The sequence below is a fragment of the Limnohabitans sp. TEGF004 genome (assembly GCF_027924965.1).
Lineage (GTDB): Bacteria > Pseudomonadota > Gammaproteobacteria > Burkholderiales > Burkholderiaceae_C > Limnohabitans.
In genome coordinates this window covers 57672-113453 of sequence record NZ_AP027056.1, presented here as the reverse complement: position 1 = coordinate 113453, position 55782 = coordinate 57672, and the positions used below count along the sequence as shown (strand labels likewise).

The following is a 55782-nucleotide window of genomic DNA, read 5'->3' as shown; positions in this document are numbered from 1 at the left end:
GTAATTGCGTTTCGTAACTTTGCTCAACGCCGAGCTTGCCGATGTAGTCGGTGCCACGGTAATTGCCCGCGTCGTCTGACTCTTCAATCTTGCCTTTTTCCGCTGGATTGATACGACCGATGTAGCCAATCACATGGCTGGCCAGTTGGTTGTACGGGTAGTTGCGGAACAGACGCGCGCGAATTTCAACACCCGGAAAGCGGTAGCGCTGCGCGGCAAAACGCGCCACTTCTTCGTCGCTCAAGCGGTTGCGAATCGGGACCGACTCAAAGCTCTTCGATTCACCCAATTGCTTTTTGAAACGACGTTTGTCGCGGGCCTGAATGTCAATCACACCAGAGAGCTGCTCAATCACATCTTCCAACGGGGCAATCACTTTGGAGGCCGTGATTTCTAAGGTGTAGGCCGAGTAGTTGGTGGCCAACACAATGCCGTTGCGATCCATGATGACGCCACGGTTGGGCACGATGGGGACGATGGCTGTGCGGTTGTTTTCCGCTTGTGCGTTGAGCTCGTCGTAGCGCACCACTTGCAAATAAAACAAGCGAATCGACAGGAAGCCAAACAAAATCAAAATCGCGCCCGTCACCACCACCATGCGCGACCTGAAGCGTCGCAGGTCGGACTCGATGTCGCGAATCACCCTCATAGCGGTCGGTTCAGGTCAGGGTTGGGTGCGCGGCGCTGAGGTGCTAACAAGAACACGCTGACCACAGGCCACAACAGGGCCTCTAGCAGCGGCGCCAAAAAGATGGTCCAGCCAGGAAACAAGGCACCCGACATCATGCGCACCATCAGCTCTAGGGCATGCGCCACGACAAAGATGGGCAACACTTGCATGGCCTGTGACGGCACTGTGAACCACAGCAAACGGCGATGAATCAAGATGGCCATGAAGCCCAATGCGGTGTAAGTCAAAGCATGCTGACCCAACAAGGCCGATTGATGCACATCTGTGGCCACACCAAAAAAGAAAGCCACGCCAATCCCTACCAAGCGCGATTGGTGCACACACCAAAACACCAACACCAAAGCCAAGAAATCAGGCATCCACGCGGCGTTGCCAACGAGGCTGATGTTCACCACCATGTTGGCAAACAAAGCCATCAACAGCGTGAACAAAATAAACATGGGGTTGGCTGGCAACAACAACTGTTGGCCACGAGGCATGATCATCGGCGACCTCCTCTTTGCGCAGCAACTGGCAATTGTTTTTCAATTTGCGGGCGAGGTGGCAGTTGGTCGCTCAAAGGCTCCAAGACCATCACATGACGCGCCCCCTGCACGCGGCCCACAGGCTCGCACAAGATGCGCGCAAACGCGGTTTCAGCACGGCGCTCAACCTTGGTCACTTTGCCCACCAACACACCGGCTGGGTAGATGCCATCCACACCGCTGGTGGACAACATATCGCCCACTTCAATGTCAGCGTTGGTCGCCATGAAGCGCAGCTCTAACAAAGGTGCGCCGCCCGATTCACCATAAGCCACACCGCGCGCACCCGTGCGGGTGTTGAGCACAGGAATGGAATGCTCGCGGTCGGTGACCAGGGTCACTTCACTGACCAGTGGCAACACATGCGTGACCTGCCCCAAAATGCCGTGCTCATCCATCACGGGTGAGCTGGCCTTGATGCCATTGAGCAAGCCTTTGTCGATGATGAGTTTGCGCGTGTAGGGGTCAGCGGCGTCGTACAGCACCTCGGCTGCAATGCCTTTGGTTTCCAAGCGTTTGCTCAGACTCAAGAGTTCGCGCAGTTGTTTGTTTTCCAGCGCCAGCTGTTCCACTTGGCCCGAGCGTCGGGCTTGCACCAACAGTTGTTGACGCGCGTCGCGCTCTGAGGCCTGCGCCACATCGCGGGCTTCGAAATAGTCAGACGAGTATTCGGCCAAAACCTGCGGGCGCATGGCCAACCACTGCACGGGGTACAGCATCACAGACAACGTGGCACGCAAAGGCTGGGTCACACCAAACCGCACGTCAGCCACCATCAACAGCACCGACAAGGCGCTGAAGAAAAGTAATTTGGAGACGGCGGACGGGCCTTGCTTGAAGAAGGCCGGGGGGGAGCGGTCCAGGGTGCCCAGTGGCACTTAATTATTCGCTCGTGAAGATGGAGCCCAAACGCTCCATGCGCTCAAGGGCCAAACCGCAACCACGCACCACGCAGGTGAGGGGGTCTTCAGCCACCAAGACTGGCAAGCCAGTCTCTTCGGCCAACAAGCGGTCCAAGTCACGCAACAACGCGCCACCGCCGGTGAGCATCATGCCGCGCTCGGCAATGTCTGCGCCCAACTCGGGTGGTGTTTGCTCCAACGCGTTTTTCACGGCGGAGACGATGTTGTTCAGTGGATCGGTCAATGCTTCCAAGATTTCGTTGGACGAAATGGTGAAAGAACGTGGCACGCCTTCTGACAGGTTACGGCCTTTGACTTCCATTTCCTTGACTTCAGAGCCAGGGAAGGCAGAACCGATTTGTTTCTTGATGGCTTCAGCCGTTGGCTCGCCAATCAACATGCCGTAGTTACGACGGATGTAGTTGATGATGGCTTCGTCAAACTTGTCGCCACCCACGCGCACGCTGCCCTTGTAGACCATGCCGCCCAAAGAGATCACACCCACTTCGGTGGTACCGCCACCGATGTCGACCACCATGGAGCCAGAAGCCTCAGACACAGGCAAGCCTGCGCCGATAGCGGCTGCCATGGGTTCTTCAATCAGGTACACCTCTGAGGCGCCAGCGCCCAAAGCAGATTCGCGAATCGCGCGACGCTCGACTTGGGTAGAACCGCAAGGCACGCAAATGATGATGCGTGGGCTGGGCTTCAACACCGAGCGTGGGTGCACCATCTTGATGAACTGCTTGAGCATTTGCTCAGTCACGGTGAAGTCAGCAATCACGCCGTCTTTCATCGGACGAATGGCTTCGATGTTGCCGGGCACTTTGCCCAACATGGCCTTGGCTTCGTGGCCAACGGCTTGAATTGTCTTCTTGCCTTGGGGGCCGCCTTCGTGGCGAATCGACACAACGGAAGGCTCGTCCAACACGATGCCTTTGTCGCGCACATAAATCAGGGTGTTGGCGGTACCGAGGTCAATCGCCAAATCGGTGGAGAAATACCGACGAAAAGATCCAAACATGTCTGTCCTCAAAGCTTGCCCGCGGGCGCGGACACAAAGGCGAGATAATACCGCATCGCCCGTAAACCGCGGGTTTTTCCCTCATATATGTATGTCCCTGAATGACCAAGACATCAGCCGCATCGCCAACCTGGCCCGGCTAGAGCTGCAGCCTGACGAACAGGCCCGTATGCGCCACAAAATCAATGACTTTTTCGACATCGTCGAACAAATCCGCGCGGTGGACACCACCGGCGTGGTGCCCATGGCCCATCCTGTGGACGCCATGCAAGGCGCCCACATCGAACTGCGCCTGCGCCCCGACGTGGCCAGCGAACCCAACCAACGCGACCTGAACCAACGCAGCGCCCCCGCCGTGGAGCGTGGTTTGTTCTTGGTTCCCAAAGTGATTGAGTGAGGCCAACACCATGACCCAATCTGCTACCCAATTGCATGACATGACCGTGGCCCAACTGGCCCAAACACTCCAAACCAAGCAAGCCAGCGCCGTCGAAGTGGCCACGGCCTTTTTGGCCCGCGCGGGAGGCAACCCGCACAACGCGTTTTTGGACATCAACAGCGAAGTCACGCTGGCCCAAGCCCAAGCCAGCGACGCCCGCATTGCCGCTGGCACCGCAGGTGCATTGGAAGGCGTGCCGATTGCGCACAAAGACGTATTTGTGACCCGCGATTTCGCCACCACCGCTGGCTCCAAAATTTTGAGCGGCTACCGCTCGCCGTTTGACGCCACCGTGGTGCAAAAGCTAGGCACCTTTGCCGATGGCGCTGTGGGCGCGGGCATGGTGACTTTAGGCAAAGTCAACTGCGACGAGTTCGCGATGGGGTCTGCCAACGAAAACTCCGCCTACGGCGCAGTGACCAATCCGTGGGACACCTCGCGCGTTCCCGGCGGCTCATCCGGCGGCAGCGCTGCGGCTGTGGCCGCACGTTTGGCGCCCGCTGCCACAGGCACAGACACGGGCGGCTCGATTCGCCAACCCGCTAGCTTTTGCGGCATCACCGGCATCAAGCCCACCTATGGCCGCGCCAGCCGCTACGGCATGATTGCCTACGCATCCAGCCTCGACCAAGCTGGCCCCATGGCCCGCACAGCCGAAGACTGTGCGTTGTTGCTGTCAGCCATGTGCGGTTCTGATTTAGACCGTGACTCCACGTCGCTCGATGTGTCAGCTGAAAACTTCTCCGCCAAGTTGAACGACAGCCTGCAAGGCCTGCGCATCGGCATTCCCAAAGAGTTTTTTGGTGACGGCCTTGCCGCTGATGTGCGCGCTGCGATTGATGCCGCACTCAAAACCTTGGAAGCCCAAGGCGCCAAGCTCGTGCCCATCACGCTGCCTCGCACCGAACTGGCCATTCCTGTGTACTACATCATCGCGCCCGCCGAGGCCAGCTCGAACCTGAGTCGCTTTGACGGCGTGAAGTTTGGCCACCGCGCCAAAGACTACACAGACCTGGTGAGCATGTACAAAAAGACCCGCGCCGAAGGCTTTGGCGAAGAGGTCAAACGCCGCATCATGACCGGCGCGTATGTGTTGAGCCACGGCTACTACGACGCGTACTACCTGCAAGCGCAAAAAATTCGTCGCATGATTGCGGACGATTTCCAACGCGCATTTGCTGAGTGCGATGTGATCGCCGGCCCCGTCGCCCCCACCGTCGCATGGAAGCTTGGCAACAACGCCAGCGACCCGCTGGCCGACTACCTGGCCGACATCTTCACGCTGCCAGCCTCGCTCGCTGGTTTGCCCGGCATGAGCATTCCTGTGGGCTTTGGCGAAGGCCATATGCCAGTGGGCATGCAACTCATAGGCAACTATTTGCAAGAAGCACGTTTGCTCAACGTAGCGCACCAGTACCAACTGGCCACTGACCATCACCTCCAAAAACCGGAGGGCATCTGACATGACTGCACCCAAATTAGTTCAAGGCTACGAAGTCGTCATCGGCTTTGAAACACACGCACAGCTCTCCACCAAGAGCAAAATTTTCAGCCGTGCCTCAGTGGCGTTCGGCGCAGAGCCCAACACGCAAGCTTGCGCGGTGGACATGGCCCTGCCCGGCACTTTGCCCGTGATGAACATCGGCGCAGTCGAACGCGCCATTGAGTTTGGTTTGGGTGTCAATGCACACATTGCCGAGCGCAGCATCTTTGCGCGCAAAAACTACTTCTACCCCGACCTGCCCAAGGGCTACCAAATCAGCCAGTTTGAAATTCCGGTGGTACAAGGCGGCGAAGTCTCGTTCTTCTTGGAAGTTGGCAAAGAAACCGTGCACAAAACTGTGCGTTTGGAACGTGCCCACCTCGAAGAAGATGCAGGCAAATCGCTGCATGAAGATTTCATTGGTCAGAGTGGCATCGACTTGAACCGAGCTGGCACACCGCTGCTAGAAATCGTGACACAGCCCGACATGCGCAGCAGCGAAGAAGCCGTGGCCTATGCCAAAGAGCTGCACAAAATCGTCACGTGGATTGGCATTTGCGACGGCAACATGCAAGAAGGCTCGTTCCGCTGCGACGCCAACGTGTCGGTGCGCAAACCCGGCGCACCTTTGGGCACCCGCCGTGAAATCAAAAACTTGAACAGCTTCAAGTTCATGCAACAAGCCATCGACTACGAAGTGCGCTGGCAAATCGACCAAATCGAAGACGGCCATGACATCGAACAAGCCACCGTGTTGTTCGACCCAGACACTGGCGAAACCCGCGCCATGCGCACCAAAGAAGACGCCGCCGACTACCGCTACTTCCCCGACCCAGACCTGCCACCCTTGGTGATTGGTCGCGATTGGGTGGAGCGTGTGAGAAGCGAAATGGCCGAGCTGCCACGTGTCATGGCCGAGCGTTTTGTGCGCGACTACGCGCTGCCCGAATACGATGCGACGCAGCTGACCCAAAGCAAGGCCACAGCCGCCTACTTTGAAGCCACGGCGAAAGCCTGCGGTCAAGCCAAACTGGCCAGCAACTGGATCATGGGCGAAGTGTCACGCCGCTTGAACAGCGGCGAGGTGACGTTTGACAACATCCCCGTCAGCGCGGCGCAACTGGGCGCGTTGATCAGCCGCATCAGCGACAACACCATCAGCAACAGCGCTGCGCGTCAGGTGTTTGACGGTCTGTGGAATAAAGAAGGCCCCTCCGGTAGCGAAGGCGATGTCGACGCCATCATCGAAGCCAAAGGCCTCAAACAAATCAACGACACGGGCGCGTTGGAAGCCATCATTGACGAAGTACTGGCCGCCAACCCCAAGAACGTGGAAGAGTTCAAAGCGGGCAATGCCAAAGCCTTGAACGGTTTGGTCGGCCCCATCATGAAGGCCAGCAAAGGCAAAGCCAACCCCGCACAAGTCAACGAGCTGTTGATGAAGAAACTGGGGTAAGCGATGCCCCACAGCGCGTTGGAAGACACACAAGGCCTGTTGACTGGCGCCTTGTTTGTCGCGCTCGGCGTGTGCATGTTTCGCGAAGCGGCTTTGTTTACAGGCGGCACCACGGGCGTTGCATTCTTGGTGCACTACTTTGCAGGGTGGCCGTTAGGCGCCGTGTTGTTTGTGATCAACCTGCCGTTCTACGTGTTTGGCTGGCAAAAGCTCGGCCACACCTTCACCTTCAAAACATTTGCGGCGGTGGGTTTGCTGTCAGCCTACGTCGAGTTGCTGCCTCAGTGGATCGCGTTTTCACACCTCGACCCCGTCTTCGCCGCACTGATGGCGGGCTTGTTGGTGGGCACGGGTATTTTGATTTTGATTCGTCACGGCGCCAGCTTGGGCGGCGTGACGATCATGGCGGTTTATTTGCAAAAGACCCGTGGCTGGCGCGCTGGCCACGTGCAAATGGCCATCGATGCTTGCATCTTGATGACCGCCTTTGCGCTCACCGATGCGCACAAGGCCTTGCTGTCATTGCTCGGTGCATTTGCGTTGAATTTGGTGATTGCCGTCAACCACCGCGCCGACCGTTACTACGGCGCCTAAAGCTCACGGCTTAAACGCCGTAATGCTCGCGATAAGCCTGAGTACGAGCCAAATGCTCACCCATGGTGTTGTCAGGTTGCTTGCCCAAATAGGCCAACAAGTCTTCCAGCTTGGCGATGGTGCACACGCTCATGCCCAGTTGCTCACGCACGTATTGCACGGCGCTGTAGGGCACATCTTTGGTCGAGCCATCGGCTTGTTTTTCGGTGGCCATTTCTTGGCGGTCCAACGCAATCGCCACGGCGTGCGGTGTGGCACCTGCTGCTTTGATGAGGGCGATCGATTCACGTGCAGCCGTGCCCGCGCTCATCACATCGTCCACGATCAACACGCGACCTTTGAGCGGGGCGCCCACCAAGCTGCCGCCTTCGCCGTGGTCTTTGGCTTCTTTGCGGTTGTAGGCAAACGGCACGTTGCGTCCTAAGCGTGCCAACTCAATCGACACGGCTGCGCCCAAGGGAATGCCTTTGTAGGCGGGGCCAAAAATCATGTCGAACTCGATGCCGCTGTTGACAATGCACTGCGCATAAAAACTGGCCAACTTGCCCAACTTGGCGCCATCGTCGAACAAACCGGCGTTGAAAAAGTAAGGGCTCATGCGGCCCGCTTTGGTTTTGAACTCCCCAAATTTCAACACGCCACAATCCAGCGAAAATTGCACAAATTCTTGCGCCAACGCATCGTTGGCAGACACACTCTGACTCATGGGGAAATTCCTTGTTCAAACTAACCAGCCTCAACCTCAACGGCATTCGTTCGGCCGCCCGCAAGGGCGTGGAAGCTTGGCTCGAAAAAGCCAGCCCTGATTGTATTTGCGTCCAAGAAATCAAAGCCCAGGCCCCCGATGTCGAAGGCAGCTTCGACACCTTGGCAGGTTTGAAAGGCCACTTTCACTATGCAGAGAAAAAAGGCTACTCGGGCGTGGGCGTGTACACCAAGCACGAGCCCAGCGACGTGATCATTGGGTTTGATGGCGGCGAATTCGATGCCGAAGGCCGCTACGTCGAGCTGCGTTTTGACACACCCACACAAAAGCTGTCGATCATCAGCAGCTACTTTCCCAGTGGCTCGTCTGGCCCTGAGCGCCAAGACGCCAAGTTTCGTTTCTTGGCCGCGATGTATCCGCACCTCAACGCCTTGAAACAAGAGCGCGAGTTTGTGCTGTGCGGCGACATCAACATCGCGCACAACGAAGCCGACTTGAAAAACTGGAAGGGCAACAAAAAGAACAGCGGCTTCTTGCCCGAAGAGCGTGCGTGGATGACACAGCTCACCACCGAAGGCGGCATTGTTGATGTATATCGCCAGCTACAACCCGACACCACCGATGCTTGCTACACGTGGTGGAGCAACCGCGGTCAAGCCTATGCCAACAACGTGGGTTGGCGTTTGGACTACCACCTGGCCACACCAGCGATCGCAGCCAAGGCCCGCACCGAAGCGATCTACAAGGGCGAAAAATTTTCAGACCATGCGCCCATCACCATCGCGTATGAAGGTTTGATTTAAACCAACATCCCCTTGGTCTCGATGAACTTGACCACGTCTTGCAAACCATCCAAGGTACGCAAGTTGGTCATGACAAAAGGCTTCAAGCCACTTGCGTTGGTACGCATGCGAATGGTGTCAGCTTCCATCACATCCAAGTTGGCGCCGACATAAGGTGCCAGGTCCGTTTTATTGATCACAAACAAATCGCTCTTGGTGATGCCGGGGCCACCTTTGCGTGGAATTTTTTCACCAGCCGCCACGTCGATCACATAGATCGTCAAGTCACTCAGCTCGGGGCTGAATGTGGCAGCCAAGTTGTCGCCACCACTCTCAATGAACACCATATCGGCATCTGGAAAATCGACCAACATGCGGTCGATCGCTTCAAGGTTGATGGATGCGTCTTCGCGGATGGCCGTGTGTGGGCAACCGCCCGTTTCCACACCCATGATGCGCTCTGCGGGCAATGCACCACTGATGGTGAGCAAGCGTTGGTCTTCTTTGGTGTAAATGTCGTTGGTGATGGCGACGAGGTCGTACTTGTCGCGCATGGCTTTGCAGAGCATTTCCAGCAGGGTCGTTTTGCCAGAGCCCACAGGCCCGCCGATGCCCACGCGCAGAGGTGGTAATTTTTTGGTGCGATTGGCGATGGCGTGTAAGTGCTTCATGATCTGAACAGTCGTGAGTATTGGGTTTCGTGTTGGGCCGAAAGAATGGCCAGCATGGGAGAAAAAGCTTGGCGCGTGTCGTCGTTCACTTGCATGGCATGGCTGACGGCGGGGGCGATGTGTTGAGCGAGCTTCGTCAAGATGCGTTGTCCTGAGTTTTGCCCGAGAGGCACTGACTTGATGGCGGCTTGCACCATGTTTTCAGCCCACCCAAAGGCATAGGCTTGCAAGCATTGCTCCAGCGACGCGCCGGTGCGCGACAAAGCCAAGGCAAACATCAACGGGTAGGTGGGTATCCAGCGGTTACACATCGCAATGGTGTCTGCATCGATGGCGTCTTGGTTGCGCAGCCACTCCAACATGGAGCGGCCCATTTGTTCACTCTGCAAACGCAACTCAGCGCTCTCGCGGGTGGCATGCACCCACTGACTCAAGGCCTCTAGGCGCGCGTCATCGCGAGCTTGCCATGCCGTGATCATTTGACCGAGCACCGCCATATCGCCACGCGACTGCGTGAGGTGGAGTTGGTCCACCAACCACTCAGCGGCGCTGTGTTCGTCATGCACCAAGCCATGATCAATGGCTGCTTCTAAACCTTCGGAGTACGAGAAGCCACCAATGGGCAACGCGGGTGACGCGAGCCAAATGAGTTGAAGCAGTGCGGGTGTCGCTGCAGACGAATTCATAGGCTCAGCCAACGCTAGCGATGCGACATCAGTGGTCATGTTTGCAATTAGGACCATGCACATGGTCGTGTGCATGGTGATCGTGGGAATGGGCGTGCGTGCCATGCGCCTCTGAACCGTGGCTATGCGCGATGTGGCCATGACCTTGTGCGTGCCCATGGCTGCTGTACGCACCGCCTTCGGGTTCAAAGGCTTCATGCACAGTCACCACCGTCATGTGCATGGCGCGCAGCATGTCAGCGAGTACGTGGTCGGGCTCAATTTTCAAATGGTCGGCTTGCAGCTCAATCGGTACATGGCGGTTACCCAAGTGATAGGCAGCACGTGTCAAGTCAAACGCTGAGCCGTGTTGCGTACACGCGGTGATGCGCAACACTTCTTGTGGCGCCGCTTGCACGCACACGAGAGAACCGTCTTCGAGCACCAGCACATCACCGCCGCGCACCAAGGTGCCGCGAGATAAGAAAACGCCAAAAGCGCGACCTGTGGAATCGGTCGCATCAAAGCGGCTTTTTTGGCGTACGTCCCAGTCCAGCTCCACCGTGGCGGCGCGTTTGACCAGGGCGGCGGCCAAACCTTGGCCGCCAGCGATTAATTTAGAACAAGTGAGCATCAGAAAAAATCAGAACAAGAAATAGCGTTGGGTCATGGGCAAGCTCACCGCGGGTTCGCAGGTGAGCAAATGGCCATCGGCGCGCACCGCGTAGGTTTGGGCATCCACTTCCATGCGCGGCGCGTAGTCGTTGTGAATCATGTCACGTTTGCCAACGCTGCGAATGTGCTTCACAGCACTGAGGGTTTTGTGCAAACCAAACTTTTGTCCAATGCCTGCGGCCATGCCAGCTTGCGACACAAAGGTGAGCGAGCCACGGTGCAGCGCCCCACCATACGCACCAAACATGGGGCGGTAGTGCACGGGCTGCGGGGTGGGGATGGACGCATTGGGATCGCCCATCGCGGCCATGGCGATGAAGCCGCCTTTCAAAATGATGCTGGGTTTGATGCCAAAGAACGCAGGCTTCCACACCACAAGGTCGGCCCACTTGCCCACTTCCACGCTGCCCACTTCGTGGCTGATGCCGTGTGCGATGGAAGGGTTGATGGTGTACTTGGCGATGTAGCGTTTGACGCGGAAGTTATCGTGTCGGTCGGTGTCACCAGGCAACAAGCCGCGCTGCGCTTTCATCTTGTGTGCGGTTTGCCAGGTGCGAATAATCACTTCACCCACACGACCCATGGCTTGGCTGTCGCTGCTCATCATGCTGATGGCGCCTAGGTCGTGCAAGATGTCTTCGGCGGCAATGGTCTCGCGGCGAATGCGGCTTTCGGCAAACGCCAAGTCTTCAGCAATCGCGGGGTGGAGGTGGTGGCACACCATGAGCATATCCACATGCTCGTCGAGCGTGTTCACCGTGTACGGACGTGTCGGGTTGGTCGAGCTGGGCAACACATTGGCCTCGCCCACCACTTTCAAAATATCGGGCGCGTGGCCACCACCCGCACCTTCTGTGTGGAAGGTGTGGATGGTGCGGCCTTTAAACGCGGCCACCGTGTCTTCCACAAAGCCGCTCTCATTGAGCGTGTCGGTGTGGATGGCCACTTGTGTGTCGGTGGCTTCCGCCACATTCAAACAGTTGTCGATGGCCGCAGGCGTCGTGCCCCAATCTTCGTGCAGCTTCAAACCAATCGCGCCGGCGTTGATTTGCTCGTGCAGCGAATCGGGCAATGCGGCATTGCCTTTACCCAAGAAACCAAGGTTCATGGGGAAGGCATCGGCCGCTTGCAACATGCGTTCGATGTTCCAAGCGCCGGGTGTGCAGGTGGTGGCAAACGTGCCCGTGGCTGGGCCTGTGCCGCCGCCAAGCATGGTGGTCACACCGCTCGTCAAGGCTTCTTCAATTTGCTGGGGCGCGATGAAGTGGATGTGCGTGTCCACACCACCTGCGGTGACGATGTTGCCTTCGCAGCTGATGACCTCTGTGCCAGGGCCAATGACGATGTCCACACCCGGTTGTGTGTCGGGGTTGCCCGCTTTGCCAATGGCCACGATGCGGCCACCTTTCAAACCAATGTCGGCTTTGACGATGCCCCAGTGGTCGATGATGAGAGCGTTGGTCATCACGGTGTCTACCGCGCCACCCGCTTGCGGGCCAGTGCCTACACCGTCGCGCGTGCGCTGCGATTGCGCCATGCCGTCACGAATGGTTTTGCCGCCGCCGAACTTCACCTCTTCGCCATAGCCACCGGCTTGTAGCGTGAAATCTTTCTCGACCTCAATGACCAAGTTGGTGTCTGCCAAACGAAGGCGGTCGCCGACGGTGGGGCCAAACATTTCTGCGTAGGCGCGTTTGCCGATGGTTGCCATCAGATGTTTCCTTTGTTTGGCACGTCCACCGCACCATTCACTAAGCCACGAAAACCAAACACTTGGCGATCGCCGCTCAGGTCCACCAACTCGACCGTACGTTGTTGGCCAGGCTCAAAACGTACCGCTGTACCTGATGCAATGTTCAAGCGCATGCCGTGTGCGGCTTCACGATCAAAGCTCAAGCCGCCGTTGGTTTCAGCAAAGTGGTAGTGCGAGCCCACTTGGATGGGGCGGTCGCTGGCGTTTTGCACGACCAGCGTGTGCGTGCGTCGGCCTGGGTTGAGGGTGTGTTCACCCTCGTCAATCAACAGTTCACCGGGTGTCATGTGCGCCCCGCTTTATTTGTCGCGACCAGTGAACCACCACACCACCGCAGCCGCGACAGCGATGGACACAAAGCCCCACACATCGGTGGCGTGGTAGTGCGAAGCGCCTTCTATGCCGTGGCCCTCGTGGGCCAAAACAAGCGTGGGCAACAAAACAAAAAGAGAGAGAAGTTTTTTCATAGCGTTTCAAACAATGGGTTGATGCACAGTGACGAGCTTGGTGCCGTCGGGGAAAGTGGCTTCGACTTGGATGTCAGGAATCATTTCGGCCACGCCGTCCATCACGTCGGCACGGGTCAGCACGTTGCGGCCTGCGCTCATGAGTTGCGCCACGGTTTGACCGTCGCGTGCGCCTTCCATCACGGCAGCGCTGATGAGGGCCACGGCCTCGGGGTAGTTGAGCTTCAAGCCACGGGCTTGTCGACGTTCGGCCAACAAGGCGGCAGTGAAGATCAAGAGCTTGTCTTTTTCGCGGGGGGTGAGTTCCATAGTGGTTTTGACTATGCAACTTGCGTGCCCTCTTTTGCGCTGAGCCACACGCACCAAGTGCATGCTTTGGTGCACGAAACCCGTCTTGGTGCACGCATAAGCGCACCGCAAGTCGCGCCACCTTGGTGCATTGCCCTTGAATTGAACTGTCTTGGTGCATGGACGCCATGCTTGAAATGTTTCTTATAGCGAAGACATTTTTCGCCTAGGAGAAACGCACGTTGGCACAGGCTTTGCGATGGTTGTTGTGAAGCGCACCGTTACCGCGAGCGCCGAACCAACCCTTAATTTTTGGAGTGAACCCCCATGATGAATCGTCGAGGAAACCTGAAGGCTTTGGCCGCTGCTGCGGCACTGTCCGTTGGCTCATTTGTGATTGCGCCACAAGCGCTGGCCGCTGACACCATCAAAGTGGGCGTGCTGCACAGCTTGTCCGGCACCATGGCCATTTCCGAAACTGTGTTGAAAGACACCGTGCTCATGGCCATCGACGAAATCAACGCCAAGGGCGGCGTGTTGGGCAAGAAGCTCGAACCCGTCGTGGTGGACCCCGCTTCGAACTGGCCCTTGTTCGCAGAGAAAACCAAGCAGCTGATCGGCCAAGACAAAGTGTCTGTCATCTTCGGTTGCTGGACATCTGTGTCTCGCAAATCGGTGTTGCCTGTTGTGGAAGAAATGAATGGCTTGCTGTTCTACCCCGTGCAATACGAAGGTGAAGAGCTCAGCAAAAACGTGTTCTACACCGGTGCTGCGCCCAACCAACAAGCCATCCCCGCTGTGGACTACTTGATGAGCAAAGACGGTGGTGCTGCCAAGCGTTGGGTCTTGTTGGGCACCGACTATGTGTACCCGCGCACCACCAACAAAATTTTGCGCGCCTACCTCAAGAGCAAAGGCGTGGCAGACAAAGACATCGACGAGAAGTACACCCCGTTTGGTCACAGCGATTACCAAACCATCGTGGCTGACATCAAGAAGTTTGCTGCTGGCGGCAAAACCGCTGTGGTGTCCACCATCAACGGCGACTCCAACGTGCCGTTCTACAAAGAACTCGGCAACGCGGGCTTGAAAGCTAAAGACGTGCCTGTGGTCGCCTTCTCAGTGGGTGAAGAAGAACTGCGCGGCGTGGACACCAAGCCTTTGGTCGGTCACTTGGCGGCATGGAACTACTTCATGAGCATCAAGACCCCAGCCAACGACGAGTTCATCAAGAAGTGGTCTGCCTACGCCAAGGCCAAGAACATCGCAGGTCACAAAGACAAGCCTTTGACCAACGATCCGATGGAAGCCACCTACATCGGCATCAACATGTGGAAGCAAGCGGTTGAAAAAGCCAAGTCCACCGACACCGACAAAGTGATTGCAGCGATGGCCGGCCAAACCTTCAAGGCACCCAGCGGCATCGTCAGCAAGATGGATGAGAAGAACCACCACTTGCACAAGTCGGTGTTCATCGGCGAGATCAAGGCCGACGGCCAGTTCAACGTAGTTTGGAAAACACCAGGCCCTGTGAAAGCCAAGCCATGGAGCCCCTTCATCGAAGGCAATGCATCCAAGCCCGATGAGCCCGTGAAGAAGTAAACCTTTCTCCGAGGGATCGACTTGGGGGAGGGCACTGCCCTCCCCTTTTTTATGGGAATTTGGATGACTTGTTTTTCTATTTCGACGCGCATGCCCACGCTGCAACAGCGCAGCGCAGCATGTCGCGGTCTCGTTGTGCGCATCACTTGCGGATTGGCCATTGCCTTCCTCGGTCAATCCAGCGCATGGGCGCTGACCGCGGATCAAACACGCGCACTCACGCTGGGCGACACCGATGCACGCGTGAGCGCTCTGCAAAAAGCACTGGCTTCACCCGACGCACAAACCGCCGCCTTCTTACAAGCCATGGCCGATGACGCCGTGAAAGTGAATGGCACACAGGTACTGGTGGTGCGCGATGGCAAAGCCACCGACCCTGTGAGCGGTGACGCCACCGCCCTGCCCGGCACCGCAGAAGACGTGATCAACAACAACCGCATGCGCGGCGAAATTGACGCCGCTTTGTCTGCCTTGCAATTACTCAGCCCAGACGCAGCGTTGCGTGTGCAAGCGGCCAAGTCGGTGCTGAAAGAACCTGACCCAACCAAATTGGTCATGCTTGAAAAAGCGCTCGCGAGTGAATCCGACGAAGGCGTGAGAAAACAAATGCTGTTGGCACGCGCTGCGATTTTGTTAAACAGCGACAAGGCTGACGAACGCATGGCTTCGGCCAAAACTTTGGCCGACAGCCAAACCCCCGATACCCAACTTTTGCTCAATCAACGACTAAGCCAAGAAGAAGACAAGCAAGTGCGTGCGCAGTTGCAAACCTCACTGCTCACCATTCAGGCCGCGTTGAACTGGGGTGAAAAACTCGGCGCTTTATTTACAGGCATTAGCCTCGGATCTATCTTGTTGCTCGTGGCATTGGGTTTAGCCATCACCTACGGTTTGATGGGTGTCATCAACATGGCTCATGGCGAGCTGATGATGATTGGCGCTTACGCCACCTACGTGGTGCAAGGTTTGTTCCGCCAGTATTTACCGGGCATGTTTGACGCGTATTTGTTGGTCGCCGTACCTGTCTCGTTTCTTGCTGCAGCGCTCGTGGGCGCGGTGTTGGAGCGATTGGTGTTGCGCCACTTGTATGGCCGGCCGCTCGAAACATTGCTAGCCACTTGGGGCATCAGCTTGGTGTTGATGCAAGGCGTGCGCAGTATTTTTGGTGCGCAAAACGTCGGTGTTGAAAACCCCTCATGGATGAGCGGTGGCGTGCAACTGCTGGCCAACCTCTCGCTGCCCTACAACCGTTTGATCATCATTGGCTTTGCGGTGTTTGTGTTGGTGGGCATGACGCTGTTGATCAGCAAAACACGCTTGGGTTTGTTTGTGCGCGGTGTGACACAAAACCGTCCCATGGCGTCGGCTTTGGGCGTGAACACGGCACGCATTGACACCTATGCGTTCTCACTTGGTTGCGGCATTGCTGGCTTGGCCGGTTGTGCGCTGAGCCAAATTGGCAACGTGGGGCCAGACCTCGGTCAAAGCTACATCGTCGACGCCTTCATGGTGGTGGTGCTGGGTGGCGTGGGCCAACTGGCCGGCACGGTGTACGCAGCGGTGGGTTTGGGCTTGATGAACAAATTGCTCGAAGGCGTGGCCGGTGCCGTACTAGCCAAGATTGCGGTGTTGGTGTTCATCATTGTGTTTATCCAAAAACGTCCGCAGGGCATCTTTGCCATGAAAGGCCGCAGTGCGGAGGCATGACATGACACACAACACTTCTACTTTGCAACTACCCGAAGCACCGGCCCTGTTGGGCACCAAAGGCTGGATACTTTTCTTGGCAGCCTTCATCACCGTCTGCGCCGTGGTGCCCGTACTCAACCTGTGGGTGCCCGCAGACAGCGTGTTCCACATGAGCGACTACGCTGTGGCCTTGGTGGGCAAGATCATGTGCTACGCCATCTGTGCGCTCGCGATGGATTTGATTTGGGGTTACACCGGCATCTTGTCGCTCGGTCACGGTTTATTCTTTGCGCTGGGTGGCTACGTGATGGGCATGTACCTGATGCGACAAATTGGCACCGATGGCAACTACAAAAGCAACTTGCCTGACTTCATGGTGTTCCTTGATTGGAAAACTTTGCCTTGGCATTGGACCTTCAGCGACAGCTTTGTTGCCACGCTGCTGATGGTGGTGCTGGTGCCCGGTGTGTTGGCCTTTGTGTTTGGCTACTTCGCGTTTCGCTCGCGCATCAAAGGGGTGTACTTCTCCATCATCACGCAGGCTATGACGTTTGCGGCCATGCTGCTGTTCTTCCGCAACGAAACTGGCTTTGGTGGCAACAACGGCTTCACCGATTTCAAACGCATCTTGGACTTGCCCATTGCCACACCGGCCATGCGCATGACCTTGTTTGTACTGACCGGCTGGGCGTTGTTGATGAGCTATTTGTTTGCGCGCTGGTTGGTGCAAAGCAAGTTTGGCCGAGTGCTGCAAGCCATTCGCGATGCCGAAAGCCGCGTGATGTTTTCGGGCTACTCGCCCCTGCCCTACAAACTCACCATCTGGGTCATCTCTGCGGTGATGTGCGGCATTGCGGGTGCTTTGTATGTGCCGCAAGTGGGCATCATCAATCCCAGCGAAATGAGCACCGCCAACTCCATCGAAATCGCGGTGTGGGCCGCCGTGGGTGGCCGTGCGTCGCTGATTGGCCCCATCGTGGGTGCGTTTTTGGTCAACGGCATGAAGAGCTGGTTGACCGTGACGGCGCCTGAATTTTGGTTGTACTTCTTGGGCGCGTTGTTCATCGGCGTGACGCTGTACATGCCGCAAGGCGTGGTGGGCCTGATACAAAAACTCAGCGCCAAAACAAAAGCAGAGGAGCGCGTATGACCCCCGATCTGTTTGACGAAGGCACGAAGCGCTTGGCCACACACCAAGCGCGTGCGGTGAGCGATGTCACCTCTGGTGACCGCAGCGCAGGCTACGGCCGCGTGCACGAACCCGGCAGCTTGGACCTGACGCATGGCCGCATCTTGTATTTGGAAGATGTGCATGTGAGCTTTGATGGTTTCAAAGCCATCAACGGTTTGTCGCTCGACATTGCGCCGGGTGAGCTACGCTGCATCATCGGCCCCAACGGCGCGGGCAAGACCACGATGATGGACATCATCACCGGCAAAACAAAACCCGACTCGGGTCAAGTGTTCTTTGGCAGCACCATCGACTTGCTGCGCCACAACGAACCCGAAATTGCACAGCTGGGCATTGGCCGCAAGTTTCAAAAGCCCACAGTGTTTGAACATCTGAGCGTGTTTGAAAATTTAGAACTAGCGTTAAAAACCCACAAGGGTGTCGCAGCCTCCATGTTCTTCAAACTCAACGGCACGCAACGCGACCGCCTGAGCGAAGTACTGCACACCATTCACCTAGAAGACAGCGTCAACGACCAAGCCGGCAACCTGAGCCATGGCCAGAAACAATGGCTGGAGATTGGCATGCTACTGATGCAAGACCCCAAACTCTTGCTGCTCGACGAGCCCGTGGCTGGCATGACCGACTTTGAAACCGAGCGCACCGCAGAACTTTTCTTGACCCTCAAAGGCAAGCACTCGCTGATGGTGGTGGAGCACGACATGAGCTTCATCAACACCATCTCCGACATCGTCACCGTGCTGTGCGACGGCTCGGTGTTGGCACAAGGCACGTTGGCACAAGTGCAAGCCGACGAGCGCGTGATTGAGGTGTACCTAGGCCGCTAACTCTGATGTTGACTATGCAAACACACGACACACCTATTCTTCAAGCCACCCACATCAACCAGTTCTACGGCGGCTCACACATCCTGCGCGATGTGAGCTTTGAGGCCAACCTAGGCCGCATCACTGTGCTGTTGGGTCGCAACGGCGTGGGCAAAACCACACTGCTCAAATCACTGATGGGCGCCGTGCCCATTCGTGATGGCAGCATCACCTTCAACGGTCAATCCATCGAGCGTGCCGCGCCTTACGAACGTGCACGCGCAGGCATTGGCTATGTGCCACAAGGCCGCGAAATTTTTGCGCGCCTGACCGTCGAAGACAACTTGCGCATGGGCCTCGCCACGCAACCCGCAGGTACAGACATTCCGGCTGAGTTGTTTGAACTGTTCCCTGTGCTGAAACAAATGCTGCACCGCCGCGGCGGTGATTTATCGGGCGGTCAACAGCAGCAACTGGCCATTGCAAGGGCATTGGCTTCAGGGCCTAAGTTGTTGGTGTTGGATGAGCCGACAGAAGGTATTCAGCCAAGCATCATCAAAGACATTGGCCGCGTCATTCGCATGTTGGCCAGTCGTGGCGACATGGCCATTTTGCTGTGCGAACAGTATTACGACTTTGCTGAAGAGCTGGCTGATGACTACTTGGTGATGGAACGCGGCGAGGTGATTGCGCGCGGATTGGGTTCGGATATGCATCGGGATAACGTGCGTCAGTTGGTTGCTATCTAAAAACCTACATAGACCAAATACGCGGCGGCACATCCGACATGCCCCACATGCCGCGTCGCCACGAAGCCCAAACCCCACGCAACAAATTCTGCGCAGGCTCCACCAACGGCGACAAGGTACGCAACACCACCACACGCGGATGCGGCGATGTGACACCCGCCACCAAGCCCGCAGGTGCAACTTCGGTCAGTTCACGCGCCAAGGTCAGCGCGAAATCACGCCGGTCACGCGGCAAATCGGCCCCACACGCAAACACCAAAGTGGCCATACATCGCTGCTTGGCCAAACCCAAAGGGCCATCCATCAAACGTGCGTCTTGCGCGTCAAGCAAACCGCGCTCTAGCCACACACCCGACACCTCCATGTGCTGCTGCAACTGACCATGCTCGAACGGTAAGTTGGCATTGGGCAATCCGAGTGCTGTGATGTCCCACGCCATCATCTCGGCCGTGGGCGCTAAATCAAACACCGAGTGGTTCAAACCGTGGCAGCCGTTGTAGGCAATGGTTTCGAGCGGCAGCCACTCTAAGCGTGCGCCATCGCCCACATGGGCTTTGACTTGTTGCGTGGCCAAGCCTTGTTCGCTTCTGTAAAACCGTGTGGCCCCAGGTGTGGTGAGCAACGCGTGCGTGTTGGCACCCAAGCTCAACTGAATGTCCAACACGTCACCGCCCACCAAACCACTGGGCGGGTGCACCAGCACGTTGTGGCATACCGCATCGCCTTCGGGGTAGAGGCTTTGCAACACACGCAGCGGGCCCTCGTGTTCGAACTTGGCCACCGTGCGCTCCGCGCTGAGTGTGTAGTCGAGTTTGAGATGTGCGTGCCAACCAGTCATGCGTTGATTTTCGCTCACGATGCAGGGTATTCGCCGCCTACACTTAGGGTGTGACTACAAATACAAACCAAAAAATCGCCGTCATTGGCGCAGGCCCCGCCGGCCTGATGGCCGCTGAAATGCTTAGCGCCGCAGGCATTTCTGTGCATGTGTATGACGCCATGCCTTCGGTGGGCCGCAAGTTTTTACTGGCAGGCTTGGGTGGGCTCAACCTCACGCATGCTGAGCCTTTTGACATTTTCACCACGCGCTATGCCGAACGCAGCGAAGCTTGCGCAACATGGCTCAAAGCATTTGATGCAGCCGCCATTTGCGAATGGGTCAAAGGCTTAGGCCTTGACACGTTTGTGGGCAGCTCGCAGCGCATCTTCCCCACCGACATGAAAGCTGCGCCGCTGCTGCGCGCGTGGCTGCATCGTTTGCGTCACCCCACACAGGGCGTGCCCGTGACCTTTCATATGCGCCACCGTTGGAACGGTGCGTTGCAACACGCGGACAAAAAATTCACATTGAGCTTTGACACGCCGCAAGGGGCACAGACGGCGCAGGCCGATGCCGTGCTGTTGGCACTGGGCGGTGGCAGTTGGGCCAAGCTCGGCTCAGATGGCGCATGGCAACCGTGGGTGAGTGCCTTGGGCATTGACGTATCGCCACTGCGCCCCAGCAACTGCGGCTTTGATGTGCAAGGCCGCGATGGCCACATCGGCTGGAGCAGCCACTTGTCAGGCCAGTTTGCGGGCACACCGCTTAAGTCGGTGGCTTTGTCGTTCACCGATAGCGCAGGTCAAAGCTTTAGCCGTCGCGGCGAGTTTGTGGTGACGGCCACGGGCGTAGAAGGCAACTTGGTTTACGCCGCCTCTGCGTTGTTGCGCGACGAAATAGCACGCAGCGGCACAGCCACCTTGCACTTGGATCTCAAACCCGACTTCACGCCAGAGCGCGTGTTGGCCGAGGTGTCGCACCCGCGTGGCACGCGCTCGCTCAGCAGCCATTTGAAAAGCCGTCTCAATCTCACGGCCTTGCACTTGGCGCTGCTGCACGAAGTGCTGAGCAAAGACGCCATGCACAACCCTGCGCAATTGGCAGCGGCCATCAAGCATCTGCCCATCACGCTGGCGGCCACCCGCCCCATGGACGAAGCGATCAGCAGCGCAGGCGGTGTGCGCCTAGAAGCACTGGACGCGCACCTGATGGCCAGCGCCCTGCCCGGCCTGTTTGTAGCCGGTGAAATGCTGGACTGGGAAGCCCCAACGGGCGGCTACCTACTGAGCGCATGTTTAGCCAGTGGCCGCGTGGCGGGCTTAGGTGCAGCGCGGCTCTTGGGCCATTGCGCTTTATGATTAGGGCATTGCTTAGTTTTTAAATCGTTCTCACCATGTTCCGCACCCTCCTCAAATCGAAGATCCACCGCGTTGCCACAACGCAATGCGAATTGCACTACGAAGGCTCCTGCGCCATCGACGAAAACCTGCTGGACGCCGCCAACATTTGTGAGAACGAACAAGTCCACATCTGGAACATCAACAACGGCGAACGCTTCATCACCTACGCCATCAAAGGCGAGCGTGGCTCAGGCATGATTTCGGTCAACGGCTCTGCCGCACGTCGCGCCAGCGTGGGTGACTTGTTGATCATTGCCTCATTCGCACAGGTGCATGAAGACCAAGTGGCCAAGCATGAGCCGCAACTGGTGTTTGTGGATGAACACAACCAGCAAGTGGGCTTGCGCCACCATGTGCCGACTCAGGCTGCGCCGGGGCATGGGACGGATGAGTGTTGAGCTGAATTAACCCTCTCCCCTCCAAATAAAAACGCACGATCTCAACATCGTGCGTTTTGCTTTGTGGGGGTAAATAGTCTTGGTGCCTAAATAATTTTCAACGCGTGGCACCCCAAGCCAACTTAGCCGCTAACGCCATCAGCACCACGCCCACCGCGCGGTCTAGCCACACCAGCTTGCCCTTGATCCATGCCAGCACACGGGTGGATGAAAACACCAGCGCCACCAGGCCAAACCACAGCAGAGATTCGCACACCAGCAGCAGCCAAATGGTGGCTGTGTCTGTGGTGCTGAGCTCTGACGTGAGCACTTGTGACAACACCGAGCTGAAATACAGCATGGCTTTGGGATTGAGCAAGTTGGTGAGCAAACCTGTGACGAACGATTTCGCACGGGGCGCTGTTTGCGTCGCTTCTGGCAGTGCGCCCGTCGAACGCAAGCATTGAATGCCCAACCACGCTAAATATGCGGCACCCACAAAGGTCAGCACGTGCGACAAATGAGGCAACGCCGTGATGACGAGTGACAAGCCAAACGCGCACACCAGCACGTAAATACCAATCGAGGCAGCCACGCCCGCTGCCGCCCACAAACCCGCGCGTCGACCTGAAACAAGCGACATGCGGGTGACCACAGCAAAGTCAGGGCCGGGTGAAATCAAGGCCACCGCATGGATGGCCAACACCATGGCCAATGATTCCAACGTCATGCACATCTCCTAAATGAAGAGATGCACTGTGCCAGAAAATAGTTACTGAGCCATGGCTTCAATAGCGATGTCGATGCGCACGTCGTCACCCACATAAGGTGCGAACTTGCCAGCGTTGAATTCGCTGCGCTTGATCACGGTGAACGCGTTGGCGCCCAAGGCTGGCTTTTTCATCATGGGGTGAGGCATGGCTTGGAAGCTGGTGACGGTCAATGTCACAGGCTTGGTCACGCCTTTGATGGTGAGCTGGCCTTCGATGAGTTGCGGCTTGTCGCCTTCAAAGATCACCTTGGTGGATTTGAAGGTGGCTTGTGGAAACTTAGCGGTGTCCAAGAAGTCTTCGCCTTGGATGTGTTCGTTGAAATCAGCAAAGCCAGTGCTGACCGATTTCATGTCGATGACGATGTCCACCGAGCCTTTTTTGGCTTCTGCATCAAACACCACTTTGCCAGTGGTTTTGCTGAAGCTGCTCAACTGTGTGGAGTAGCCAAAGTGTGAGTACGAGAAACGTGGGAAGGTGTGTGTGCCGTCCACGCCGTAAGTCACAGGTGCGGCCACGGCAGATGCCAATGCGCCAGTGAATGCCAAAGCGGCGGCGATGCGTTTGATTGATTTCATTTGAAAGTTCCTTTTGAAAAGTTATTTGCCAGAAATGGCGGAGAGTTGAAAATTAACTTGGATGTCGTTGGCCACCACATCAAACTTGGCCCACATGCCTTCGCCAATGGCGAAGTCTGCGCGGCGCATGACAAAGCCACCACTGAACACCGCTGCGTTGTCTTGTGCAACCAGCTTGAGCGGAAATTTGATGTCTTGGCTTTTGCCTTTGATGGTGAGCACACCTGTCACGTCAAACTGATTCGAGCCGTTGGCTTTGATTTGTTTGGCAACAAATGTGGCCTTCGGAAATGCTTTGACGTTGAACCAAGTCTTGCCCACCACTTCGTCATCCGCGTCGCTTGAGCCCGCGTCGATGCTGGCGAGGTCAATCTCGATGTCTGCCTTGGCGGCAGCAGGCTTGGCAGGATCGAAGTTGAGCTGAGCGGCAAACTTCTTGAAGCGACCATCCATGGCCACGCCCATTTGTTTGTATTGAAACGTGACTTTGCTTTTCTCGGGCTGGATGGTTTTGTATTCCACGGCGCTGGCGGTCATTGCCACGCCCATGGTCAACACGGTGCTGAGTAAAAAGGTCGAGAGGTGTTTCATGTGTTGTCCTTCGGTGTGCTGCGTGTGGGCAGCATGCGTTTCAAAATATCGTCTTTGTCTATCCAGTGGTGTTTCAGGGCTGCGGCCACATGGCCCGCCAACAAGAACAGCAGCACAAAGTTCAGCGCCTCGTGCACTTCACGCAGCAAGTGGCCCAGCTCTTTGTCTTTCTCTAACAAGTCGGGCAAGGGCAGCACGCCAAACCAAACGGTGGGCACGCCTTTGGCAGAACTCATCAACCAGCCCGACACGGGAATGACGATCATCAAACCGTACAAAGCGGCATGGCCCAGATGCACCACGGCTTTGACCAGCGGCGACATGGTGCTGGGGTAAGCAGGAGGCGGGTTGAGCACGCGCCACACCAAGCGCAACCACACGAGCACGAACACGCTCACACCGGCCCATTTGTGCCAAGAGTAGTACTGCAACTTTTCTGGCGACAAAGGCATGTCGGTCATCACAAAGCCCAAAGCGATGAGGCCTGCAAAAACAAGTGCCATGCTCCAATGGAACAGTTTGGCGGTGGTGGTGTAAGTCGTGTTCATGTGCGGTTCCTCAATTCACAAAGGCATAGCCGTCCATGGCGATGACGTAGTCACTCACACCACGGTAAAAGGCTTGGGGCGTAGCGCCAACACCTGCGGCACCCAGCGCCACGTACAGCGGCAACAAATGGTCTTCACTCGGATGGGCTTGTCGGCCTTCGGCGGACAGTTGGCGGTAGTTGAGCAAAGCGCTCACATCATGGGCGCTTAATTTCTCAGCCACCCAATCGGCAAACTGGTGCACATAGGCAGGGGTTTGGCCGTGGGTCGATGCGGCCACATGCCAGTCGCGCAAGTTGTGCGTGATGTTGCCGGAGGCAATCACCCAAATGTTTTTCGCAGCCAACCCTGACAGGGCTTGGCCCACGCGAAACGCGTGCTCGGGTCCTGCATGGGTTTGCATGGACAAGGGCACGATGGGCACATCGGCATCGGGGAACATTTGGCGCAAGGGTTGCCACGCGCCGTGGTCCAAGCCGTGCTGGCTGCTGTCGTCCACGTCCATGCCTGCGTTGCGCAAGGCAGTGGCGACTTCTTTGGCCACTTCTGGGCAGCCCGTGGCTGGGTATTGAATTTTGTACAACGCTTCGGGGAAGCCATGAAAGTCGTGGATGGTTTCCAGCTGCGTGGCCACGCTGACGGTGGGGATGCGGGTGTCCCAATGCGGGCTCACCACCACGATGGCACGCGGGGTGGGCAGCTTTTGCACCATCTCCGACATGGCTGCGCCCGCAGCACCTGGGTTCAGGGCAAAGGTGGGAGCGCCGTGCGGCACAAAGAGGACATTGCGAAAGGTCTGCATACGAGTGATTGGGTTTGGAGCACGTAATGTAGAAATGATTCGTGAATAGAAAAAGCACCCAATCCTCAATTATTTGTTGCAAAATTAGCAACAATGGACAAACTCAATGCAATGCAACTTTTTGTGCGGGTGGCAGAAACCGGCAGCTTCACCGCCGTGGCGGACCAACTGGATGTGGCGCGCTCGGTCGTGACCCGACAAATCTCGGCGCTCGAAAAACAACTGGGCATCAAGCTGATGACGCGCAGCACGCGCAGCCTCACGCTCACCACCGCTGGTTCGGCCTACCTTGAAAAATGCCGCGTCATCTTGAACATGGTGGACGCAGCCGAGTCGAGCTTGCTCGAAGAAAAAACCGAGCCGCGTGGTCGCATCCGTTTGGGCTTGCCGTTGAGTTTTGGTTTGCAGCGCCTCATGCCTGCACTGCTGGAGTTTGCGCAAACGCATTCGCACATTGAATTGGTGATGGATTTTTCAGACCGGCGCAGCAAGCTGATTGAAGAAGGCATTGATGTGTCGATTCGCATCACCAGCCGTTTAGAGCCAGGCGACATCGTGCGCAAGCTCGGTGAGTCACGTTTGCTCACCGTGGCCTCGCCACAATACTTGGCAGAACACAGCCGCCCCAAACACCCACGCGATTTGACGCAGCACGCGTGCTTGGTGTATTCGCAAGACTTTCAATCGACCTCGTGGGGCTACCGCTCAAAAGACGGCGATGTGAATGTGCCCATTCGCCCTCGCCTAGCAGCCAACAACGGCGAAGCTTTGCTGCAAGCCGCGGCGCAAGGCCTGGGCATCACACGTCCACCTGACTTCATGGCGCAACCCTATTTAGACAACGGCAGTGTGGTCGCGGTGTTAACAAAGTTTGAGCCTGTACCACTGGGCATTTATGCCGTGCTGCCCAGCAACCGGTACATCCCACACCGTGTGTCGGTGTTGATTGATTTCCTCGCGCACGCCTTGCGTTCAAATTAAACTGCCGCCACTTTCTCTGGACCACACCGCATGCCAAGCACTTTGCATCTTGACCATCGTTCGCACCATTTGGCTGAACAGCGCCACCGTTTGTTGGCGGACTATGCCAACGATGTGATTTGGACCATGAGCCTAGACGGTGCCATCACTTACATCAGCCCTGCGGTATTTCAGCTGCGTGGGCTCACGCCTGAAGAGGCCATGGTGCAGCCTTTGGACCAAACCTTGACACCTTCATCGCAAGCCGTGTCTGGTCAATATTTTGTTGATTTACTGACGGCGGCACAAAAGGGCGAAACGTTGCCCAACTTCAAAGGCAACATGGAGTACTACCGCAAAGATGGTTCGACGTTTTGGACCGAAGTGCTGGCGTTTCCACTGACAGAGGCCGATGGCACGTTGATTGAAATTTTGGGTGTCACACGCGACATCAGCGCGCGCAAGCTGTATGAAGACGAACTCAAAGCTGCACTTGAGACTGCAGAAAAAGCCAACCAAGCAAAAAGTGAATTTGTGGCACACATCAGCCATGAGGTGCGCACCCCCATGACGGCCTTGTTGACATACATGGAACAGGCCATACAGAGTGCCGATCGCACCGAACAACGCGAGCTGCTAGAAAAAGCACGCACATCGGGTGACCTGTTGCTGCACCTCATCAACGACATTCTGGATTTTTCAAAAATTGAATCAGGCAAGCTGAGCATCAAAACCGATGCGTTTGTGCTGAGCGAAGTCACCCAAGCAGTGACCGACCTTGTGGCACCCACGGCACAAACCAAAGGCTTGAATTATTCGGTGGTGTTTGAGCTCGATGCACAAACACGGTGGCTGGGCGATGCGCCACGACTGACACAAGCTCTGCTGAACTTAGCCAGCAATGCGGTGAAGTTCACAGACCAAGGGTTTGTGCGTCTTCATGTGGCAGAAGTCGCAAGCAGCGCCACCGAAGTGACCTTGAAATTTTCTGTGCAGGACTCGGGACCAGGCTTGAGCCCTGAAATGTGTGAGCGTGTGTTTGAGCGTTTTGTGCAAGGCGAACACAGCAAGACATCGCACACGAACGGCACCGGCTTGGGTCTACCGATTTGTAGGCAATTGGCGCAATTGATGCATGGCGACGCAGGGGTCACGTCAGCGCCTGGAGAGGGTTCAACGTTTTGGTTCACCGCTGTCGTGTCAAAGCAGGTGGGCACCTCTGTGCAGCACGCACCTGCTGATACATACGCAACCCGCCGCGACCTCACCAGCCTTCGCGTGTTGATCGTGGATGACGACGATGCCGTACGCGATGCCATGTACCGCTTGCTCAAGAGCAATGGCATGCAAGTAGACTTCGCCACCGATGGGCACACGGCGCTGAACAAACTCAATGCCCAGCATTACGACCTGTTGCTGGCCGATGTGCGCATGCCCGACATGGATGGCATTGAGCTGACGCAAGTGCTGCGCCAAGTCGCCAAATCACCCATCAAAATCATTGGCGTTTCGGCGGGGGCTTTGGACGAAGATCGTCAAGCCTGCCTCGACGCCGGCATGAATGACCACTTGTCAAAACCGTTCAAGGCAAACGACTTGTTGAACAAAATTCAATTTCATGCCTTTGTGAAAAATTAACCTGAAGAAATTAAATACGCCCTATTTTTTAAAAAATAGGAACGTTTTTAATGCCTATTTTCAAACGTGATTTCAACTGTGCCTAGGGCATACACCCGCAGGCGTATTCACACTGAAGCACGCGCCAATTAGCATCCACGCCCCACGTAGATAAGTTGAAGCATGACCGCTGTTCAATCGCTACTCGACAGGGTGCGCCTAAACGAGAAGCAACAATTAGATGAGCTCTGCAAATGGCTGCTAGAGCATCTGCACGACCGCATTGGCTGGGGCGTGTTGGTTCAACGCTCCAAAATGTCGAATGAAGAATTGCATCGCGTTTTCATGTTGCATCACAACATGAGTCCGATGCAATGGATCAGCCTGCAACGCGAACACCTCGTGAAATCCATGAGCTCTAACAAAGTCATTAGCATCGATTCCAGGAGCCATCATGGCTGAATTCAAAATTCTCATCACCAGTCAAAAAGGTGGCGTGGGCAAAAGCACCGTATCCGCCAACTTGGCGGCCTATCTTTGCCGGCAGGGGCGTAAAGTGGCCCTGCTCGATTTCGACTTGCATGGCTCATCCAGCAAATGGCTAGAGGGTGCACCGCCCATTGGCATTGACATTCACCACGAGCCTTTGCCACTTGAAATTGGTGGCACACGCCCCGTCCATGAGGCCAAGCTAAAGCTGCGCAGGTTGTGTTACTCGAATGACATCGTGATTTCAGATTTGACATGGAGTGACTCCATGACTGCTGAACTTTTATTTGAATACGACTTGGTGATTGTGCCGACCTCGGTCTCTGAAATTGAGTTGAATGCCACCTCCGATTTTTTAGAGCGATTTCGCTGGGTGTTTGAATCCACCATTCACACGCCACCCAAGCTCTTACTCAGCCCCACACGTGTTCATAACGACCAAATGTCGGACACGGCGTTGTTCAAGCAGCACTTTCCGTTTCGCTTGATCTTGGCACCTGCTATTTTGGAAGGCCAGTCTGCACGTCAGATGTACAAGCGTGGCTACTTGTGCGACTTGACCGACGCCTGTGGCACTTCTTTCAACGAGTTTGGCAGCGCTGTTTTAGAGGCGATTGAACTCATCACCCAAGACAAAGCCAAGCTAGCAAACGACAGCAACAGTCGCATGAAGGCCTTGCTCAAGCTGGCTGCGCAATATGAGGCTTCATTGAAGTCTGTTTTTAAATCGCCGCAGATTTAACCGCTACCATTTGCGGCATGCTGCAGTACGAAACCGTTCCCGTCACCCCCTTCCAACAAAACTGTTCCATCGTCTGGTGCGATGAAAGCATGAAAGCCGCCATCATCGACCCCGGTGGTGATCTGCCTGTGTTGGAAGCCGCCTGCAAAGAGCTGGGCGTGACCCTCGAACAAATTTGGATCACTCACGCGCACATCGATCACGCCGGCGGCACCGCCGACTTGGCCGAGAAACTGAATCTGCCCATCATCGGCCCACACGAAGGCGATCAGTTTTGGATTGATGGTTTGGCACAAGCGGCTGCCAACTATCACTTTCCTCCTTCTCGCCCTTTCACACCCACGCGTTGGTTGCATGATGGCGATACGGTGGCACTGGGCAAACACACTTTGCAAGTGCGCCATTGCCCCGGCCATACGCCCGGGCACGTGGTGTTTTACTCACCCGAGATCAAGCGTGCGTTTGTGGGTGACGTGTTATTTGCGGGCAGCATTGGTCGCACAGATTTTCCACAGGGCAACCACGACGACTTGATCAACAGCATCACGCAGCGTCTGTGGCCCATGGGGGATGACACGGTGTTCATTCCTGGACACGGGCCTGAAAGCACGTTTGGTCGTGAGCGCAAAACAAACCCTTATGTGGGCGGCACCTAAGTCGAACACCTATGCACCTTGATACACAAACCACGATCTTCATGATCTGCTTCGTGTACTTGATGCTGCACGGCGCTATTTGGCTCGCGCTGCTGGAGTACAGAAGCTTTCAGGTCAAGCTGTGGTGTGCGTCCGGCATGATCAGCGGCGTGGCCGTGGTGTTGCTGGCGATACGTGACACCGTGCCAGATGTGGTGTTTTTTTACGTCGCTCAACTCTTGATGCTGATTGGCAACTGGGGGCGCATGGTGGCTTTGCGCATGTACCTGCTGCCGACGCCACAACAAAGCGCCCATCGCGTTTATGTGGTGGCGAACACGGCTTACTTTGCTGTCTTTTGTTATTTGATTTATTTTCACCAAGCCGAGTGGGAAGCCTTGATGCTGTTCAATGGTTTTTATGCCTTGCTGTGCTTTGACTACTTTCGGATTGGGAAAAAACTCAGCACACAACGCACGTCATTCGGTGCGCAGCTGTTGATGTGGGCAGGCTTGACGCTGTCCACCACCTTGGCCATCCGTACTTTCGGTGTCGCCGTGCTTGGCGACATTCATGACATTTATGCGCCCACATGGGACCAAGCCATCATGGTGGCAGGTCAATTCACAGCCATCACTTTGAGCAACGTCGCGTTTTTGCGGATTTTTTTAGAGATCGCAGAACGAAAAAAAATGGCCATGACACATGAGCTGGCCGTCACCAACGAGCGCGCAGATGGCATGCGCAAAACCAGCCTAGAGCTGAAGCAGCTGCTGCAAGAGCGTGAAGAAATCATTCGGCAATTGGCGCTGTTCAACAAAACGGCAGGCATGGGTGCCTTGGTTGCCAGCTTGGCACACGAGCTCAACCAACCATTGACGGCCATTCAGCTCAATGCCGAAGTGATTGATTCCGCATTGATTGACGACGGCACCAACAGCGGCGTTACTGCCAAAGAAGCGATGCGTGATTTGATGCACGACAACCAACGCGCCGCCACCATCATCAAGACGTTACGCAACATGTTTGGTAGCGGCCGTAAATCTATTACGCCATTTAATTTGAATGAGCTGGTCAATGAGGTGCTGCTGATTTGCAAAGCCAAAATCTCCAGCAACCACATCGCTCTCCAACTGATGTTGCACCCGAGGGAGCTCACCATCGCTGGCGACAAGTCTCAGCTGCAACAGGTATTACTCAACCTCATCAACAACGCGATTGATGCATTTACCAACTGCGGCATACAACAAAAGAACATCACGGTTTGCACACGCTTGCAAGGTGAGGCAGCAGAACTGACCGTGACAGACAACGGATCGGGCATTGCACCCGACATTGCGGCATCGGTTTTTGAACTGCTGCGCACCAACAAAGACGACGGCATGGGCATTGGTCTGTGGCTGAGTCGCACGATTGTGGAATCACATCAAGGCACGATCAGTTTTGAAACCAGCGCCACCGCAGGCACGACGTTCCGAGTGATGCTACCGATCACCACCGATGACTTGATTTATTAATGACTGCTGGCAGAGCAGTCGCTCACGGTTGACTTAGAGATACAGCCAAAGTCTTGCGTGATTTTTCCAGGGCGCGTGCTGGCAAACAGCGGGCGGATGATGGTCACCGCAACATACAAAGCGACCAGTGCACCCAACACAATGGCCACGTAATTGAGACGCTCAGCACGCAACTGATGCGTATGAAGGCGGTCAAGACGCGGACCCGTAGGTTCGGTAGACCGTGTTGGCGATGGCGTACGTTGGGTGGAAAGTTTGGAAATCACGGCGGCTGCAAAGTAAAAAACTGCAGCGATGGTAATTTTTATAGTTCGAAAAATCTATACGCCCACAGGCGTAGTCCCGCAGGTGTATCACGCCCCTGCGACTCCTTAAAAAAGAAACAGCGCTGCCACGCTAAAACCCGTGACAGAGATGACGTTGGAACGCAATCTGTCGCGAGAAATACGCAGCGTGGTGGTGTCATCCAACGCGTGCTCATAGCCAATGCTGTATAGCATGGCGCGGTCTTTGGCCTGTTCTAAATCTGCGTCGTCGCGATCCAATTTGACATAGGCGGCCTTGCCATACACACCGCTGTAGGTGAACTTGTAGCCAAAGCTCATCAATGTGGTTTCCACATTTTGGGAGCCCAACTGCCCCGTGCTGCTGCTGATGGGTCCTGTGTACTCCACGCTGTGTTTGACGTCTGCCGCCAAAGGCCACTCATAGCCAACCACCACATTGATTTGGCTGGTGCTGTACGCCTGGGCGCTACGCGTGCCAGACAGACGCTGGTATTCAGCACCCATATAGGGGTCGGCATAGGCTTGGGTAGCCAGAAACAACAAGCCTGTCACAAGCCCGCGATGGTTGAGGTGTTTCATCTGAGCTCCTTATTTGCTGCGCTCATAAAGCGGCATCACCTTGGGCAAGTTGGCCTGAATTTCTTCAATGCGCGTATTGCCTGAGGGGTGGGTGCTGAGCCACTGGGGTGGTGCACCTTTGTTGGCCGCGCTCATTTTTTGCCACAAGGTCACGCCCGCGCGAGGGTCATAGCCTGCACGTGCGGCGATTTCCATGCCCACCAAATCGGCCTCGGTTTCATCATCGCGGCTGAATTTGAGGTTGAGCAGGTTCGCGCCCTGCTTGGCCACCAAGTCGGTGAGCTGTGGACTCACACCAAAAAATACCGAAGCTACCGTGCTGCCAATGGTGGCAACACCATTGGTGGCTGCGGCTTTGCCCATACGCTCACGCGCGTGCTCACGCAAAGCGTGGGCAATTTCATGGCCCATGACCATGGCCACTTCGTCGTCGGTGAGTTGCAGTTGTGTGAGGATGCCGCTGTAAAAAGCAATCTTGCCGCCGGGCATGCAAAACGCGTTGATTTGGTTGGAGCCAACAAGGTTGACTTCCCACTTCCACTCTTTGGCGCGAGGGTTCCATTCAAAGCTGTGTGGGATCAACTCTTTGGCGATGCGACGCAAACGCATCACTTGTGGGTGGTTGTCAGGCCCGAGCGCGTTCTTGCTGGCGGCTTCTTTCATCATGTCGGCGTATTGCTTATGCGCCGACTGCTCAACCTCTGCTGCAGGCACAAGGCCAGCAAACACAGAGGATTCTCTGCTGACTTCCACGCCATCACGCGCCAGCAGCACACCGCTGCCAAGGCCGCAAGCGCAGCCAACACAACCGTAAAGAAAAGCGCGTTTGGTGAGCATGAAAAAGTCTCTTTGCGAAAGCCTGAAAATAGAGGTATGAACGATACAACAAGTCCAGCCACGACACCTGCCACACACGTTAAAAACCTGGGTTGGTTGGCCGCGTTTCGCGTCTACCTTGAGCCCGCCTCTTGGCGCATGCTGTGCTTGGGGTTTTCGGCGGGCTTGCCACTGCTGCTGGTGTTGGGCACGCTGAGCTTTCGCTTGCGCGAAGCGGGCATTGACCGCAGCACGATTGGCTTTTTGAGCTGGGTGGGATTGGCCTATGGCTTCAAGTGGGTGTGGTCGCCACTGGTGGACCGCATGCCTGTGCCACTGCTGACGCGCTGGTTGGGGCGTCGCCGCAGCTGGCTGCTGTTGGCGCAAGCCACGGTGGTGGCAGGCTTGGTGGGCATGGCCTTGCTCGACCCACAAGTGGCGCTTGAGCCTGTGGTGTGGTGCGCCTTGGTGGTGGCGTTTGGTTCGGCCACGCAAGACATCGCGCTGGATGCGTTTCGCATTGAATCTGCCGACGCACAACACCAAGCTGCCTTGGCGGCCACCTATCAAACGGGCTATCGCCTCGCCATGATTTGGGCGGGTGCGGGCGTGCTGTGGGTGGCAGCACGCGTGGCAGGGGCTGACGAAACGACCTACCTCCACGCCGCGTGGCAAACGGCCTACCTTGTGATGGCGGCGTCGATGAGCCTCGGCGTGTTGACCGTCATGCTATCGCCCGAACCTGCACCACGTGACATGCCACCCGCGCGCAACGCGGCCGAGTGGTTGCGCGGCGCATTGATTGAGCCCTTTGCCGAATTCATTCGCCGCTACCGCTGGCAAGCTGCGCTGATTCTGGGTTTGATTGCGGTGTACCGCATCAGCGATGTGGTGATGGGCATCATGGCCAATCCGTTTTATGTGGACATGGGTTACACCAAAGACGAAGTGGCAGCGGTCACCAAAGTGTTTGGCGTCATCATGACTTTGCTGGGCGCCTTCATCGGTGGCGTGCTATCCATGCGTTTGGGTGTGATGCGCATCCTCATGTTGGGAGCCGTGCTGAGTGCATTCACCAATTTATTGTTTGCGTGGCTGGCCACACGCGGCCACGACCTGACCGCCTTGGTGTGGGTGATTTCAGCGGACAACTTGGCCAGCGGCATTGCGTCTGCCGCGTTCATTGCGTATTTGTCTAGCATGACGAACGTGAATTACTCGGCCACGCAATACGCGCTGTTCAGTTCCATGATGTTGCTCGCACCCAAGTGGCTGGCTGGCTTCTCGGGCGTGTATGTGGATGCGCATGGGTACGAGGCCTTCTTCCATGGCACCGCTTGGTTGGGAGTCCCCGTGCTGCTGCTGGTGTGGCTGGCTTCGCGCGTCTTGCCTGTGAAACCATGATTTACCTCGTCTTTACCGTTTCTTTAGACAAGCACACACTTGGCAAGGCATGATGAACACACCATGAATACCTTGCTTTTGATTGAAGACGACCACCGCCTCGCCCACATGGTGAGCGAGTACCTTGAACAATCTGGCTTCTCGGTGCAGCACGCGGCCAATGGCTTGAATGGCCTCAAGACCCTGCAAGACATCGCCCCCGACATGGTGCTGCTCGATTTGATGCTGCCCGACATCGATGGCCTGGAGGTATGCAAACGCATACGCGCCCTGCCAGGTGCTTTGGCACAAACCCCTGTGCTCATGCTCACCGCCAAAGGTGACCCGATGGACCGCATCGTGGGCTTAGAGCTAGGCGCCGACGACTACTTGCCCAAACCTTTTGAACCGCGTGAATTGCTGGCCCGCATTCGCGCAGTGTTACGCCGTCATTCCCCCGGTGAAGCTACGACCGACACACACCAGACCTTGAAGTTCGGTTCACTAGAACTAGACCGCGATGCCCGCACCGTCAGCGTGCGCCACCAAGTGTGCGACCTCACCTCTTACCAATTTGACCTGCTGTGGGTGTTGGCTGAACGCGCGGGCCGCGTGCTGTCGCGCGACCAAATCATGGAAGCCGTGCGCGGCAAAGAACTCGAAGCCTTTGACCGCTCTATCGACGTGCACATGGGCCGCATTCGTGCCGCCATCGAAGACGATGCCAAAGCCCCCAAACGTATCCTCACTGTGCGCGGTGTGGGTTATGTGTTTGCCAAACAACAAGACTGAGCGCCATGCCCTCGACACGTTCCTTTCATCTGCCTTTGTATGTGCGTATTTGGTTGGCGGTGGTGTTGGCCGTGGCTGTACTGACACTGCTCACCGGCTGGGTCATGCGCATGACGGCGGAGCCGCCATTGCGCGAAGTGCTGGTGCGCAATGCCGAGGGTGAACTGGTCGGTCAAGGCCGTGCGCGCTTGCGCCCACCAGATGGTTTGCCCATCGAGGCCCGTCCACTCATGGGGCCCGACATGCGCCACCCACCGGGTCACTTTGGCTCGGGCCCTGAATTCATGGTGCGCATGCACAACGGCGAGTTGATGCATGTGCATCTGCCACGCCCACCGCACAGCTTCTGGTCACGCCCTCCGTTTGGATTTGCATGGACCTTGGGTCTCGTGGCGCTGGCCGTTGCACTGGGCACCTACCCCATCGTGCGCCGTCTGACACGTCGTTTAGAAAATTTGCAAAAGGGCGTGGAGCAATGGGGCACCGGTAACTTGTCGGCCCGCGTGGCCGAGCAAGGCAATGACGAAGTGGCTTATCTCGCGCAACGCTTTAACCACGCCGCCGAACACATCGAACAACTCGTCACGTCTCACAAGTCGTTGTTGGCCAATGCTTCGCATGAGCTGCGTTCGCCGCTCACGCGCATTCGCATGGGGCTGGAGCTGATGGGCGATTCACCCTCGCCGGCTATGAAGGCCGAGATTTCACGCAGCGTGGGTGAGCTTGACCAACTGATTGACGAAATCTTGTTGGCCAGCCGACTCGATGCCAAAGAAGCCGACCTAGGCACTGTGGAAGCCGTAGATTTGACCGGCCTTGCCAGCGAAGAATGCGCCCGTGTCGATGCCCACTTAGAACTGGGCTTTGAACCGCACAGCATCGTGGTACCGGGCGTGGCCAAACTGCTGCGCCGCCTCTTGCGCAACTTGCTAGAGAATGCGCGGCGCTATGGCACTTCAGACATTAAGGTGCAACTGTCTAGCTTGACTAAGAACAGCCGCCACTGGGTGCGCCTGTGCGTGTGCGACCGTGGCCCAGGTGTGCCCCCCGATTTACGCGAACGCATCTTCGAGCCCTTCTACCGCTTGCCCGGCGCAAGTGAGCGCGAAGGCGGTGTGGGCCTGGGTTTGTCGCTGGTGCGCGCCATCGTGCAGCGCCATGGTGGCCACGTGCAGTGTCAAGACCGCGAGGGCGGTGGCGCGCAGTTTGTGGTGATGCTGCCGGCTGACTAATCGCGTCACAATATTGGGCATGACACATGCCGCCCTGAACACCCGATTCACCCAACGTTTTCAACTGAGCACCCCAATTGCTTTAGCGCCTATGGCGCTCGCCACGGGCGGCGCATTGGCCGCCGCTTGTGCGCAAGCAGGTGCGCTGGGTTTGGTGGGCGGCGGCTATGGCGACCTCGCATGGACACAACGCGAATACATGCTCGCGCAAGAACTTCTTAAAAATGACACGGCTAGCCACGCACGTTTGGGCTGCGGCTTCATCACTTGGAAGTTGGATGAAAACGCCGAAGCACTTGACTGGGTGCTGACCCAAAAGCCGTGCGCCATCATGCTGTCGTTTGGTGACCCTCGCCCTTACGCGGCGCGTATTGCTGAAGCGGGTGTTCAGCTGATTTGCCAAGTGCAGCGCTTAGAGCAAGTTGCACAGGCTATTGAAGCAGGTGCTGCAGTCATCGTGGCACAAGGCGGTGAAGCAGGTGGTCACGGCGCGAATGCACGCGAAGGCCGTAGCACCTTCACTTTAGTGCCTGAGATTGCCGACTACTTGGCCACGCACTCGCCCAACACCTTGCTACTTGCCGCAGGCGGCGTGGCGGATGGTCGAGGTTTAGCTGCCGCATTGATGCTGGGTGCAGATGGTGCGTTGGTGGGTTCACGTTTGTGGGCCACGACTGAGAGTTTGGCCGCAACCGGTGCAAAAACCCAAGCCACACACACCAGTGGCGACGGCACCGCGCGTAGCGAGGTGTTTGACATATTGCGCCGCAAAAATTGGCCCGCACCCTATGACTTCCGCGCCATTCGTAATGACTTGCACCGCGCACTTGAAAACGACATCGCCAGCTTAAAAGCCAACCCAGATACAGCTCGCACCGCCTATGACGCCGGCGTGAAAGCGGGTGACTTCACACGTGCACACGCCACGGTGGGCGAAGGCGTGGGACTGATTCGCGACATCCCAACTGCAGAAACTTTAATTCGCAAAATCACGGATCAAGCGGGCAGTTTGTTGCCATCTCGTTAAAAAACGATTTCTCCATTCACAACACGCTGATAAAGTTTGAAGTAGTTTTCTGCACAAACTTGAGATGAAAAATTAGCCAAGGCCCACGCACGGCAATCCTCTGGCTTGCATGCTGAGGCATGTGCTAACGCTGCAGCAAAGTCTTCATCTCGATCAAAGAGCGCACCTACTTTGTCATTGACCAGTTCGGGAACTGATCCGCGCGGCGTTGCTATCACCGGCGTACCTGACATCAGCGCCTCAATCATCACCAAGCCAAATGGCTCTTCCCAATCTATCGGGAACAACAAAGCCTTCGCATCCGCAAAACAAGCAGCCTTATCTGCACCACCGATTTCACCCACAAAGTGAACGCCTGGGCGCAAGCTATCGATCAAGCCTCCGACCTTCAGTAAATCCAAACGATAGCCACCCGCCACAACCAGTGACTGCTCTTGCTGCTTTGCCAATTTCAGGGCACGGCGCGCACCTTTGACGCGCCGACGTACCTTCGAGAAAAACAACAAATGATCTTTTTTGTTTTCTTGAAAAACAAACTCATTTGGATCAATGCCGTTATAAACAAAAACTTCACGACCATGGCGTTTTGCATGATTTGCACTGATACAGACCGTATTTTTCGGCAGCGTTTCAGGCGTTGTGCTGTTGCCGTGCAAGGTATAAATCCACGGTTTCCGAAACGTGTGTTGTGGCTCCCATGCATGGAAATGAACAATATCCACACTGTCTGGAATTGCCTGCTGAGCTTCTTGCGCATTCGTTGCAGCAATACAAGTCACACCAGGCAAATCGCAACCAGGCAAACCAACCAGCGTCACCTGATGATTGGCCTTCACAAATTCGTTCGCTAGCCATTGAACAATTCGCTCAGTTCCACCATATTTATGGACTGGAATTTTTGCGTTAATCACCAAGCAAATATGCATAACCGTTCTCTCTATATGCTCTGAGTCTACGTTTTAGGCATCAGAACTCTGACTTTTGGATCTCAAAGCAAGCGGTACACGCGTTCAGCCGACACGTCTTCTAAACAACGCATATGGCCCAAGGGGCACGTGCGCTCGTAGCAAGGCGCACACGCCAGTGGCGGTTGGTAGTTTTTATCCACACGCAACCACACCACGCGTGCACGCTCGTTCAAGGGTGGTGTGTGTTCAGGACTGGATGAGCCAAACACCGCCACTTGTGGCACGCCAAAAGCTGCGGCCACATGCATCATTCCTGAATCGTTGCTCACCACACGGTGTGCATAGGCAATCAATGCGAAGGCTTGCATCAGGTTGGTTTGACCGGCCAAGTTAAAACAGTGGCCGGGTTTGGCGGCGTTGGCAGTCGTCGCAATTTCTTGGCAGATATCGAACTCTTTACCCGAGCCCAACAAAAACACGGGCCGATCAATCTTGCTCGCCAACTCGGCAAAGTGTTTGGCAGGCCAACGCTTGGCAGGGCCGTATTCAGCACCCGGTGCAAACACCACATAGCTGTGTTTGGCGAGGGTGGGGAGCGTGGGCATGTTGGTGGCCAGCTCTTCTAGCGCTTCATCTAACAAACCCACGCCCGCTTTGAGCACGGGGCGCAAATCGCCCACGAGCTTCATGGGGCCGGTGCGGGTTTGGCCCACCAGGCTCAAAGCCGCATACCACTCCACCATGGGCGGGCGTTCTTCGGTATCAGGGTTGTCTAAGCGGTCGGTCAACAAACCGAAACGCATTTCGCCGGTGTAGCCCACGCGCTTGGCAATGCCTGCCATCCAGGGCAGCAAAGCGCTCTTGAGGGAGTTGGGACACACATAGGCCACGTCAAACTTGCCACGCAACTGATTAGCGAGTTTGATGCGCCCCATCAGCTGCAAGCCGCCGTGTTTGAACGGCATCTCAATCACTTCGGCCACGCCTGGCATCACGCGGTAAACAGGTGCAATCCAAGGCAAGGCAGCGACGGTGAGGCGCTCGCCGCGCGCAGCCAAGCGGCGCAGCAAGGGTTCGGTCATCACCGCATCCCCAATCCATTGAGGCGCAATGATGAGCGCGTTTTTAGTGGCCGTGGCCAACGTGCTCGCCGGCTTTGAGTTTGTACTCGGTGCCGCAGTAAGGGCACTTGGCAACGCCCGTGCTGGCCACATCCAAGTAAACCTTGGGGTGGCTGTTCCAGAGTTTCATGTCGGCCTTGGCGCTGGGGCAGTACACGCCGCCGTTGCCATTGAGGTCTTTGGCCAAGAGTTCAACTGGGTTACTCATTTTCTTAAACCTTTGTCAACCAATGTGCGTACTTGGGATTGCGGCCGTTGACGATGTCAAAGAACGCCGTTTGGATTTTTTCAGTGATGGGGCCTCGGCTGCCCTCGCCCAATTGGATGCGGTCGAGTTCGCGAATGGGTGTGACTTCAGCGGCCGTACCTGTGAAGAACGCCTCGTCGGCGATGTACACCTCGTCACGCGTGATGCGCTTTTGCACAATCTCAAGGCCCAAATCTTTGGCGATGTGGAACACGGTGTTACGCGTGATGCCGTTCAAAGCGCCAGCCGACAAGTCGGGGGTGTAGATCACGCCGTCTTTGACGACGAAGATGTTTTCGCCAGCGCCTTCAGACACAAAGCCTGAGGTGTCGAGCAACAGGGCTTCGTCGTAACCTTCGTCGGTCACTTCCATGTTGGCCAAGATGGAGTTGGTGTAGTTGCTCACCGCTTTGGCTTGTGTCATGGTGATGTTGACGTGATGGCGTGTGTAGCTAGAGGTCTTCACGCGGATGCCACGCTTCATACCTTCTTCGCCGAGGTACGCACCCCAAGTCCAAGCCGCGACCATCAAGTGGATGGTGTTGCCTTTCGGGCTCACGCCCAATTTCTTATCGCCAATCCAAGTCAGAGGGCGCAGGTAACCGCTTTCCAAGTTGTTTTCACGCACCACGTCGCGTTGGGCTTGGTTCACTTGATCTTTGGTGAACGGGATGTTCATACGCAAGATCTTGGCGCTGTTGAACAGGCGGTCGGTGTGCTCTTGCAAACGGAAGATGGCGGTGCCTTGCACGGTTTTGTAAGCGCGGACGCCTTCAAAAGCGCCGCAACCGTAGTGCAAGGTGTGGCTCAACACATGGATCTTGGCGTCGCGCCAATCGACCATCTGGCCGTCCATCCAGATTTTGCCGTCACGGTCAGACATGGATGATGGGATCACGACGCTCATGGGATTTCCTTTGGACTGATGATGTTGTTGTCGCCTGTTTTGGCGTATTGGCTCATTTTAGCGGGCCTGAAGACCGCTCATTCGGCGGTTAGTCGTTGGCTGCGTGGCTCACGGGCTCGACGTCCGTGGCTTGAAACGGGCGGTCCAAGGTCCAGCTTTGCAGCTTGCCTTGCACAAACACGCAACGCACCACCGATTGGCTGCCATCGCGCCAGCTGAACACCTCGGGCTGGGCGCCCTTTTCAGTTTCAAGTTGTCCCAAAGCGCGGGTCATGGCAATGACGTGCATCAAGCTGACGCCTGCTTTGAGCTTGGCGTTGAGCATGACGGCGCTGTCCACAAAGCCAATTGGGCGGTTGCTCGCACGCTTCATGATTTGCACCAAGCGCGTGAAATACAGCAGCAGCCACATGACGCCGCCGGTCACCACCATGGCAATGCCCATCCAGCCCCAGCTTTGCCAGGCCCACGCGGTAAAGCCCACTGTGCCGATAGGCACCAAATATCTTTGAAAGTTCATGCGCCTATTGTCTCAGGCTCGGCGCTAAGTTTTTAGGCGTGCGGGTAACGCAGGGTGACTTGCAAACCACCCAGGTCTGCCGACTTGCCCACCTGCACATCGACGTGCTGCAAGCTGGCGATGTGACGCACGATCGACCAGCCCAAGCCGCTGCCCGTGGCCGAATTGCCCAACACGCGAAAGAAGCGCTCGCCCAAACGGGCCATGTCCGCGCTTGCCAGGCCTGGGCCGGTGTCTTGCACGGTCACTTGCACATGGCGTGGGTCCAAGCGCTGTGCCTCGATGCGTACCACCGACCCATCGGGGCTGTAGCGCAAAGCGTTGTCAATCAGGTTGCGCAGCAGAATTTGCCACAGCGTGCTTTGGCCATAGATCTCAATGGCCTCAGGCGCCAGCAGTTCAAGCGTTTGGCCACGTCGCAGGGCGTCGGGCGTGAGATCGGCCATGACTTGTTGCGCCAGTTGGTCTAGACGGAAAGGCTCAGAAACCACATCTTGCGGGCCTTCCACACGGGCCAAGGTGAGCAACTGCTCGACCACACGCGACGCACGATCGCAACCCATCAAGGTGTCTTGCAAGGCGTGTTGGCGCACTTGGTCGTCGGTAGCGGACGTAAGCGCCACTTGTGCTTGGGCACGAATCGCGGCAATGGGTGTGCGCAGCTCGTGGGCCGCATCGGCCGTAAAGCGTCGCTCGGTTTCCATGCGCTGGGCTAGGCGTTGCAGCAAATCGTTGAGCGCATCCAGCATGGGTTGCACCTCTTGCGGCGTCTCAGGCAAGTTGACGGGCGTGAGGGTTTGGGTGTCGCGTTTCAACAGCGCTTGGCGCAGGCGTTGCAAAGGCTGCAAACCCGATCGCACGTTCCACCACAAACCGATCAGCAGCAAAGGCAAGGCAATGGTGAGCGGCGGCAAAAAGCCCATCATCACGGCGCGCAAAATTTCATCACGGCTGTCTACCCGCTCGGCCACATAAATTTGCACATCGCGGTCACGACCTGGGGCAGCAAAGATGCGCCACGATTTGCCATCGGCCAAGGTCAGCGTTTGATAGCCTTGTTTGTGCTGGGCCATGGGCGTGTGCGCCACATTGGGCGAATGCATGACCAAACGGTCTTCGTCAAACACTTGGTAGGCCACGCGGTGTGCGTATTTGTGCAAGGTGGGCGCATCCAGCAAGGGCTCATCGTCTTCTGGCGTGGCGTTTTGTTGCACCACCAACAAAGCGGCCGATTGGGCTAAGTGGGCATCCAGCAGTTCATCCACTTCGTGCTGCGCTTCAAACCACACAAACGCAGCTGTGGCAAACCACACCACCAACACCGCGCCTAAAGTGCGAGTGAGTAAGCGCTGTTGCAAAGAAAATTTCTGAGACATGGTGCGAGTCCGCGTATCAAGGCATGACGATGTAACCCACACCGCGCACGGTGTCGATCAGACCCGCGCCCATCTTGCGACGCAGGTGGTGAATGTGAACTTCAATGGTGTTGCTCTCCACCTCGTGGCCCCAGCGGTACAGGTGCTGCTCCAACTGCTCACGCGACAACACGCGCCCTGCATTGAGCAACAGGGCTTGCAGCAAATCAAACTCACGCGTAGACAGACTGATAGCCTCGCCGCTTCGGCTGACTTGACGTGCGCTGGGGTCCATCACCACGTCACGTACTTGCAACAGCGTTTGTGTTTTGCCGTGCGCACGGCGCACCAAAGCATGCAGGCGAGCGGCCAGCTCATCCAAATCCACAGGTTTGACCACATAGTCGTCAGCGCCCAGGTTGAGCCCCTCAATGCGTTGGGCCACCGCGTCGCGCGCTGTCAGCACCAGCACGGGGGTGTCAACGCCACGCGCACGCACGGCCTTCAACACAGCCAAGCCGTCTTGGCGCGGCAAGCCAATGTCCAGCACGGCGGCTTGGTGTTGTGCACCCAACAGCTCACGCTCAGCGGCCACACCATCGCGCACCCAGTCCACCTGGAACCCGCGCTGGTCTAGGCCCGCACGCAAGCCGCTGCCTAGCAGCTCATCATCCTCGGCCAGAAGTATTCGCATAGCCTCGCCACATCGGTCGCAGAGCTTGTGGGCCGCGCCACACGCGCAACATCACCACCAACCCCACATGCACACACACCACAGCCATGGCCGCGTTGCCCAAACCTTCGTGCAGTTCTTGCAGGGCATCGTTCAACCAACCATCGCCTAAAAGTTCATTGTAGGTAGCCCACCCGCTGGCGATGGCCACCGTGCTGAAGGCATAAATACCCAGCACCGCAGCGCTGAGCACCCAGCTGCTGGCACCCACCCAAAAGTTGCGTGTGAGCCATTCGCCTTGCTTGATCTTGGTAGCCCATACACGCCACATGGCTACGCGGCGCAGCAACAAGCCCCACCGTGCTGAAGCAGGCCCAACCCAACCCCACACCAATCGAAACGCCAACACCGCAGCCAAGCTGTAGCCGCTGTACACATGAACCAAGCGCCAATACTCAGACTCTGAGGTGACATAAGAAATAAGAAATGCTAAAGCCATGCTGGCGTGGGCCATGCGTGTACCTAAATCAACCACGGGCTTGCGCTGTGTGGGTACAGGCGTGGCAGTTGTTGCCATCACTTGGGCGGGGTTTGAAACGGTGTGGTTCATTTGGGGATCCTCACGCGGTCATCTTCAAAGTCACCTTGTGCCGCATCACGGTGGCACGCCGTGCAATTGGCTGGGCTTTTGATGGATGCACGTTTGAAGGTGGCCGCGCTCACCTCGCGGTGCTTGCGCTCAAACCAAGCCGAGCGGGTGATGCGGTCTTGTGGCGGCTCTTCACGTGCACGCTTGCCTTGACCGCCATAGGTTTGTAGCCAGGTGTCGATTTGCTTCTGTGCAGCAGCGTCTAACGAAGCGTCGCTGCCATAGTGTTTGTCGAGGCCATTCATCACGCGCTGCCAAGACGCCTTGGGCAACAAGTTGGGCGGAAATGCCAAATGACAGCTGCCGCACTCTTGGGTGTACACCGCAGGCGGTGTGGGGCCCTTGTAGCTGTCAGCCCATGCGCTGGTACTTGCTAACCAAACTGCCATGAGTAAAGCGCGACCTGAATTTGAAAAAGTTGAATTCATTGCGATCTCCAATCAACGCACACTGATAAGCCAGGCCAATACATCGGCTTTTTCGGCTGCCGTGCATTCACGTGCCAGCACATCTTTGCAATTGCGACGAAACCACTTTTCGGCTTTGGCACTGTCGGTAAAACGCTTGGCGTTGGCCGCTGGTGCGAGTGGCTCAATGGCTTTGTCGGTGCTGGCATGACGCCCACCCATCATGGGTGATTTGCCGTGGCAGCTGGTGCATTGCCACTCTTGGCCGTGACTGGCTTTGAAAAATGTTTCACCGCGGGCTGCATTGGCAGGTTGACCTGCTTGCGCGGTATAGCCAGACAACAACTCAGCAGGCGTGATCGCCGCTGCCTGAAGCGAGGTGAACAACAACATTGAGAACACTATGTGACGCATGGTTTTGAGCCTTTCAATACCGATGCTAGTGGTCGCGTCTTAGGGTTTTCTTAAGGCGCATGCTGTTCTTCTTAAGGTTGTCTTAATCTGAAACTCGCACACTTTCGCTATCGTTTACGAATGGAGTTGGTATGACACATACAGTTTTTAAACCCAAGTTACTTGCGCTGCTGCTGACAGCATCAGGCTTGTTGTCCGCATGTGGGGGCGGGGGTGGATCGGCTAGCGCCATCCCCACGACGAACGTTGTCAGCTCAGGGACCATCAGCGGCTTAGGCTCCATCATCGTGAACGGTATTCGTTATGAAACCGTTGGCGCGAATGTGTTGGATGCAGACGATGGCAGCACAGCCATCACCACGCCGCTGCGCATTGGTATGACCGTGAGCGTTGAACAAAACGGCACCGACCCCATCACCTTGCGCCCCATCGCCGGAAAAATTCTGGTGCAAAGCGGCATCCATGGCGTAGCCAGTTATGCAGGCAACAGCCTCACCGTGGCTGGACTACCGGTGACCACCGACACCTCCACCATCTTGCTAGATGCGAACGGGGTTGTGACGAGCTTGGCTGCACTGAACAACCTCAACGTGGAGGTCTACGGTTTACCGCAAGCTGACGGTTCATTTTTGGCTACCTTGATAGAAGCCGAGGTCGGACCCCACGCTGTGCAAGTGGTCGGGACCGTGCAAAGCATCAACACGGGTACCCAAACTTTGGTGCTTGGCACCTCTGCCACACCCATCACGATTGACTACACCAGCATCACGCCCCCGACCGGACTGGTGGCAGGCGCGGTGGTGGTCGTGAAGTCGTCGGCCACCACGACGGCCAACACCTATGCCGCAAACAGCCTGCAAATTCGCAGCGCCACCGCCAGCACCTACACAAGTTATGCCAGCAACTACAGCGGCACCACGCGTGTGGCTAGCGAGCGCAACGAGTTGTATGGCGCGGTCTCCGACAAAGCATCAACTTCTAGCGGTGGCAATGTGACGGGTTGCACTTTTAGGATTCAGGGCATTCAAGTACAAGCCAGCAGTGCAGCTTTGTGCAGCAGCATTGCCAACGGCACGTATGTGGAAGCCAAAGGTACGTTGAGCAACGGTGTATTGAATGCCACCAAAATTGAGTTTGAAGGCAGCACCTCCAACGGCTACTCAGATGACTGGAATGATTCGGACTCGGATGGTTTGCATCACCGCAGCTTGTCCACCCTCAACACGGCCAGCGAGCTTCAAGCCAACCGCAGCTTTGAGATCTACGGTGAACTAAGTTGCTCAGCACTCAATGTGGGCTGCACACTGACACGCGGCGCTGTGATCTACACAGCCGACATGTCAACAGCGCGCTGGGACGACTATCAATCCATTGTCAATGGCTATGTCGAAGCCAAAGGCTATTTGACAGGCAACACCTTCAAGGTCATCAAGATCGAAGCGAAAGACCGTCGCTATGGCAGCGGTCACGGCGACGACGATTGACGCATTAGCCCAGCTCACGCACCAAGCTCATCGCCTCATCCACCCGTTCCACCGCATGCACGGTCATGCCTGGGATGGGCTTTTTAGGTGCGTTGGCTTTCGGAATGACGGCCACGGTAAAGCCCAACTTAGCCGCTTCTTTCAAACGCTCTTGACCGCGCGGTGCAGGGCGCACCTCACCCGCCAATCCCACTTCGCCAAAAGCGATGAAGCCTTGTGGCAATGGCTTGCCGCGCAAGCTGCTTTGGATGGACAACAACACGGCCAAGTCAGCCGCAGGCTCGCTGATGCGCACACCTCCTACAGCGTTGACAAACACATCTTGGTCCATGCATGCCACGCCTGCATGGCGATGCAACACAGCCAGCAACATGGCCAAACGGTCGCGGTCCAAGCCCACGCTCAAGCGGCGCGGTGATGGGCCGCCGCTGTCCACCAAGGCTTGAATCTCCACCAGCATGGGGCGCGTGCCCTCAAGCGTCACCAGCACACAACTGCCGGGCACCGGCTCGGAGTGTTGGCTCAAGAAAATGGCACTGGGGTTGCTCACGCCCTTCAAGCCTTTTTCGGTCATGGCGAAGACGCCAATTTCGTTCACCGCGCCAAAGCGGTTTTTGATGGCACGCACAAGTCGGTACGTCGAATGTGTGTCGCCTTCAAAGTACAGCACCGTGTCCACCATGTGCTCCAGCACACGAGGGCCAGCCAATGCACCCTCTTTGGTGACGTGGCCCACCAACACCACTGCCGTGCCTGTGGACTTGGCCATGCGTGTGAGGTGTGACGCACATTCGCGCACCTGCGCCACAGAACCTGGGGCGCTGGTGAGCTGGTCGGAGTACACGGTTTGGATGGAGTCCATCACCACCACAGCGGGTTGCAGTTTGTCGACGGTAGCTAATATTTTTTCAAGCTGCGTTTCGGCCACCACTTGCACTTGGCTGTGGTCCAGCCCCAAACGGCGCGAGCGCAAAGCCACTTGCGAGGCAGATTCTTCGCCCGTCACATACAAGGTGCTCATGCCGCTGCGTTGCAAGCCATCCATCGCTTGCAAGATCAAGGTGGATTTGCCAATGCCAGGGTCGCCGCCAATCAGCACCACACCGCCTTCCACCATGCCGCCGCCCAACACGCGGTCAAGTTCTTCTTGGCCAGTGGGCGTGCGCGCCACGTCTTGGGCTTCGATGTCGGAGAGGATGGCCACTTCGGACGCAGGTGCCAGAGCAGCCATGCCTGCATAGCGGTTTTTGGCAGGACCGCTACTGTCGACCGCGGTTTCAATCAGCGTGTTCCACGCGTTGCAGCTTGGGCATTTGCCCAACCACTTGGCGGTGATGCCGCCGCAGTCGGTGCAGTTGTATTGGGTTTTTTCTTTGGCCATGCGCCAATATTACTGGATAAATAGCCAGTGGTCGTAAAACCCAAAATTCAATCCATCTCTAACGAAAACTTGGCTTGCGCGAGCACGCGCTCCATTTCAGTTTTGAGCGAGTCCATAGACAGCGGCTTGGACACATAGCCGTCCATGCCCGCCTCAAAATACCGCTCACGATCGCCTTTGAGCGCATTCGCCGTCACCGCAATGATGGGGGTGCGTTTCAACTGTCGCAGCTGCTCTTGTTCACGCATCAATTGGGTGGCTTCAATGCCCCCCATTTCTGGCATTTGAATGTCCATCAAGATCAAATCGAACGCTTGCGTGTTGAACGCTTCTAAGCCTTCTAGGCCATTGTTCGCCAGCGTCACTTCATAACCCATGCGGTTGAGCAAAATGGACTGCAAGGTTTGGTTGATCGGTGTGTCCTCCACCAGCAACACTTGCCGTGTAGCAGTCAGCGCAGCCGCGTCTCGTGGTGCGCGAACCGGTTCATCGTGCACGACATTCACCGCAGACACACGGTTCAGCGATGCCACCAATTCATAAGAATCGATGGGCTTGACCAAGAAGCCTTGGATATCAAACTGGTCCAACTGCTCTTGGCTGATTTGCTCACTCAAGGTGCCCATCATGAGGATGGGCAGTTGTGCGGCTGTTTTGATTTGACGCAGCTGCTTGACCAAGTCGTACCCATCAATGTCGGGCATGTTCACATCCACCAATGCCAGGGCGGCCTGCGTCAATTGGGGGGAATGCAATGCATGTGCAGCGCTGTCTGTGGCGACGACATGCAAACCAGCACACGTCAAACGCTTGGTCATCATATGGCGGTTGCTGGCCGTGTCATCGACCACCAGTACCGTCTGACCTTGCAGACTGGGCGAAATTTGGTTTGCCGTCATGTGGGAGGACTGTGCGCGTTGCAGCTGTACGGTGAAGCTGAAGGTGCTGCCCTTGCCAACCTCGCTGCTCACATCAATCTCGCCGCCCATCATTTGGACCAAATTGCGGCTGATGGCCAAGCCCAAACCTGATCCGCCAAAGCGGCGTGCGGTGCTGGAATCTGCTTGCGTGAACACATCAAAAATCAAGGCTTGCTTGTCGTGTGAAATGCCAATTCCTGTGTCTTTGACCTGAAAAAACAAACCAATACTTTCTGGCGTTGAGGCGTTTTGTCGACACGCCACTGTCAACACAATTTCACCTTGCGCAGTGAACTTGATGGCGTTCCCCAACAAGTTACTGATCACCTGCTGCAGGCGCAAGGGATCGCCCACCACCATGTCTGGCACATCGACGGCCACATCGCACACGAGTTCCAGTTCTTTTTCGGATGCACGCAACGACAGGGTTCGCGAGGCCTGACGAATCAGCGCATGCAGTGAAAATTCATGCGGATCCAAGTAGAGTTTTTGTGCCTCGATTTTGGAAAAGTCCAAGATATCGTTGATGACGACCAACAAGGAGTTGGCTGAAGCCGACACCATCTCCAAATAACTGCGTTGCTCCGTGGTCATGCGTGTTTGCAAGCACAGCTCCGTCATGCCCAAGATGCCATTCATCGGTGTGCGGATTTCATGGCTCATGTTTGCCAAAAAATTGCTCTTGGATTCATTGGCCGACTGCGCGGCATCGCGCGCGAGTGAGAGCTCATTTTCAGCGCGCTGCCTCGCTTCCATGAACGCATTGAAGGCGAGCACCACCGTCTTAATTTCTTGCCCACCCATTTCTGCAATCGGCGTTACCTGCAAGCCCTTGCGCATTTGCTCTGCCTTGTCATGCATCGCATAGGCCAGTTGACCTAAGGGCTGCACCAATTTGGCAACAAACCCCCACAACAGCGGGACCATCGTCAGCATCAACAGCGCCGTCACGATGAGCATGCGTTGGTACAACGCCTCAATCGGGGCAAAAGCTTCTTCGGATGGAATCACCGATGCCACGATCCAATCTGTGGCTTGCAAGCGTTTAAACGTGAACAAACCTTTCAAACCACGCGTGGTGTAGCCCTCCTGCGTGCCTTCAAATCCTTTGATCGCATTTTCAAAAGGAATATTGCCGCTACCCTCTGGCACGGGTTTAAAAATCAAGCTCGCATCAGGATGCGCAATACGCATGCGGTCTTTGGTGACCAAGTAGTAGTAACCCGTTTCACCATTTTTCTGGGTCGCGATTGAGCCCAGCAAATTGGGTTTGTACAAATTGAGTACCCCACCCAAAATGCCCACCAATCGGTTTTGTTTGTCCAAGATCGGCGCGGCCACCACCACGATGGGTTGCTTGGTCGCTTTACCAAGGATGGGCTTGGAGATGACAGGCACACGGGTCTGAATCACCCCTTGGATGTAGTCACGCGCAGACATATCCAAAGAACGGCGCCCGGGTTTGACAGGCCAATCTACTTGCAAAATGCCGTTGGCATCAAAGATGTAGAGGTCGTCATAGACATTCAACAAGGCATGCTCGCGTTGCAGAAATCGCTCTAACTTAGGCAGATCGCCGATCTGCTCCGCAGGCACATTCAGGCCAACGCTCGCGAGCATGGCCACACTGTCTTGCAACCGCTCATCCAAATTATTGGCAAAGTCGCTTAGCTGGCGAAATTCATTTTTCTCAATGCGTTGAACGATGTCTGCGCGTAGCACATAAAACTGAAGCCCCAGCTGCGCCAATAAAAGGATAAAGCCCACGGCGATGGCACTCAACGACAGTTGCAGTTTGATGCTGAGATTTTTCATAACAACGTACAGGCACAGACATGAATTTTTAATATTGCATTTTAGTATTTAAGTTCTATTATTTTTAAAAGCTCACACGACGTAAAAGCTGCGAGACACTTGGCACATGCCCCACCTCATCATTCAATACACCCCGCAACTCGATGCCGAAACCAACATGGCTGAGCTTTGCCAAACTTTGAGCAACACCATGTTGTCAGCCAAACATCCGGATGGCAAAGCCGTGTTCCCCATCGGCGCTACGCGCGTGTTGGCATTTGCAACAACGCACGCAGTCATTGCCGATGGCAGCGGCGACTATGCCTATGTGTATTTGAACTTTCGCATCGCCAAAGGCCGCACACCCGAGATGATTGAACAGGTTGGTCAATCACTGTTAGCCGCGACCCAAGCCCATTTCGCAGACGTGTTTGCCGAACGCCCCATTGGGATCACCTTGCAAATTGATGAAGGGCATGAGGTGTTCAATGCCGTTCACAACAATTTGCACCCGTTGTTCAACAAGCCCTGAGAGCCGCTTCAGTCCTGCGTGAATCCCACGCGGCCCGACACCGCGCACATCAGCTCGTAGCCCACCGTGCCTGCGGCTTGGGCCACGTCGTCAATTGGCAACAACACGCCGTTGCTGGCCTTCCCCCACAGCGTGACTTCGCTGCCAAAACCCGCCGCATGGCCTGCGGCATCGCAAGGGGTCAGGTCCACCGCAATCATGTCCATGCTCACGCGGCCCAAGGTGCGTGTGCGCACACCATCGACCAACACCGGCGTGCCTGTGGGGCAGTGGCGCGGGTAACCATCGGCATACCCGCAGGCCACGATGCCGATGCGCATCGCAGTATCTGCGGTGAAAGATGAGCCATAGCCCACGGCGTCGCCCGCTTGCAAGTCTTGTGTGCCAATGATGCGGCTGCGCAAACTCATGGTGGGTTGCAAATCCCATTGCGCGATGTTGCGCTCGGGGAAGTCGGGCGCACTGCCATAGAGCGCAATACCGGGACGCACCCAATCAGCGGCCACCGTTGCGTCATGCGCGTGACGCAACAAGCCTGCGCTGTTGCAGGTGCTGCGCTCACCGGGTAAGTCTTCGGTGGTTTTGTTGAATGCCGCGATTTGCTCGGCAATGCCTTTGGCACCATCGGCATCGCTGAAGTGGGTGATGAGAGAAATTTCATCCACCTGCGGCAATTGGTTCAGGCGTGTCCATGCCGAGCGAAAACGCGTTGGCGTGAAACCCAAGCGGTTCATACCGCTGTTCATTTTGAGGAATATTCGGTGCGGCACTTGCGTCTTGTGACGACTGAGCATGTCTATTTGTTCATCGCAATGCACGGTGTGCCACAGGTCTAAGCGTGAGCACAGCTCTAGGTCGCGCATCTCAAACACGCCTTCTAGCAACAGCACCGGACCGCGCCAGCCCAAGCTGCGCAAGCGCTGCGCTTCATCGAGGTCTAACAAGGCGAAGCCATCGGCGCCACGCAAACCTTCAAACACCCGCTCAATGCCATGGCCATACGCGTTGGCTTTGACCACGGCCCACACACGGGCGTCGGGTGCTGCGGCACGCATGCGTGTCAAGTTATGACGCAAAGCGTCGGTGTGAACAAAGGCTTGAATCGGGCGGGGCATGGTCAATATTGTGGCACCCGCGTGATATAACCTCGGGTAGTTAAAAAAGAAAGAAGAATCAACAGGCCTGCAGCCCTCTGCACGTCTGTCAGACCTATCCATGAAGCGCGGTTTTTATACGATCATGTCGGCCCAATTTTTCAGTTCGTTGGCCGACAACGCACTGTTTGTGACAGCCGTCGAATTGCTGAAGTCAGATGGCGCCGCCGAATGGCAGCGCGCCGCTCTGGTGCCTATGTTTGCTCTGTTCTACGTGGTGCTCGCGCCGTTTGTCGGCGCGTTTGCCGACTCACGACCGAAGGGCGAAGTCATGCTGATGAGCAACACCATCAAAGTAGTGGGCTGTTTGATGATGTTGTTTGGCGTGCACCCCTTGCTTGCTTATGCGGTAGTGGGTTTGGGCGCTGCAGCCTACTCACCCGCGAAGTACGGCATCTTGACTGAGCTGCTGCCCGCGTCGCAATTGGTCAAAGCCAATGGTTGGATTGAAGGCTTGACTATTGCGTCGATCATTTTGGGCGTGTTGCTGGGCGGCCAACTCGTTGGCCCGAATCTGTCGGCTTGGTTGTTGTCGTTTGATCTGCCCTTCATCACAACAGGCATCGACTCTTCCGCTGAAGCTGCCATTTGTTTGTTGATTCCCTTGTATGCCTTGGCCGCTTGGTTCAACAAACGCATTCCGTACACAGGTGCCGCGCTCATTCCGATGCGCCTCGACCCTGAGAAAACCATGGCGCGCAATTTGTTCGCACTGGTGCCCGACTTCTGGCATTGCAACCAACGCTTGTGGCAAGACAAGCTGGGCCAAATTTCTTTGGCCACCACCACCTTGTTCTGGGGTGTGAGCGGCAACTTGCGCTACATCGTGCTCGCTTGGAGTGCGGCTGCTTTGGGCTACACCACCACACAGGCGTCCAGTTTGGTCGGCGTGGTCGCCATCGGCACCGCCGTGGGCGCGGTAGTGGCATCGATGAAGATGCGACTCGACCACGCCACACGCCTCATGCCTTTGGGGATTGCCATGGGCTGCTTTGTGGTGGCGATGAACTTCATCGACAACCTCTGGCTGGCTGTGCCCTTCCTCATTGTGCTGGGCGGCTTGGGCGGCTTCTTGGTCGTGCCCATGAACGCGTTGCTGCAACACCGCGGTCACAACCTCATGGGTGCGGGCCGCTCGATTGCCGTGCAAAACCTCAACGAACAGCTGTGCATTTTGGGTCTGGGCTTTTTGTACACCTTCAGCACAGGCATGGGCCTGAGCGCGTTTGGCGCCATCACCGCGTTTGGTGCGTTGGTGGGTTATGTGATGTGGCTCATCAAACTCTGGCATGAGCACAACCACAAACACCACCGCGAAGAACTCGCGCGCTTGATGCACATTGCTCGCAACGACGACTTGCACGGTTAACTTTTGACCACACGTCCCATGCTGGCCGTGTTGGCTTTGGCCCTCAACGCTTTGGTGTGGGGCTTGTCTTGGTGGCCATTGCGCCAGCTTGATGCCGCTGGCTTGCACCCCTTATGGGCCACCGCAGCGGTCTTCACACTCGCCACCCTCGTGCTGACGTTCATCAGCCCACAAGGCTGGCGACACTTCCATCAACATCCCCAACTTTGGTGGCTCATGGCCGCATCTGGCCTCACCAACATTGGCTTTAACTGGGCCGTCACCACAGGCGATGTGGTGCGCGTGGTGTTGCTGTTTTATCTCATGCCCACGTGGTCGTTGCTGCTGGCGTGGTGGATGCTGGGTGAGCGTCCCACACGCGGTGCGTTGATGCGTTTGTCGCTGGCTCTTGTGGGCGTGTTGTTGGTGCTCAAAACGCCGGAATCGCCTTGGCCGCTGCCGCAAGATTTACCTGACGTGTTGGCTTTACTTGCTGGCTTTTGTTTTGCGCTCACCAACATTTGGTTGCTACGTTTGCAGCACACGCCTGAGTCATCGCGCATGGTGGCCATGTTTGGTGGTGGTGCATTGATGGCAGTGGTCTGCGCCATTCTGGCCACGTGGGCGGGTGTGATTCCCGCGTTGTCTATGCTGGCGACAAACGACATTGGCGCTTGGGCACCTTATGTGCTGGGTCTGAGTGCAGCCTTCTTGGTATCGAACTTCACCTTGCAATACGGCGCTGCGCGTTTGAGCGCACACACCACGGCCATGGTGATGATGTCAGAGGTGGTGTTTGCCAGTGTGTCCTCGGTGGCACTAGGGGCATCCGCGCTCACGTGGCGCGTGGGCCTAGGTGGCGGCATGATTGTGTTGGCTGCGTTGTTGGCATCACAAGCGCACACTGACAAAACACACGCTTAATGCAACACACGCGTTGCTGCTCTGCATAGAAAGGCTCATCACATGACAGCTCTCAAAGACTTCACCGCCAACCGCATTGACGGCACACCGTTGTCATTCGCAGACCTCCAAGGCCAAGTGCTGCTGGTCGTCAACACGGCCAGCGCTTGTGGTTTCACACCGCAATTTGAAGGCTTAGAAGCGCTGCACAAAATCTATGGCGAAAAAGGCTTAGCCGTCATCGGTTTTCCGTGCAACCAATTTGGCGCGCAAGACGCGGGCAGTAACGAAGAGATTGGCACGTTTTGCCAACGCAACTACGGCGTGAGCTTTGCGATGATGGAAAAAGTCGATGTGAATGGCGACCACGCACACCCGTTGTTCAAGTGGCTCAAAGCAGAAGCGCCCGGCGTGTTGGGCAGCGAAGCCATCAAATGGAACTTCACCAAGTTCTTGGTGGGCAAAGACGGCCGTGTGCTCAAGCGCTATGCATCGATGGATGCGCCAGCGAAGTTGTCAAAGGACATCGAAGCCGCCCTCGCCGCCTAAACCGCAAAGCAAGCCAACGCAAGTTAGCTTGCCGCTTAGGTTTAGTTCAACGCCTCATCCAACACTTCCACCCAATGCTTCACGGGCACGTCCGTGCCGCTTTGCAAATGGGTGATGCAACCCACGTTGGCGCTCAGAATGGCTTTGGGTTTCAGTGCATCTAAGTGGCCCAACTTGCGGTCACGCAAGGTGGTGCTGATTTCGGGATTGAGTACGCTGTAAGTCCCTGCTGAGCCGCAGCACAAATGCGCTTCAGTGTTGGCCACTTGAATGGCAAAGCCCAGCTCAGCCAAGTGCTTTTCAACACCGCCTTTGAGCTGCTGGCCGTGCTGCAATGTGCACGGCGGGTGGAACGCTTGCATGCCCGCGTTGGCCAACACATGGGCTTTCAACTTGGGCTTGAGCACGGGCACCAACTCGGGCAACAACTCACTCAAGTCTTGCGTGAGTTCGCTGATGCGTTTGGCTTTGGTGGCGTAAACGACATCGTCTTTCAGTACGTGGCCGTAGTCCTTCACCATCACGCCGCAGCCCGAGGCGTTCATCACGATGGCTTCCACGCCTTGTTCGACGAACGGCCACCATGCGTCGATGTTGGCGCGAATTTGCACCAGGCTACCGTCTTGGTCGTTCAAGTGGAATTTCACTGCACCACAGCAACCGGCCTTAGGCGCGACGATGGTTTGAATACCAGCCGCATCCAACACACGCGCGGTGGCGGTGTTGATGTTGGGCAGCATGGCGGGTTGCACACAGCCAGCGAGCATCAGCACTTTGCGTGCATGCGTTTGGGTGGGCCACACCACACCGTTGCGCTCAGCCGTTTGAGGCGCAGGCACTTTGGCTTTGAGCTTGGCGGGCAGAATGCCGCGCACCGCTTGGCCCAATTTCATGGCGGGTGCAAAGAGGGGCGAAGGCAAGCCTTCTTTCAAAGCCCAACGCATGATGCGCTCACCCATGGGGCGCTGCACTTGCGCATCCACCACTTTGCGGCCCACGTCCACCAAGTGGCCGTATTGCACGCCACTGGGGCAAGTGCTTTCGCAGTTGCGGCAGGTCAAGCAGCGGTCCAAGTGCTGCTGGGTTTTGCGCGTGGGCTTGGCACCCTCGAACACTTGCTTCATCAAATAGATGCGGCCACGCGGGCCGTCTAGCTCGTCGCCCAGCAGTTGATACGTGGGGCACGTCGCTGTGCAAAAACCGCAGTGCACGCACTTGCGCAAAATGGCTTCGGCTTGTTCGCCTTCGGGCGTGCCGACGTATTGGGGGGCCAGGTTGGTTTGCATGTGTGGGCCTGAGTCTGTGTATTAAGCGCGACCGGGGTTCAAGACACCCGCTGGATCAAACTGTTTTTTGAGTTCGTTTTGAATGCGTTGTTGCACTGCGTTGAGTGGGG

The 55782-nt window shown here is 56.5% G+C and carries 63 protein-coding genes (2 of these 63 running past the window's edge); 27 read left to right on the top strand and 36 right to left on the bottom strand.

All coding sequences use genetic code 11. The features are described from left to right. The 4 genes in view from mrdA to LINBF2_RS00545 are tightly spaced (at most 4 nt apart) and all read right to left on the bottom strand, a layout consistent with a single transcriptional unit that may run on beyond the window. Positions 1-649, bottom strand: the 5' portion of a protein-coding gene (gene mrdA / locus LINBF2_RS00560; protein ID WP_281889604.1) for a penicillin-binding protein 2. Its footprint begins 1451 nt before the window's first position; 649 of the gene's 2100 nt are visible here — the first part of the coding sequence; the start codon lies at positions 647-649; its stop codon lies off the left edge, out of view. After that, entirely contained in the window at positions 646-1176 is a 531-nt protein-coding gene (mreD, locus tag LINBF2_RS00555) for a rod shape-determining protein MreD (RefSeq protein WP_104796815.1), read from the bottom strand. Before mreD ends, mrdA begins: the two co-directional genes overlap by 4 nt. Continuing rightward, complete coding sequence (mreC, locus tag LINBF2_RS00550; protein WP_104796816.1) at positions 1173-2093, bottom strand: rod shape-determining protein MreC; 921 nt, start codon at positions 2091-2093, stop codon at positions 1173-1175. The genes mreD and mreC overlap by 4 nt, the downstream gene beginning before the upstream one ends. A 4-nt stretch (positions 2094-2097) precedes the next feature. Further along, complete coding sequence (locus tag LINBF2_RS00545; protein WP_104796817.1) at positions 2098-3141, bottom strand: rod shape-determining protein; 1044 nt, start codon at positions 3139-3141, stop codon at positions 2098-2100. Positions 3142-3232: 91 nt separating this feature from the next. Here LINBF2_RS00545 and gatC point away from each other — a divergent pair, with 91 nt between their 5' ends. From gatC to LINBF2_RS00525, 4 genes are read left to right on the top strand one after another with little or no spacing between them, the layout of a single operon-like run. Continuing rightward, entirely contained in the window at positions 3233-3538 is a 306-nt protein-coding gene (gene gatC, locus LINBF2_RS00540; RefSeq protein WP_281789028.1) for an Asp-tRNA(Asn)/Glu-tRNA(Gln) amidotransferase subunit GatC, read from the top strand. Between the two features lie 10 nt (positions 3539-3548). Further along, positions 3549-5042: an Asp-tRNA(Asn)/Glu-tRNA(Gln) amidotransferase subunit GatA gene (gatA, locus tag LINBF2_RS00535; protein WP_281889599.1), complete on the top strand. Its 1494-nt coding sequence runs from the start codon at positions 3549-3551 to the stop codon at positions 5040-5042. Between the two features lies 1 nt (position 5043). After that, positions 5044-6519, top strand: coding sequence for an Asp-tRNA(Asn)/Glu-tRNA(Gln) amidotransferase subunit GatB (gene gatB / locus LINBF2_RS00530; protein WP_281889597.1), 1476 nt, complete (start codon positions 5044-5046; stop codon positions 6517-6519). A gap of 3 nt (positions 6520-6522) precedes the next feature. Then, positions 6523-7113 (top strand): YitT family protein, encoded by a 591-nt coding sequence (locus tag LINBF2_RS00525; protein WP_201746944.1) that lies wholly within the window; start codon positions 6523-6525, stop codon positions 7111-7113. 10 nt (positions 7114-7123) lie between these two features. Here the strand turns inward: LINBF2_RS00525 and pyrE are convergent, their stop codons facing one another. Then, positions 7124-7819 carry an orotate phosphoribosyltransferase gene (gene pyrE / locus LINBF2_RS00520; protein ID WP_281889590.1) on the bottom strand — a complete coding sequence of 232 codons (696 nt, stop codon included), beginning with the start codon at positions 7817-7819 and terminating at the stop codon, positions 7124-7126. A gap of 11 nt (positions 7820-7830) precedes the next feature. Between pyrE and LINBF2_RS00515 the strand changes: the two genes are divergently transcribed. Further along, entirely contained in the window at positions 7831-8622 is a 792-nt protein-coding gene (locus LINBF2_RS00515) for an exodeoxyribonuclease III (RefSeq protein ID WP_281889588.1), read from the top strand. Here the strand turns inward: LINBF2_RS00515 and ureG are convergent. Genes ureG through LINBF2_RS00480 form a run of 7 tightly spaced genes read right to left on the bottom strand, consistent with a single transcriptional unit; the run spans position 8619 to position 13141 of the window. Continuing rightward, the gene (gene ureG / locus LINBF2_RS00510; protein WP_281891252.1) at positions 8619-9275 is read right to left on the bottom strand and encodes an urease accessory protein UreG; all 657 of its coding nucleotides are present in this window, start codon (positions 9273-9275) and stop codon (positions 8619-8621) included. The genes LINBF2_RS00515 and ureG overlap by 4 nt on opposite strands. Then, a complete protein-coding gene (locus LINBF2_RS00505; protein WP_281889586.1) occupies positions 9269-9997 on the bottom strand; it encodes an urease accessory UreF family protein in 729 nt (242 codons plus the stop codon). Before LINBF2_RS00505 ends, ureG begins: the two co-directional genes overlap by 7 nt. Continuing rightward, positions 9987-10571, bottom strand: a complete 585-nt coding sequence (ureE, locus tag LINBF2_RS00500; RefSeq protein ID WP_281889584.1) for an urease accessory protein UreE — start codon at positions 10569-10571, stop codon at positions 9987-9989. The genes LINBF2_RS00505 and ureE overlap by 11 nt, the downstream gene beginning before the upstream one ends. 9 nt (positions 10572-10580) lie before the next feature. Continuing rightward, the gene (gene ureC / locus LINBF2_RS00495) at positions 10581-12323 is read right to left on the bottom strand and encodes an urease subunit alpha (RefSeq protein WP_281889582.1); all 1743 of its coding nucleotides are present in this window, start codon (positions 12321-12323) and stop codon (positions 10581-10583) included. Beyond that, positions 12323-12652 (bottom strand): urease subunit beta, encoded by a 330-nt coding sequence (locus LINBF2_RS00490; RefSeq protein WP_104796825.1) that lies wholly within the window; start codon positions 12650-12652, stop codon positions 12323-12325. Before LINBF2_RS00490 ends, ureC begins: the two co-directional genes overlap by 1 nt. Before the next feature lie 12 nt (positions 12653-12664). Continuing rightward, positions 12665-12832 carry a hypothetical protein gene (locus LINBF2_RS00485; protein WP_281889579.1) on the bottom strand — a complete coding sequence of 56 codons (168 nt, stop codon included), beginning with the start codon at positions 12830-12832 and terminating at the stop codon, positions 12665-12667. Positions 12833-12838: 6 nt separating this feature from the next. Further along, a complete protein-coding gene (locus LINBF2_RS00480) occupies positions 12839-13141 on the bottom strand; it encodes an urease subunit gamma (protein ID WP_104797143.1) in 303 nt (100 codons plus the stop codon). 309 nt (positions 13142-13450) lie between these two features. Here LINBF2_RS00480 and urtA point away from each other — a divergent pair, with 309 nt between their 5' ends. The 5 genes from urtA to urtE all read left to right on the top strand — a co-directional run bounded on the left by urtA (position 13451) and on the right by urtE (position 19158). Next, positions 13451-14722, top strand: coding sequence for an urea ABC transporter substrate-binding protein (gene urtA / locus LINBF2_RS00475; protein ID WP_281891251.1), 1272 nt, complete (start codon positions 13451-13453; stop codon positions 14720-14722). A gap of 63 nt (positions 14723-14785) precedes the next feature. Then, the gene (gene urtB, locus LINBF2_RS00470) at positions 14786-16429 is read left to right on the top strand and encodes an urea ABC transporter permease subunit UrtB (protein WP_281889576.1); all 1644 of its coding nucleotides are present in this window, start codon (positions 14786-14788) and stop codon (positions 16427-16429) included. A gap of 1 nt (position 16430) precedes the next feature. Then, a complete protein-coding gene (urtC, locus tag LINBF2_RS00465) occupies positions 16431-17561 on the top strand; it encodes an urea ABC transporter permease subunit UrtC (RefSeq protein WP_104796826.1) in 1131 nt (376 codons plus the stop codon). Then, on the top strand, positions 17558-18430 hold the full coding sequence (urtD, locus tag LINBF2_RS00460) for an urea ABC transporter ATP-binding protein UrtD (RefSeq protein WP_281889574.1): 873 nt from the start codon (positions 17558-17560) through the stop codon (positions 18428-18430). Before urtC ends, urtD begins: the two co-directional genes overlap by 4 nt. A 35-nt stretch (positions 18431-18465) precedes the next feature. Then, on the top strand, positions 18466-19158 hold the full coding sequence (gene urtE / locus LINBF2_RS00455; protein WP_281891250.1) for an urea ABC transporter ATP-binding subunit UrtE: 693 nt from the start codon (positions 18466-18468) through the stop codon (positions 19156-19158). A gap of 4 nt (positions 19159-19162) precedes the next feature. Here urtE and LINBF2_RS00450 read toward each other — a convergent pair whose 3' ends face one another. Further along, positions 19163-19996 carry an urease accessory protein UreD gene (locus LINBF2_RS00450; RefSeq protein WP_281889572.1) on the bottom strand — a complete coding sequence of 278 codons (834 nt, stop codon included), beginning with the start codon at positions 19994-19996 and terminating at the stop codon, positions 19163-19165. A 50-nt stretch (positions 19997-20046) separates the two neighbouring features. On the opposite strand from LINBF2_RS00450, the gene LINBF2_RS00445 reads away from it, so the two are divergent. Beyond that, the gene (locus tag LINBF2_RS00445) at positions 20047-21336 is read left to right on the top strand and encodes a TIGR03862 family flavoprotein (protein ID WP_281889570.1); all 1290 of its coding nucleotides are present in this window, start codon (positions 20047-20049) and stop codon (positions 21334-21336) included. A gap of 35 nt (positions 21337-21371) precedes the next feature. Next, positions 21372-21776: an aspartate 1-decarboxylase gene (gene panD, locus LINBF2_RS00440; RefSeq protein ID WP_281889568.1), complete on the top strand. Its 405-nt coding sequence runs from the start codon at positions 21372-21374 to the stop codon at positions 21774-21776. Between the two features lie 97 nt (positions 21777-21873). Here panD and LINBF2_RS00435 read toward each other — a convergent pair whose 3' ends face one another. From LINBF2_RS00435 to LINBF2_RS00415, 5 genes are read right to left on the bottom strand one after another with little or no spacing between them, the layout of a single operon-like run. Beyond that, on the bottom strand, positions 21874-22485 hold the full coding sequence (locus tag LINBF2_RS00435; RefSeq protein WP_281889567.1) for a LysE family transporter: 612 nt from the start codon (positions 22483-22485) through the stop codon (positions 21874-21876). Positions 22486-22527: 42 nt separating this feature from the next. Beyond that, positions 22528-23103: a YceI family protein gene (locus tag LINBF2_RS00430; RefSeq protein ID WP_104796834.1), complete on the bottom strand. Its 576-nt coding sequence runs from the start codon at positions 23101-23103 to the stop codon at positions 22528-22530. Positions 23104-23124: 21 nt separating this feature from the next. Then, a complete protein-coding gene (locus tag LINBF2_RS00425; RefSeq protein ID WP_281889565.1) occupies positions 23125-23694 on the bottom strand; it encodes a YceI family protein in 570 nt (189 codons plus the stop codon). Next, positions 23691-24242, bottom strand: coding sequence for a cytochrome b (locus LINBF2_RS00420; RefSeq protein WP_281889563.1), 552 nt, complete (start codon positions 24240-24242; stop codon positions 23691-23693). Before LINBF2_RS00420 ends, LINBF2_RS00425 begins: the two co-directional genes overlap by 4 nt. A gap of 10 nt (positions 24243-24252) precedes the next feature. Then, positions 24253-25044, bottom strand: a complete 792-nt coding sequence (locus tag LINBF2_RS00415) for a class III extradiol ring-cleavage dioxygenase (protein ID WP_104796837.1) — start codon at positions 25042-25044, stop codon at positions 24253-24255. Positions 25045-25137: 93 nt separating this feature from the next. On the opposite strand from LINBF2_RS00415, the gene LINBF2_RS00410 reads away from it, so the two are divergent. The 6 genes from LINBF2_RS00410 to LINBF2_RS00385 all read left to right on the top strand — a co-directional run bounded on the left by LINBF2_RS00410 (position 25138) and on the right by LINBF2_RS00385 (position 31004). Next, complete coding sequence (locus tag LINBF2_RS00410) at positions 25138-26025, top strand: LysR family transcriptional regulator (protein WP_281889562.1); 888 nt, start codon at positions 25138-25140, stop codon at positions 26023-26025. A gap of 30 nt (positions 26026-26055) precedes the next feature. Then, positions 26056-27642, top strand: coding sequence for a response regulator (locus LINBF2_RS00405; RefSeq protein WP_281889560.1), 1587 nt, complete (start codon positions 26056-26058; stop codon positions 27640-27642). A gap of 162 nt (positions 27643-27804) precedes the next feature. Next, positions 27805-28083 (top strand): hypothetical protein, encoded by a 279-nt coding sequence (locus LINBF2_RS00400; protein WP_281889559.1) that lies wholly within the window; start codon positions 27805-27807, stop codon positions 28081-28083. Beyond that, positions 28076-28852, top strand: a complete 777-nt coding sequence (locus LINBF2_RS00395; RefSeq protein WP_104796841.1) for a ParA family protein — start codon at positions 28076-28078, stop codon at positions 28850-28852. The genes LINBF2_RS00400 and LINBF2_RS00395 overlap by 8 nt, the downstream gene beginning before the upstream one ends. Positions 28853-28869: 17 nt before the next feature. Next, positions 28870-29508: an MBL fold metallo-hydrolase gene (locus tag LINBF2_RS00390; RefSeq protein WP_281889556.1), complete on the top strand. Its 639-nt coding sequence runs from the start codon at positions 28870-28872 to the stop codon at positions 29506-29508. Between the two features lie 11 nt (positions 29509-29519). Beyond that, positions 29520-31004, top strand: a complete 1485-nt coding sequence (locus tag LINBF2_RS00385; RefSeq protein ID WP_281889555.1) for a HAMP domain-containing sensor histidine kinase — start codon at positions 29520-29522, stop codon at positions 31002-31004. Here LINBF2_RS00385 and LINBF2_RS00380 read toward each other — a convergent pair. From LINBF2_RS00380 to LINBF2_RS00370, 3 genes are all read right to left on the bottom strand, one after another. After that, positions 31001-31270, bottom strand: coding sequence for a hypothetical protein (locus tag LINBF2_RS00380; protein ID WP_281889553.1), 270 nt, complete (start codon positions 31268-31270; stop codon positions 31001-31003). The genes LINBF2_RS00385 and LINBF2_RS00380 overlap by 4 nt on opposite strands. Before the next feature lie 105 nt (positions 31271-31375). Further along, positions 31376-31870 (bottom strand): hypothetical protein, encoded by a 495-nt coding sequence (locus tag LINBF2_RS00375; protein WP_281889551.1) that lies wholly within the window; start codon positions 31868-31870, stop codon positions 31376-31378. A 9-nt stretch (positions 31871-31879) separates the two neighbouring features. After that, positions 31880-32707, bottom strand: a complete 828-nt coding sequence (locus LINBF2_RS00370; protein ID WP_281889550.1) for a M48 family metallopeptidase — start codon at positions 32705-32707, stop codon at positions 31880-31882. A gap of 36 nt (positions 32708-32743) precedes the next feature. On the opposite strand from LINBF2_RS00370, the gene LINBF2_RS00365 reads away from it, so the two are divergent. The 4 genes from LINBF2_RS00365 (at position 32744) to LINBF2_RS00350 (ending at position 37120) form a co-directional block, all read left to right on the top strand. After that, entirely contained in the window at positions 32744-34090 is a 1347-nt protein-coding gene (locus LINBF2_RS00365) for an AmpG family muropeptide MFS transporter (protein WP_281889548.1), read from the top strand. A gap of 63 nt (positions 34091-34153) precedes the next feature. Beyond that, on the top strand, positions 34154-34861 hold the full coding sequence (locus tag LINBF2_RS00360) for a response regulator transcription factor (protein ID WP_281889546.1): 708 nt from the start codon (positions 34154-34156) through the stop codon (positions 34859-34861). Positions 34862-34866: 5 nt separating this feature from the next. Further along, positions 34867-36093, top strand: coding sequence for a HAMP domain-containing sensor histidine kinase (locus LINBF2_RS00355; protein WP_281889544.1), 1227 nt, complete (start codon positions 34867-34869; stop codon positions 36091-36093). Positions 36094-36112: 19 nt separating this feature from the next. Further along, positions 36113-37120 (top strand): nitronate monooxygenase, encoded by a 1008-nt coding sequence (locus tag LINBF2_RS00350; RefSeq protein ID WP_281889542.1) that lies wholly within the window; start codon positions 36113-36115, stop codon positions 37118-37120. On the opposite strand, the gene LINBF2_RS00345 is transcribed toward LINBF2_RS00350, so the two are convergent. The 10 genes from LINBF2_RS00345 to LINBF2_RS00300 form a co-directional block, all read right to left on the bottom strand. Then, positions 37117-38046, bottom strand: coding sequence for a glycosyltransferase (locus LINBF2_RS00345; protein ID WP_281889541.1), 930 nt, complete (start codon positions 38044-38046; stop codon positions 37117-37119). The two genes, LINBF2_RS00350 and LINBF2_RS00345, sit on opposite strands and share 4 nt — an antisense overlap. A 62-nt stretch (positions 38047-38108) precedes the next feature. Continuing rightward, positions 38109-39170 carry a lipopolysaccharide heptosyltransferase II gene (gene waaF, locus LINBF2_RS00340; protein ID WP_281889538.1) on the bottom strand — a complete coding sequence of 354 codons (1062 nt, stop codon included), beginning with the start codon at positions 39168-39170 and terminating at the stop codon, positions 38109-38111. Beyond that, a complete protein-coding gene (locus tag LINBF2_RS00335; protein WP_104796851.1) occupies positions 39154-39357 on the bottom strand; it encodes a zinc-finger domain-containing protein in 204 nt (67 codons plus the stop codon). The genes waaF and LINBF2_RS00335 overlap by 17 nt, the downstream gene beginning before the upstream one ends. A gap of 4 nt (positions 39358-39361) precedes the next feature. Next, positions 39362-40303 (bottom strand): branched-chain amino acid transaminase, encoded by a 942-nt coding sequence (locus LINBF2_RS00330; RefSeq protein WP_281889535.1) that lies wholly within the window; start codon positions 40301-40303, stop codon positions 39362-39364. Positions 40304-40391: 88 nt separating this feature from the next. Beyond that, complete coding sequence (locus LINBF2_RS00325) at positions 40392-40823, bottom strand: glycerate kinase (protein ID WP_104796853.1); 432 nt, start codon at positions 40821-40823, stop codon at positions 40392-40394. Between the two features lie 32 nt (positions 40824-40855). Further along, positions 40856-42199, bottom strand: coding sequence for an ATP-binding protein (locus tag LINBF2_RS00320; protein ID WP_281889533.1), 1344 nt, complete (start codon positions 42197-42199; stop codon positions 40856-40858). Between the two features lie 16 nt (positions 42200-42215). Beyond that, positions 42216-42872, bottom strand: a complete 657-nt coding sequence (locus LINBF2_RS00315) for a winged helix-turn-helix domain-containing protein (RefSeq protein ID WP_104796855.1) — start codon at positions 42870-42872, stop codon at positions 42216-42218. Beyond that, the gene (locus LINBF2_RS00310) at positions 42847-43461 is read right to left on the bottom strand and encodes a cytochrome b/b6 domain-containing protein (RefSeq protein ID WP_281889530.1); all 615 of its coding nucleotides are present in this window, start codon (positions 43459-43461) and stop codon (positions 42847-42849) included. The genes LINBF2_RS00315 and LINBF2_RS00310 overlap by 26 nt, the downstream gene beginning before the upstream one ends. After that, complete coding sequence (locus LINBF2_RS00305) at positions 43458-43928, bottom strand: diheme cytochrome c (RefSeq protein WP_281889529.1); 471 nt, start codon at positions 43926-43928, stop codon at positions 43458-43460. Before LINBF2_RS00305 ends, LINBF2_RS00310 begins: the two co-directional genes overlap by 4 nt. 12 nt (positions 43929-43940) lie before the next feature. Beyond that, complete coding sequence (locus LINBF2_RS00300; RefSeq protein WP_281889528.1) at positions 43941-44321, bottom strand: DUF1924 domain-containing protein; 381 nt, start codon at positions 44319-44321, stop codon at positions 43941-43943. Between the two features lie 131 nt (positions 44322-44452). Between LINBF2_RS00300 and LINBF2_RS00295 the strand changes: the two genes are divergently transcribed. Continuing rightward, entirely contained in the window at positions 44453-45805 is a 1353-nt protein-coding gene (locus tag LINBF2_RS00295) for a DUF5666 domain-containing protein (protein ID WP_281889526.1), read from the top strand. A gap of 4 nt (positions 45806-45809) precedes the next feature. Here the strand turns inward: LINBF2_RS00295 and radA are convergent, their stop codons facing one another. Continuing rightward, positions 45810-47186 carry a DNA repair protein RadA gene (gene radA / locus LINBF2_RS00290; protein WP_281889524.1) on the bottom strand — a complete coding sequence of 459 codons (1377 nt, stop codon included), beginning with the start codon at positions 47184-47186 and terminating at the stop codon, positions 45810-45812. A gap of 47 nt (positions 47187-47233) precedes the next feature. Continuing rightward, complete coding sequence (locus LINBF2_RS00285) at positions 47234-49921, bottom strand: response regulator (RefSeq protein ID WP_281889522.1); 2688 nt, start codon at positions 49919-49921, stop codon at positions 47234-47236. A gap of 106 nt (positions 49922-50027) precedes the next feature. On the opposite strand from LINBF2_RS00285, the gene LINBF2_RS00280 reads away from it, so the two are divergent. Next, entirely contained in the window at positions 50028-50432 is a 405-nt protein-coding gene (locus tag LINBF2_RS00280; RefSeq protein WP_104796863.1) for a 5-carboxymethyl-2-hydroxymuconate isomerase, read from the top strand. Between the two features lie 8 nt (positions 50433-50440). Here the strand turns inward: LINBF2_RS00280 and alr are convergent, their stop codons facing one another. Continuing rightward, positions 50441-51547, bottom strand: a complete 1107-nt coding sequence (gene alr, locus LINBF2_RS00275) for an alanine racemase (protein ID WP_281889520.1) — start codon at positions 51545-51547, stop codon at positions 50441-50443. Between the two features lie 100 nt (positions 51548-51647). Between alr and lplT the strand changes: the two genes are divergently transcribed. From lplT to LINBF2_RS00260, 3 genes are read left to right on the top strand one after another with little or no spacing between them, the layout of a single operon-like run. Beyond that, positions 51648-52955, top strand: coding sequence for a lysophospholipid transporter LplT (gene lplT, locus LINBF2_RS00270; protein ID WP_281889518.1), 1308 nt, complete (start codon positions 51648-51650; stop codon positions 52953-52955). A gap of 3 nt (positions 52956-52958) precedes the next feature. Further along, the gene (locus LINBF2_RS00265) at positions 52959-53858 is read left to right on the top strand and encodes a DMT family transporter (RefSeq protein WP_348773710.1); all 900 of its coding nucleotides are present in this window, start codon (positions 52959-52961) and stop codon (positions 53856-53858) included. 42 nt (positions 53859-53900) lie between these two features. Beyond that, a complete protein-coding gene (locus LINBF2_RS00260; RefSeq protein WP_281889516.1) occupies positions 53901-54386 on the top strand; it encodes a glutathione peroxidase in 486 nt (161 codons plus the stop codon). A gap of 41 nt (positions 54387-54427) precedes the next feature. Here LINBF2_RS00260 and glcF read toward each other — a convergent pair whose 3' ends face one another. Together glcF and glcE are read right to left on the bottom strand one after the other, a co-directional pair. Next, positions 54428-55672, bottom strand: a complete 1245-nt coding sequence (gene glcF, locus LINBF2_RS00255) for a glycolate oxidase subunit GlcF (protein WP_281889514.1) — start codon at positions 55670-55672, stop codon at positions 54428-54430. 21 nt (positions 55673-55693) lie between these two features. Then, positions 55694-55782, bottom strand: the 3' portion of a protein-coding gene (gene glcE / locus LINBF2_RS00250) for a glycolate oxidase subunit GlcE (RefSeq protein ID WP_104797150.1). It continues 1087 nt past the right edge of the window; 89 of the gene's 1176 nt are visible here — the last part of the coding sequence; its start codon lies off the right edge, out of view; it ends in the stop codon at positions 55694-55696.

Coding starts and splice junctions, on each gene's coding strand:
- ureE (WP_281889584.1), bottom strand. CDS start 10,571: ATGCTCACTTGTTCTAAATTAATCGCTGGCGGCCAAGGTTTGGCCGCC.
- LINBF2_RS00295 (WP_281889526.1), top strand. CDS start 44,453: ATGACACATACAGTTTTTAAACCCAAGTTACTTGCGCTGCTGCTGACA.
- gatA (WP_281889599.1), top strand. CDS start 3,549: ATGACCCAATCTGCTACCCAATTGCATGACATGACCGTGGCCCAACTG.
- LINBF2_RS00485 (WP_281889579.1), bottom strand. CDS start 12,832: ATGAAAAAACTTCTCTCTCTTTTTGTTTTGTTGCCCACGCTTGTTTTG.
- LINBF2_RS00490 (WP_104796825.1), bottom strand. CDS start 12,652: ATGACACCCGGTGAACTGTTGATTGACGAGGGTGAACACACCCTCAAC.
- LINBF2_RS00420 (WP_281889563.1), bottom strand. CDS start 24,242: ATGAACACGACTTACACCACCACCGCCAAACTGTTCCATTGGAGCATG.
- urtB (WP_281889576.1), top strand. CDS start 14,786: ATGACTTGTTTTTCTATTTCGACGCGCATGCCCACGCTGCAACAGCGC.
- lplT (WP_281889518.1), top strand. CDS start 51,648: ATGAAGCGCGGTTTTTATACGATCATGTCGGCCCAATTTTTCAGTTCG.
- mreD (WP_104796815.1), bottom strand. CDS start 1,176: ATGATCATGCCTCGTGGCCAACAGTTGTTGTTGCCAGCCAACCCCATG.
- LINBF2_RS00360 (WP_281889546.1), top strand. CDS start 34,154: ATGAATACCTTGCTTTTGATTGAAGACGACCACCGCCTCGCCCACATG.
- LINBF2_RS00525 (WP_201746944.1), top strand. CDS start 6,523: ATGCCCCACAGCGCGTTGGAAGACACACAAGGCCTGTTGACTGGCGCC.
- gatC (WP_281789028.1), top strand. CDS start 3,233: ATGTCCCTGAATGACCAAGACATCAGCCGCATCGCCAACCTGGCCCGG.
- pyrE (WP_281889590.1), bottom strand. CDS start 7,819: ATGAGTCAGAGTGTGTCTGCCAACGATGCGTTGGCGCAAGAATTTGTG.
- urtC (WP_104796826.1), top strand. CDS start 16,431: ATGACACACAACACTTCTACTTTGCAACTACCCGAAGCACCGGCCCTG.
- LINBF2_RS00405 (WP_281889560.1), top strand. CDS start 26,056: ATGCCAAGCACTTTGCATCTTGACCATCGTTCGCACCATTTGGCTGAA.
- LINBF2_RS00365 (WP_281889548.1), top strand. CDS start 32,744: ATGAACGATACAACAAGTCCAGCCACGACACCTGCCACACACGTTAAA.
- LINBF2_RS00300 (WP_281889528.1), bottom strand. CDS start 44,321: ATGCGTCACATAGTGTTCTCAATGTTGTTGTTCACCTCGCTTCAGGCA.
- urtD (WP_281889574.1), top strand. CDS start 17,558: ATGACCCCCGATCTGTTTGACGAAGGCACGAAGCGCTTGGCCACACAC.
- LINBF2_RS00450 (WP_281889572.1), bottom strand. CDS start 19,996: ATGACTGGTTGGCACGCACATCTCAAACTCGACTACACACTCAGCGCG.
- LINBF2_RS00345 (WP_281889541.1), bottom strand. CDS start 38,046: ATGCATATTTGCTTGGTGATTAACGCAAAAATTCCAGTCCATAAATAT.
- LINBF2_RS00400 (WP_281889559.1), top strand. CDS start 27,805: ATGACCGCTGTTCAATCGCTACTCGACAGGGTGCGCCTAAACGAGAAG.
- LINBF2_RS00415 (WP_104796837.1), bottom strand. CDS start 25,044: ATGCAGACCTTTCGCAATGTCCTCTTTGTGCCGCACGGCGCTCCCACC.
- LINBF2_RS00280 (WP_104796863.1), top strand. CDS start 50,028: ATGCCCCACCTCATCATTCAATACACCCCGCAACTCGATGCCGAAACC.
- LINBF2_RS00355 (WP_281889544.1), top strand. CDS start 34,867: ATGCCCTCGACACGTTCCTTTCATCTGCCTTTGTATGTGCGTATTTGG.
- LINBF2_RS00410 (WP_281889562.1), top strand. CDS start 25,138: ATGGACAAACTCAATGCAATGCAACTTTTTGTGCGGGTGGCAGAAACC.
- LINBF2_RS00385 (WP_281889555.1), top strand. CDS start 29,520: ATGCACCTTGATACACAAACCACGATCTTCATGATCTGCTTCGTGTAC.
- LINBF2_RS00435 (WP_281889567.1), bottom strand. CDS start 22,485: ATGACGTTGGAATCATTGGCCATGGTGTTGGCCATCCATGCGGTGGCC.
- ureC (WP_281889582.1), bottom strand. CDS start 12,323: ATGGCAACCATCGGCAAACGCGCCTACGCAGAAATGTTTGGCCCCACC.
- LINBF2_RS00350 (WP_281889542.1), top strand. CDS start 36,113: ATGACACATGCCGCCCTGAACACCCGATTCACCCAACGTTTTCAACTG.
- LINBF2_RS00285 (WP_281889522.1), bottom strand. CDS start 49,921: ATGAAAAATCTCAGCATCAAACTGCAACTGTCGTTGAGTGCCATCGCC.
- LINBF2_RS00425 (WP_281889565.1), bottom strand. CDS start 23,694: ATGAAACACCTCTCGACCTTTTTACTCAGCACCGTGTTGACCATGGGC.
- LINBF2_RS00375 (WP_281889551.1), bottom strand. CDS start 31,870: ATGAAACACCTCAACCATCGCGGGCTTGTGACAGGCTTGTTGTTTCTG.
- LINBF2_RS00545 (WP_104796817.1), bottom strand. CDS start 3,141: ATGTTTGGATCTTTTCGTCGGTATTTCTCCACCGATTTGGCGATTGAC.
- LINBF2_RS00395 (WP_104796841.1), top strand. CDS start 28,076: ATGGCTGAATTCAAAATTCTCATCACCAGTCAAAAAGGTGGCGTGGGC.
- LINBF2_RS00390 (WP_281889556.1), top strand. CDS start 28,870: ATGCTGCAGTACGAAACCGTTCCCGTCACCCCCTTCCAACAAAACTGT.
- urtA (WP_281891251.1), top strand. CDS start 13,451: ATGAATCGTCGAGGAAACCTGAAGGCTTTGGCCGCTGCTGCGGCACTG.
- glcF (WP_281889514.1), bottom strand. CDS start 55,672: ATGCAAACCAACCTGGCCCCCCAATACGTCGGCACGCCCGAAGGCGAA.
- LINBF2_RS00320 (WP_281889533.1), bottom strand. CDS start 42,199: ATGTCTCAGAAATTTTCTTTGCAACAGCGCTTACTCACTCGCACTTTA.
- LINBF2_RS00430 (WP_104796834.1), bottom strand. CDS start 23,103: ATGAAATCAATCAAACGCATCGCCGCCGCTTTGGCATTCACTGGCGCA.
- panD (WP_281889568.1), top strand. CDS start 21,372: ATGTTCCGCACCCTCCTCAAATCGAAGATCCACCGCGTTGCCACAACG.
- LINBF2_RS00310 (WP_281889530.1), bottom strand. CDS start 43,461: ATGAACCACACCGTTTCAAACCCCGCCCAAGTGATGGCAACAACTGCC.
- LINBF2_RS00335 (WP_104796851.1), bottom strand. CDS start 39,357: ATGAGTAACCCAGTTGAACTCTTGGCCAAAGACCTCAATGGCAACGGC.
- LINBF2_RS00330 (WP_281889535.1), bottom strand. CDS start 40,303: ATGAGCGTCGTGATCCCATCATCCATGTCTGACCGTGACGGCAAAATC.
- alr (WP_281889520.1), bottom strand. CDS start 51,547: ATGCCCCGCCCGATTCAAGCCTTTGTTCACACCGACGCTTTGCGTCAT.
- radA (WP_281889524.1), bottom strand. CDS start 47,186: ATGGCCAAAGAAAAAACCCAATACAACTGCACCGACTGCGGCGGCATC.
- LINBF2_RS00505 (WP_281889586.1), bottom strand. CDS start 9,997: ATGACCACTGATGTCGCATCGCTAGCGTTGGCTGAGCCTATGAATTCG.
- LINBF2_RS00480 (WP_104797143.1), bottom strand. CDS start 13,141: ATGGAACTCACCCCCCGCGAAAAAGACAAGCTCTTGATCTTCACTGCC.
- LINBF2_RS00325 (WP_104796853.1), bottom strand. CDS start 40,823: ATGAACTTTCAAAGATATTTGGTGCCTATCGGCACAGTGGGCTTTACC.
- LINBF2_RS00260 (WP_281889516.1), top strand. CDS start 53,901: ATGACAGCTCTCAAAGACTTCACCGCCAACCGCATTGACGGCACACCG.
- LINBF2_RS00305 (WP_281889529.1), bottom strand. CDS start 43,928: ATGAATTCAACTTTTTCAAATTCAGGTCGCGCTTTACTCATGGCAGTT.
- LINBF2_RS00370 (WP_281889550.1), bottom strand. CDS start 32,707: ATGCTCACCAAACGCGCTTTTCTTTACGGTTGTGTTGGCTGCGCTTGC.
- LINBF2_RS00315 (WP_104796855.1), bottom strand. CDS start 42,872: ATGCGAATACTTCTGGCCGAGGATGATGAGCTGCTAGGCAGCGGCTTG.
- gatB (WP_281889597.1), top strand. CDS start 5,044: ATGACTGCACCCAAATTAGTTCAAGGCTACGAAGTCGTCATCGGCTTT.